The sequence below is a fragment of the Arthrobacter sp. 01N444 genome, assembly GCF_056399305.1.
Window position 1 is genome coordinate 54787 of record NZ_JBFTRB010000016.1, and the last position, 51490, is coordinate 106276.

A 51490-nucleotide genomic window follows, 5' to 3' on the forward strand; every position below is an offset into this window, starting at 1 on the left:
TGCTCGAAGACCTTCCCGAAGCAGATGGCGAGCACTTTGGGTGCCTAGCGTGCGACCATCAAAGTGCCGCAGCCCGTGGGTGTGCCGGCTGTATCGGTTCGCGCGCGCAGAGTGGGCCGGAACGACGTCAAGGGGGAGCGTTGTGATGAGGGGATCTCGGCCGAGTGAAAGTTCGCTGCCGCGCTGGGCCAGAACCGCCGTCGTCGCCTATTTGTCGGTGGTGGTTGCCGTTGTTGTCGCCGCGCTGCTAACCGCAGGCTTCGAACTGGCCCTGGATGCCAGGTTCAAGGAAGACCTGCTGCTCGCCATGGTGGTTCTGACACTGCCCGTTTCGGTTGGCTATTTCATCATCGGCACTTTCGGCTCCGGGGGTGAGTTGGGCCTGATTACTGTTCTCTACTATTCGGGATACGTCCTCCTTGCGGTGGTCAACGCGGGTGTCTTCCGAAGGATTGTCCTCAGCACCCGGAAGCGCGCACGGGTGCCGGGCGCCGGCATGCCTGGCGCCCCGCCTCATTACCCGGGCGTGAAACTGCGCGGGGTAACCCCGGACGCCAGAAAGCTCTGGTGGACCGTGCCGCTGGCAGTTTTGCTGAGTCTTCCGCAGTGGATGGTGGCGAGTTTGGCCTGGTGCGGGATCAGCGGCTGCAGCGGCGGAGGTTTCGGCGTGGCCACCGGCACCGAATGGGTCGCGGTGATCCTGAGCGTCGTCAACGGGGTCATCATGGCAGTGGCCGTGTTCGCAGTGCGCTGGCTGTATCCCACCAGGAAGCGTGCCCTCATTGCATTGGCGGCCGGGACGCTGTTCGGCCTGGTGGGCGCCGCTGGCACCCACGGGTAGTGGCCGGAGTCAGCTCGGCGTGGGAGTGTCATTTCGATGCGGAAGCGGTCCACCCGCTGGCGCGGGGCTTAGGAGGCGGCAACGTGCCGCGTTGACTCTCGTATGGGTGGTGGCTGACCTGGTGCCCGGCTGGCAGCCCTTCTGGGAGACCGGGACCCATCGTGAGGTTAGGTCCCGCCGGTGCTATGTCGGTTCCGTCCTGTGGTGGGTGCGGACGCCAGTACGCTGCACGGCATTGATCGGATCGGGATCCTGAGTAGCATTGCAGGCACTTCCAAGCTGAGGAGCGTCATGGACAGGATCGATGATACGACCGCGCCGGCCACCCTCGTACAGGGCAGGGCGTACAAACTTGCAGCCGACGAAGGGACCGCACTGTGGTTCACGAATGCATTGGTCTTGGTCAAGGCAGGCGGCCCGGAGACGAAGCAGCGGCTGACCGTTGTAGAGATTTTGCATCCGGCGGGTTACTCTCCGCCGATGCACCGGCATTTGGTTGAGGATGAATCCTTCTACATTATTTCGGGTACGGCTCTCTTCAAGAGCGACGGTGAGCGCTTCACCGTGCAAAGGGGTGATTTCGCCTTTCTTCCCCAAGGTTCCACCCACTCGTTTTTGGCGGGCCCTCACGAGCCCTTCCGCTGCCTGGTGATCACCGTGCCGGCCGGCTTCGAAACCTTCACCGCCGAGGTGGGAGCACCCGCAGCGCGGAGGGAACTGCCGGAACCTGAACCCATCGACGGCGAGGCACTAACCGCGATCGCTGCACGCCACAACATCGAGATCATCGGGCCGCCGCTCACCACCTGACCCACATTCCCCGTGCCGACGCCAGCCGGTCCCGGTGCGCCAAAGACGTGTCCACGTGCCTTATGCCGTCAACCCGCTCGGGACCTCCACTGCGTGCTGCGGAGCCCGGGTGGCGGCCAGCCGCTTCGCCAGGTGCCTGGCGTCCCGGCACACGCCGGGGAGGGTTTCCGATGCTGCCGAGAAGATGAAATCTTTCCCCAGCAGGTACAGGCCCGGCAGGGCATCCACGATCCCGCGGTGCTGCTGCTCCCGCCAGTTCGCGGGCAGCGCCGGGATGTCCAGCCATGGGTAGGCCTCGGTGAAGCCGGTGCACCAGATGACGTTTGCCACCGGAAGGCGCTGACCGTCGTCGAGAATTACTTCGCCGCCCTGGACTCCGGTGACCCGCGGCACCAGGTGAACGCCGGCGGCCCCCAGGTCCCCGAGCTTGGTGCGGATCAACGGCGTCGCCATGGCTGCCATCTTGGGCAGCGCCTTGCGCCCGACCGGCGTGTTGGTGTTTAGCACGTGCAGCCCGGCGAAGCGGACCACCGGGAGGAAGAAGCGGGCCGCGGTCCGGCCGTGCCGGAACGGGATCTCGGCACTCGGCTTGCCGGCCAGCCAAGTTTCATGCGTGCGGCTGGTCTCTAGGGCGATCTCCGCCCCGGAGTTGCCCACCCCCACCACCAGGACGGGACCAGGCTTGAGCTGGGCCGGGTTCTTGTAGTTGTGGGAGTGGAGCTGCACGACGTCGGACGGCAGTTCCGCCGCAAAGCCCGGCGTCTTGGACAGCTGGCAGGCACCGGTGGCGAGGACGACGTTTGCCGCCATCCAGCGCTGCGCCCCGGCCGTGACATGGAACCGCTGCCCGTCGTGGCTCAGCCGGGTGACGGCCGTGTTGGGCCGGATCGGCAGGTGGAACCGGGAGGCATAGTCCTCCAGATAGTCCGCCTGCTCGTCCTTGGTGGGGAAGGCAAGGCGGTCGCCGGGGAAGGGCCGGCCGGGCAGGCCGTCGTACTTGGCGGGGGTGAACAGACGCAGCGAGTCCCAGCGGCTCCGCCACGCCTCGCCAACCCGTGTGCCGGCGTCGAGAATGACAAAGTTCCGATGCTGCTGCGCCAGGTAGTAGCCCAGCGCCAGTCCGGACTGTCCGGCGCCGATGATGACGGTGTCGACGGCGGCAGTGCCGATGACGCCGGCGGTGTCAGTTGCTGGGGTGGTGTTCATGGTGTCCTCCTTGGTGATGCATGTGCAGTTGGGTGGTTATGAACACTCCGGAAGCGCAGGTACCAGCAGGGCCTTGAGCAGCATGGGCAAGTAGCTCACGGCGAAGAGGCCGGTGGAAACCATCCCTGCGAGCAATGAAACGTTCATGCAATTAACGTTATTTTTCGTCGCGTCGCGGCGAATCGGACGAATCACCCATTTCCCGTCTGCCCTGGGAGAAGTCCGGCGGGCGGGGAATGGGTAATTTTGTGCAGGGAGGGTGGTCAGGCGAGTCCGTGCCGGTAGGCGTAGGCCGTGACCGCGGCCCGGGACGTCAGGCCCAGCTTGGTGAAGATATTGCTCAGGTGCCGGGCCACCGTTTTTTCGCTAATGAACAGCTCGGCAGCGATGTTCCGGTTGCTCAGTCCGGCGGAGACGAGCTGGACCACCTCGGTTTCGCGGGCGGTGAGCGGCCCGGCGTCGGCGGCGTGATGAGCGTCGTTCCCGGTGGTTGGCGCCAGGGCTATCCGGGCGTCCGGCGCAGCGGGCGCCGATTGCTCAAGCTCCGATAGCGCCGGCGCGGCGCCCAGCTCGGAGAATACTGCCCGGGCTGCCTCACGCTCCAGCTGGGCGGACTCCTCATCGCCGAGCGCCGTGCACAGCCGGGCCATGAGGGCGCGGCAGCGGGCCGCTTCGAACGGTGCATCGAGGCTGAGCCAGCGCGACCACGCGCGGCGAACCAGGACCAAGGCAGCCGCGGGGTCGCCTTCGTGGAACAGGACGGAGGCCTCCGACTGCTCGGCGAGGGCGTGCAGCATTGGCCTGTCGATCGAGGCGCACAGCGAGGCCAGCTCCTCCAAGGCGGTCCGTGCTGCCAGAGCGTCGCCTGCTGCCAGTTCGATCTCCACCCGGGCGGCGAGCATCCGGCGCCGGTAGTCGGGGGCGGCACCGTCCATGGCCTGCCGGAGCATGGACTGGGCCTGGTCCGGCCTGCCTTGGGCCAGGCGCAGGAGCGCCAGCCCGGGCTGCGGCGGGAAACCGGTCTCCTGGGCGTGCAAGTAGGAGGCCTCGGCGGCGTCGAAGTCGCCCCGGAGCCGGTGGATTTCGCCCTGTTCGTAAAAGCCGCCGTAGGTGGCCATGTGGTCGCCGTGGAAGGCGAGGTCTTGCGCGGTTTTGGCAGCGTCGATCGCCTCGGTCCAGGCACCGTGCAGCCGGTACAGCTCGGCCCGGTGCATCTGGCACTGGCCGCTGAAGGCCACCACGTTCTCTTGCGAGTCGCACCACCTGTCCAGCGCCCGCGTCCACTCGTGGGCGCGGCGCAGGTCAAAGGCCAGATGGCAGGTTTCGATCATTGCGCAGTAGATGATCCCGGCGGGGATAGGGGAGATTTCCCCGACGGTGACGGCGACCATGGCTTCGTCAAGCAGGGCCAAGCCGCCGTCGAACTCACCCAGCAAGATCTTTGCCTGCCCGAGGCCCAGCGTACCGAGGGCCGCCGAGTCAGCGTCGCCGCGTTCCCGGCCGAGGTCGGCGGCCCGGGTGAAGGCTTCCGCGGCGGTGGCGCCGTTGCCTTGGTAGAGGGCGTCCAGCCCGGCGGGGATGGACAGAAGGCCCTCGCAGGGGCAGAGCTCGGGCAGGTCGTCGACGATCCGGTGGGCGCGGGCGAGCCAGCCGGCGCTGCGGGCCGGTTCGCCCAACAGGATGAGGTTCATCCCGGTCCACGCAGCGCAGCGGACCGCGGCGGGGTAGTCGCCATCGGCGAGGTACTTCATGTGCGCCCGGACCAGGATGTCCACTCCCTCGGGGGCCCGGCCGGTGAGGATGACGGAGGCGGCTAGCTGCTCCAGATCACTGGCTGGCAGTTCGGCATCGTGGTCGGCAGCGGTGTACTGCCCTACGGCGTCCGTCCAGCGCCGTTCGGCATACGCTTCCCGGCCGTGTGCGAGTGTAGACATCGCGTCTCCCCGTTCCCGGCGGCGGGTCTGAGCCTGTGGGCGCTGCCCGGCCCGGCACTCGCGGAACCGGTGGTGGGCGGCGCGGCCCGTCATCTGCTTTTCAGGCTACCGCCGGGGTTAAGGGGCGGCAAGGTGCGAGATCGGGGCGCCAACAGCCCCGGACATTTCACCACGACGGCGGCTCCCGGGTTGCGCTCGCGGGGCGCCTCAGGTGCACATAAGGGAGCCGGGAGTGGTGAGGAGCTCGCCGGTTTCCAGCCGGGTCTTCAGGTGGGAGTCACTTCGTCGAGGGGTTTGAACGCGCCGCGACCTACCAGGCCTGGATCCATGAATACAATCACCATAGATCCAGGGCCGCACTGGCGGATTCTCACCTACGAGCCGCGTTCACACCTCCCGAAGAGGTGCAACCACAGAGGAGTAAGCGATGACCAATATCGAGAGCATCACGCTGGAGGCGGAGCTCGTCGGAGAGGACGCCACGCGTGACATTGCGAAGGCGGTCAGCGCTCGTCACTCGATCGCTCGCAAGTACGTCATGAGGCTCCGCCGGCGGCATCCGGACGCAACGCCCGCTGAGGTGATCCAGATGTTGGAGCGTCACTACGGAACCTCGATCACCACTGCTGGTGCCCTCATCAGCGCCGGCACGATCGCGGCTGATATTGGTATCGCGATGATTCCAGGAGTCGGGGCGGCAGCAGCCGGCATGAAGAGTGCGGGACAACAGGCCGCCAAGAAGACTGGCAAGGAGGCCGTCAAACTTGCCGCAAGGAGCGCTGCGAAACAGGCCGCAAAGAACATGGCCCTGGGTACTGCGAAGAACGGTGCACAGCGAGCCGCTGCTCTCCTTCCCGCAGGCGATGAGCAGTTGCAGTTCGAGATCACCGCAGTTTTCGCGCTCGCTATTGCCGATATTCACGGAATGGACCTCGACAAAGACCAGGCCCTCGCCCTTGTCTACGGACTCTCGAACGAACGCGTGAGCCAGAAGCAAATCGCAACGATGGCGACAGACCTATCGAGCGCGTCGCCTGAAGGCACCGTCGGCGTCGGCAATAGGATCTCTGCTGGCCGCACGGACTGGTCGCACTGGGCGAACACGCTCGCGGACACCCTCCCTGGAGGCGCCGCGCAGAGTTTGGTTAGGACCATGGAGACGGGTCAGCTGGACACCGTGCGCGAAAATTTGAGTGGGAAGCAGCAGGCAACGATTGAATACGGAGTTGGAGCCTTGGCTGGAGGAGTCCAGCGCTTCGTGTTCGGTCGCGAAGTCGTCATCGCAGCCCGGGCAGCGTTCGCCGATGCCCCAGACATGTTCCCCGAACATCTTGCCGTTCCTGTCGAGGCTGACGCAGAGGACGGCGACGCCGAACCCAACCGGGCTCTAGCGGCTCTGGAGGACGCGGCGAAGACGGCGGGAAGCTGGATCGGCGATACTGCTAGCACAGTGGGAGGGGGCGTCGCTACGAGCGCTGTGGCAGTGGGCGCCGGGGTAGCAACCGCAGCCGACACGGTATCGCGCGCGTTCCGGAGCGTGGACATCGACGGGGATGGGATCCCGGATGAGCCCCAGGCCCTCACCGCGGTCAAGGGCGTCGGTGGCGCTATCGCCGGTACGGCGGGCTCGGTCGGAGGGAGCGTCGCAGGGCTGTTCAAACGGAAAAAGCGCGGCGAACAGGCGGTGGGCTGGTCCGAGACCGGCAGCGAGGAACTGGTCGAGAAGTAACCCCAGAGGTTAGTCAGCTGTGGAACGTGGTCGTGGAGTTTCGTCACGGAATAAACTCTGCGGCCAGAGTAAGAAGTGACCGCGATGGAGCTCAATGGTATTGAGCAGAGGCCATAAATCTACCGCCAGCGGACGGCGCTCCTGTAACGAATGGCTACCTCATCGAGAGCATCAAGTTGAGGACGACGCCTACTGGAAGGTGCAGGATAGGGGCGAATGATCGTTCAACCAGAGTGGTGCTGGTGCATTGTAGGATACTAAAGACGGTGGAGTTCCGTCATAGCCTACTATCACACCGGTATGGAACGCTGCGCGCACCTCGTTGGTGGCTGGCCTGAGAACTGGCTCGAATGATTAGCTGTTATGAGAAGCTCTCTTCTGGTCATCAAGAGAAAATGTCAGCAGGAACTTGACCCGATCGAAAGGTTGGAGCCGAGTCCTCATCGAGTAAAGGGAATTATGACTGCGACTGACTGGTTGTTCGACGAACGTACTCAATGCTGGTCTATTCAAACGACCATGGCAATCGGCGAGTATATAAACCTCGTCAATGACGCACATCAGAATCAAGGTTCGCTGGTGGGTCAGCGGACTGTTCTCACCACGACCACTGCAAAGCGAATAAGACAGCGCATGGTGTCGGATATCGAGCAAGGCGCGGTGTTGCCGCCGGTCGTGATCGGCGCCGTAGTCGAACCGCACGTTTTCGAGGACCTACAAGTCGATGCAGATTTCCATATCGCGAGTGTCTTATTGCCCGGGGCTGAGAACCAGTTGTCAATAATCGACGGCATGCAACGTACCGCATCGCTTATCGAGGCTGCTGATGCGAACCAACAGATTAAGAGCCGCAAGCTGCGGGTCGAGTTTTGGATTACTACCAGCGTGCGGGCCATGGTCTACCGGATGCTCGTTCTCAATACCGGTCAGGTTCCGTGGACCATCAGCCGTCAACTCGCTGTCGTTTATGCACCTCTGCTGAAAGAAGTACAGGATCGCGTTCCTGAGCTCGAGAAACTGATTACTCCAGACAGTCCTGGCCGAAGAGTTGCGGCGGCGCAGTATCAGAGCGACGCGATCGTCGAACTCTATATCGCGTTCTCGCTCCGTAAGTCGTCGGTCGATACTCGTGAGCAAGTATCCGATGAGTTCTCACGCTTAGACTTTGTCGACAATGTAGCTGACATGGATTTTCAGGGACAGTTTTACGACGCGCTGTCTCTGCTTGCGCAACTAGATCTTGCTTTCTCCCGATTCGAGTCGGATGAAGAAGGCCGGATGACCCGAGGCCGGCACGTGTTTGATAGCCAGCCTGCGCGGATCGGATTCATTGTCGCTATCGGAGTTGCTGTCTTGGGGCGACCGGGAGCGAACCGGGAACCGGTCCAGCGACAGGAGCGGCTCGCTGAGCTGAAAGCACGTCAATCGAAACTTCTGGTACGCGTCGGGACGATGTCGGCTCCGGAACTCGGGAACTTCCTCCGCCTTGATGTCCTCCGAGAGGTCCTTGATCGTCGTGTAGGCCAAGTCGGTCGGTACGAAAGGGCGGTGTTTAGTGAGGCCTTCAAGGTCTTGATGGACGAGAACTACGAACTCGAAAATCTGGAGCAATGCTGGCGGGCTGAGTGATGTCGAGAACTATGACGCTTGTCCAATCAGCTTTCTTTGATGGATTAGGTGAGTACTGTGATGCCAGAGGGGAACCAATAGCCTCGCCCGGCGTTCGATACATCGAAGGAACTGACGAAACCGATGATGACCTCCAACGACTAATAATTAAGCAACGAGTCCAGTTCGGGCGACGTCGTGGTCTCGTTCATTTAGCGAAAGATGATGAACATTACCTAGCCACAGTTGGATTCGAATTTCCTGAGGAAAACGCCACTGTAGAGCCATTGGAACTGTCGTCGGGGTTCTTTGCGGTCTTGGTCACCGACTTGAAGATCCAACCAACTGCGTCAGCTGTTTCTGTCCGAAATGTCGTCGAGGTCGCTGCCCTGGGCGACTCGGGCTACGAGGGGCACTCGCTCGATGCTTTGGCAGATCTATTCCCTGTGATGAGACTCTTTCGGTCTCGTGAAGTGATCGATGCGGAGTCGGTATCGCAATATCTTCTATCGCAATGTATAGCGGAAAGTGAGGGTGGGGGATCGTGGATTGACTCCGACTTTGCACAAGAACTTCGGGCGATTGGCACTAGTGGGATCCAGCTGCTTCCGTACGATGCGCTAAGTAGGGCAACCTTCGATTTGGACCCGCGCTCGATGTTCATGGCTCTATATCGGTGCTTGGAAGCCACGTATGCCTTCGAATCCTGCAGGCAGTTAGTGAGCTCCCTCGTCATCGACAAATCATGGAGAGAGCTGGCTATAGCCTTGGACAAGGAACTCAGTTGGCGTCCTCGCGAATCCGACAGCCTCGAGACGATTCTCAAGTACGCGTCGGAGGATGACTTGCTCGATATTTGTCGTGCGCTAAAGCACAATTTAGGGGACAGTCCTGCAAGGTCTGCTGGAAAAGCGATCTATACGCTCCGCAATCGGATCGTGCATTTCAACGCGTCAATGGAATCGGTGTCGATCGAGTCCGTTGAATGGAATGCTGTATGTGCCGCGTTGTCACGAATCGTCTTGGCGGTTTTTGGTACGGCCTTTATGGCATCCGAAGCATAGTTGCGCTCTAATGGCCATTCATCAATGAATTCACCTACTGAGCGCCGGCAGTCAATAGTGCGAGCCTCTAAGTAGCGCCGAGCAAACTTTCGCACCGCATCCTTCCAGGGCCCGCGCATTTATTGACGCGCCTGAGCCGCGGCCTCTGGAAGGAGTTCGCGCTAAGGCGAAAGTGTCGTGGAATTCCGCTTCAAGCAACCTCTGGGAATCAGAAGTAGCGAGGCCGGTGCAAAGGCTCGATCTTAGAATTCCCGCCGAAAAGCCCAGTAGCAGAGCTGCGTGCCACTACGCAGAGATATCAAGGGTATTGCGAAGCACTCGATCCGCTTTGGTTCTGTGATTAGTTTCGGCTCGACCCGTGGCTGATAGGCTTCCAATACGATGCATGGTGAAGGGGTTCATATGTCCGAAAAGTCTTTTCTCGACAAGCTCGTAGGTGCATGGCACACCAACCTCGAATCAGAGGATTACGACGAAGATGTGAGCACTGAGCTGCTGTCGACGATCAGAGAGGTCTCGCCCGAGGCCTACCAAAAAATCAAAGACGAATCCGGCTACAACGACCTGATCGGCTGATGGTTCGGACGCTGGTCCGTGGGGCACTATGGAACGGCGACCATGTTGCGCCATCACCTGTGGTCGTTTTCTGCGGCTGATAGCAGTTACAAGTGATAGTGCAAGGGGGTGTGTGTCTGGAACGCGGACCGCTCCGAAACGGACTGGCCTCAGCCTCGCAGTACCCACGCCGCGTTGTTCGGCTGCGGCCAACCGTCTTCGGCCAGCGGCGTGGCGCTGAGCAGGAGGGCTGGAAGGGGTCATCCAGATGCCGTCGACGCCGAGGAATGCGATGTACGGCAGCCGGTTGATGAGCCCGGCGAGGTCGCCCACGCCGTCGCCGTCGCCGTCGGCGAAGGACCGCGGATAGACCTGGTAGATGACGGCGGACTGCCACCACTCAGCGACAGGCGCAAGGGCGGTTTCGTCGAGAGGACTCATTTGCTGGCGCCCGCGGTGAAGCCTTCGACGATCCGGCGCTGGAAGATCAGCACCATGATCACGAGTGGGACGGTGACGATCACGCCGGCGGCCATCTGCTCGTCGAAGGGCGCCTGGAATTCGGTGGCGCCGGTGAACTTGGAGATCGCGACCGTGGCCGTCTGGATATCGGGTCGTTGATCATGGACAGCGCGACGATGAACTCGTTCCAGCTGTGGATGAAGGTCAGGATCGCCGTGGTGAGGACACCCGGCGCGGCGAGTGGCAGCAGGACCCGGCGGAACGCCTGCCACTTGGTGCAGCCGTCGATCATGGCGGCTTCCTCGAGATCGAACTGGAGGGCCTTCATGAACGTGGTGAGGTTCCAGACCGCCAGCGGATCGCGAAGGACAGGCTGGGACGATCATCGCCTGATAAGTGTTGATCCGGTGAAGAGGCGCAGCAGGGGGATATTCGGCCAAGAATCGCCATCGAAATCGGTTCGAGTTTCGTCCGCCCGTTTACAGTTGGTCACATGCTTCAGGCCATTCCTTCCCGCGAACTCGAGTACGGTCCCGAATCCATCGACAGTGATCCTTCCGCGTACATTCGTGCCCGTGCCGAGAAAGTTGTTAAGGGCGTACTTCAAGATGACGTGGGATTCGCGCGCGCGGTCAAGGCAATGGTGGCCCACACAATCAAGGAGTATCGCGGAAGATTTCTCCATGAGCTGATTCAGAATGGCTACGACGCCCATCCTCGAGGCGTTCGCAACGGCAAGGTCGCGATCATTTTTGACGAAACCGAGGGCTCGCACGGAGTCCTCTACGTGGCAAATGGGGGACGACCCGTATCTCGTAGCAACTTTGAGCGCATGGCGACTCTTGGTGAAAGCGACAAGGTAATCGGGGAAGGGATCGGCAACAAAGGAGTTGGGTTCAAGAGCGTTTTTCAAATTTGCGACGTGCCCGAGATCTACAGCGCACGGGACGACAACGATCCGTCGTTCGGTGGGTACTCGTTCCGGCTCGGGACACGCGAAGATCTCTTGGAGTTGCTTGAAGAAGATGAAGCTCTCACGGATCAGGTGGAGAAGAACCTCTCCCTGAGCATGCTCACCATCCCGTTGTTTGATGTTCCTATTCGCTCGCAGGAGTTGCGCGACCAAGGGTACGTGACGGTTCTAAGACTTCCAGTTTCATCGCCCCACGCCGCCAATGAGGTTCAAGACAGGATTGACCGGCTCCGTAACTCGACAGCTCCGGTGATGCTTTTTCTTGACCGACTGAGTTCCATGACGATCCAGTCAAATAGTGAGTCGGAAGTTGAGATACTCAGCCGGCACGAGTCCCCGATGGGTTCCCTTGGTAAACGGGTAGTTCTCAACGACGAGCTCTGTTTCCGCGTAGTCAGCAGCGAGGTTCCGCAGGACCGACTTCACTCTGCTTTGCAGGTGTCCGTCGACGAAGGCGCGCTGGACGCTCGATGGCTTGAATGGGATGCAACTGCGGAAGTCAGCGTCGCAGTTGGCGACGGATGGGAAGTTAGCGCACCGCGAGCATTCACTTATCTTCCGATGGGAGACAACGCGCGGGCACCTCTTTCCGGGCATATCAACGGGCCGTTCGTCACCGATTTCGCTCGGCTCGGACTGGACATTGAGCAGCCCGTGAACCGAATGCTTCTTGAGTCTGCGGCAGAACTTTGCATAAGCTCAGCTAAAGAACTCATGGCCACCGACCCGGACGCGAACTCCGTAGTCGACCTGGTGGCTTGGGCGCGCAGCGATTTCGGATTTGTCGAGGAAGCTTGCGTTCGTCTTTCCGGTCAGTCCTTGCTCGACGCGATTCGTGTTCCCTGCTTGGGGCTCGGGTGGGAGACGCTGTCTACGGTTCATAGGTGGCCCGACGTCTCAGGGGATGTCATTTCTCCGGCTGCGATCGCTGGTGCAACCGAAGCCCGGCTTATCGATCCGATGCGCTTGGGAAAATCAAGATTGCTTCGGCTCGCCGAGACTGTCCAAATACTCGGCTCCAGTCTGGATCCAGCACCCGAGCTGGTCGCCGAGTGGGTCGAATTCTTGGCTGCGGACCTCGCTTCGTCCCAAGCCACCCCCGCAGAGTGGCGAAAGTTCTACGACGATCTGCCCAACCTCTTCGCATCCGGCGAGCCACTATTCGGACGCAAATTGCTTCTATCGGGGAATGGAAGCGTCGTACCATGTGACCGGAGAGTGGGCGACCGCACAGATGGAACGGCACGCCGCCGGAATCGTGCAGTCTTCTTTGCGCCCAAGTCGACCAGTACCGACGACGACGATGCTGTCGATAGCGATCTAGATGTCTCGCCTCCGAGGTCACTGCAGCAACGTTTGGTCTTCATGCATCCGGAACTGGAATGGAACGTGGGCTCTCAGAGGACCCGTGGCCGCGCCTTCCTCCAGGACAATGGACTGGCCCGACAGTTCAGAACTGCCGGACTTCTGCAACACCTCGGTCAGGTCATGTCAGGACCTACGACACCAAGTGTCAAGAAAGATGCTCTTGAATTTGCCTTCCGCCTGTTCGCCAACAACCCAACCAAGCATTCAAAGGAACTTGTAGCGGTTGGACTCGAAGTTCCGACCCTCGAAGGGTCTTGGATCCCCGCCGATCGAGCCAGATTCTCCACGGGATGGCCTGTACTTGGTGCTGACGAACTATCACTGATTGCAGCGCTACCGAGCAGCACGTGTCCTGAACTGTCGCGATTGTCGGGCGTACTGCTGGCTGAACGGCGCAACCTGGACGTGACCGGTACCCAGGCCGAGCGCTGGCGCGACTTCCTTCTCGTGATCGGTGTCACCGCGACCATTCCCGTGATGGAAAGTGCGGAACAACGGTCGTTCAAAGGCAGGAACCTGACAGCAGACTTCCTCGCAGGTGGATCAGTCCCAGACGGTGTGCCTAGCGGAGTTCTCGCACAGTGGCGCTCCGCTCTCTCCGAGACTGGCAACCTAAATCATCCCGACACAGGATTTACCACCACAGATCGGATCTGCTGGTTCATGGGGCAACATGAGCTGTCCGGTCTTCCCCAACGAGAGAGGCTGGCTTACGCACGCCTTGTACTTCGGACGCTTCCATCGGTGAATGTGGGACAGCGTCATTCCACATGGCGACGACAAAGTGCAGGTGGGCAGTCGTCCGTGATTCCGACTCCCTTGACGGCATTCCTTACGTGCGAAGAGTGGATGCCTGTCGCGCGACCAGGTTCAGCTGCGAGGGACTTTGCGGCCCCCGATAATGTTTGGTTCGTCAACCAGGACGACCTAATGGCGGCTTCCTACTCCCCGGTCCTCGATGCTTCGCTAAGGGCGCTGCTCACAGGCATGCCCGGATTCTCAACCGAAAGAAAGAGATTGGGACTACGACTCTGGGGAGACTCGACGGACGCGCCGCAGCTGATTGACCATCTGACTGATCTGCTCGACGTTGGTGACGTCCCAGATACGGCCCTGGAGCACTTCCGGTCGACTATGGCTTTGGCCTGGGCACAGATCGGCGACCCGAGCTACAAATGGAGGCCCTCATTGAATCGGGGGATTACCGTTGATCGGGCTGGTCACTTGACGGTAGCAGGAACCGAGGACCAAGGAGCGGAACCGCTCTTCGTCACAGCCGTTGGGGACAAGTCCACGACGACTCGCCTGATCCGCGAGTTGGCGTGGCCAACTGTAGACGTGGACTCGACGGTGAAAGCCGTGCTCGGCGAGGTCGCAACAGTACTTGACTCAAGCTGGCCAGGAAGCGTTCAGGTCGCCAGTGGTTGGCAGCTTGATGTGCTTACCGACGGATCAGCATGGCAGCCGGCACAGGATTCCCGCCGCTTGGTGGATGAAGTACCATGGCTCCCTTTGCTTGTGGCTTGCACGATGCGGTTTCCGAGGGCGTCTGCACTGCGAGCAGGTAAACAAATACCCAAGACTCTGGATGATCTCTCACGCATTCGGCTAATCAGGTGCGAATCGATCACAATTGCCACCGCGGCCGGACAACAAAGACTCCCCCAGCGTCTGCGGGGAGTCCTTCCCATGCCGGGCGCTGCTCCGACTCTGCTTGCTGAAGGCGTCAGTTTCCCTCCGACATGGCCAAATCTTGAGGTATTGGCCGAAGCTGCGCTCGAGTTGACGGGCCAATCGCGGTTTAGCGCGGAGCTCTCGCTTAACTTGCGGAAGCTCGCCGGCGACGCGGCCGATACTTCCTCGCCCCCCGAGAACTCGGAGATTGCAGATGCTCTCGGTGCTCCGCTGCGAAGCGTCGTCGAAACCCAAGCGATGGTCATCGGTTCGGTTGCCGGAATAGTCGAGCGGCTGAGTCACGTCGCGCCATGCCTCTGGGAAGTCCCGACGGCGTCGAAGATCCGCCCTGACAATCCGGAATTGCTCACCATGGACGGTGTCCGGACCGCAGTGACAGCTGCCTATTCTGGAGACTCAGATGCCGCCGGAAAACTCCTTCAGGCAGCGGACGAATCCGGGACCTCAGACGAGCTGAGACGCAGTCTCGGCATAGGGCTGACGGAGTTCAATGATGTTCTCCGACGCTACTTCCCGGGTACACGAACGATCGACTATGGGGACCAGTTTGCCCATGAGTTCGGCCTGCGTAAGAGCATCCGTCGCAAGGAGCTGATCAACCGAGCCCGGTGCTCGCGAATGCAACAGTTCCGTGACTTCGAGAAGCAGAGCGATTGGCCATCTTTGAGGGACCTCACCTTTCTGACACCAGACCCGGATTGGGGAACGTCGATTGACGAGTTGACGGACGACTTGGCCGATGAACGCATAGATTCATTGATGACCACCGAGTTTGGACAAATGCTGGATCGTCATTGGCTTCCGGATTGGGACCAGATTCGTGAAATCAACGGCAAGCCACTGCAGAATCGACTACAAGCGGTCAGCCGCACGATCAAGGCTTGGTGCGCTCGTGAAGGTGCTACCCCGGATCCTTCTTGGTCTGAGGGTGACGCTACCGATGCCGTTCGGGATCGTCTCGACACCGTGGGGGCCCTCGACTTCGAGGAAGTGGATGACTCCATGCTGCTGCGGTGGCTCGATCGCCTAGGCTTTTGGCCATCTCGCATGGAACGAACGTTCGATATGGTTCAGCTCGGACTTACGGCCGGGGACGTTGAGGCTCAGGAATCCGCAGTGGCCGCCGAGCGCCGAGCGGCACTTCTGCGGCAGCGGCAGGTGACCCTGCACGGCCACGTTGTCGACATCGACGACACCATGAGCGCCCTTGTCGACGCTGTCCAGAAACTATTGGAGGGGAACCCGAAGAGTCTCCAGACTCCCTACCAAACATCACGACTCCAAGATGCAGGCCCACCACGATCAGGTGGCAATAGGACTTCAATTACGCGGCCCCCGGGAACAGGCGTGCAGCGAATGTCCGACACACAGCGCAACGCAGTTGGTCTCGCCGGCGAGTTGATCGCATACCGGTGGTTGCTGGACAGGGATCCCGGCCATGTGGACGAACTGTGCTGGAAATCAACGAATTCCTCCTTGGCTATAGTGGGCCAAGCCGGCGACGATAGCCTTGGATACGACTTTGAAGTCCCCCGTAAAACCGGCAACGTGATGTACGAAGTCAAGGCCACGACAGGCGACGGTGGGATGATCGAGCTGGGCGAAACAGAAGTTCGATGCGCACAAGAGTACGCGCGAACAGATCGTTGGAGACTTCTTGTAGTCGAGGAAGCCCTTTCCACGTCGCCAAGGATCCTAATGTTGCCCAATCCGTTCCGGGCAGACAGTCGTTCTATGTTTAGGTTTGTCGGCAATAGCGTGAGACTCCGCTTCAATTTGGAGCCTTGAACTTCCGGCCAACGCTCTCGGACCATCAGGGCTGCAACTGGGGGTCAGGCAAGTGGCCAGGCTCAAAGATTTACCGCAGCTGCCGGCTTCCAAACCTGGGCGCGAGCCAATGCTGACTTCAGCTCCCGTCCGCCGGCCTCTTCTAGCAACGAAGCGTCCCCAACCACAACAAGCAGGCTCCGGGCCCGGGACAGACCAACGTACAGTTGTTCCGCGGCTCGGTTGAGGTCTTTGAAGCCGTTGACGCACAAGACCACCACAGATCGTTCCAGGCCCTTGAACCCCAGGACATGGCCGTAGAACTCGCCGTCGTTGGCGTGGAACTCGCGCCAGTATTCGGCGGTGGCACCGCGGTCAAAGTAATCCTGGTGGACGGGATGCCGGTCCTTCGTGGTCAGCATCGCGATCTGGTTGTTCGACCATCCCTCATCGATCAGTGCATCGATGCAATCTCCCGCCACGTCGAGGGCGTCCTCGGTGGCGCATGGAACCCGCCGAACAGGCAGACCGGTGCTGCCTCGGGGAGTGAAGTGATCCCCCGCAAAGGACTTGAAAGTTTCAGCAATCTTCCTCGTGTTACGGAGATTTTCATCGATGTGGATCGTCACGAGATCCTCCAGCAGGCTTGCGCCGTCCGTCGATGGCTTGCTCCAACGCCGGTAGACGTCCTGATGGTCGTCCAGGAAGGCGTATACCTCGGCATCATCCGTCGTGGTGGCGAGCAAAGCCTCCCACCACAGCGGGGCGAAGTCTTGGGCCTCATCCACAATGACTGCGTCCAGTCGCTGCTGAGGCTGGAGATTGACCGCGAGATCCTTGAGGATCTGTGGCAATTCCTCCTCGAAATAGGCGGCCCCCTTGCCGTCTGGCACCCCGAGACGCCGGGCATACTCGTGGAACTCCCCGGTGAAGGCAGGCTGGGCCTGACGCCAGTGCGAAACTCTGTCCTGCAAGTACTGGCTCAGGCCTTTGTTGTAGCTAAAAAGACCGACGCGTTTGCCCTGTTTGCACAGGAGGCGGGCTTTTTCTACAGCCAGCCACGTCTTACCGCTTCCCGCACCGCCAGTGAATCTAACCCGGGGAAGTGACCGGGTAGCCTTCAGCAACACCGATTGCCGCTCGGTGAGATGATCCTGGACGTCTTCTAGTTCTTTGAGGTCCTGCGGCGTGGCGTCATTATCTCCCAAGGTTCCGTTGAGGACACGGACGATGCGTTCCATGAAAGCCGGAGCCAACGACGAAGCGCCCCCGCCTTCCTGCTCGATGGCGGTCCGGACCAGCTCGGCCGCGGACGCTGTGTCCTTCTTGTCTAGGACCAGAGTCCGCGGGCAGCCCGCCATCTCCCAAACCCGGGGAACTTCGGTGTAAGGGAAGCTGACCATGTAGGCGAAGCGGCTCGTAAGCGGTGTCCCGAGCTGACCGCCGATCCAGTTCCTGAAGGCGTGCAGCGATCCCTGAGACTGAGCAACGGGACTCTGAATTTTGTGCGCCCCGGATCTGTCGGATTGATGCCATTGCCCGTTTTGGACACTGAGGAGTCCACCCTTTACCTCAATGGCAGCCATCCCGACACCGGGCCAAAGGACCAGAATGTCGATCTCGTGTTCTGCGCGCCCGTCTCGCACTTGGACTGAGTGAGCGAGCACGACCTCGTCGGGGAGGCTTTTCTTCAGCGCATCCCAAACGACTTTCTCCGCCAACTGGCCGTCGCTGAACTCAGGTTCCTTTGGAATGCATCTCATTGCTGCCCCCTGCAATTCTGATATGAATCAGTGAAATCAATCTCGCCCAGCCTAGGGTGCAGTGGCAATATTTCTTAGCAAATTCAGGAAAAACTTGTTCTGGCTCTCCACAAGTAGTGCGCCGCCGCTGTTCAGCCAATGCCAGATTCTTCGCGTCTGCGGTGTCGGCCACTGCCTAGCCAAACCGGGCGTCGCTGTCCCTGGAATCCTGTCCGAGCAGGAGGACACAGGTCATCGGAACCGTCCTGAGGGCCGGAATTGATGATTCGTGGACCCAGTTTCGAGGCGCAAATGCGAAAGCTGATTCGTCTCTGACCGTCAGGAGTCTTAGGTTTCCGCGGCCGCCTCAGGCCCCGACAATGTCTCTCTCCGTCGATCACCAAGCGAAGTGCGGCGGTCGACGGGCAGCAGCCGAGCGTCCGAAGTTGAGTAAGTCGCCCATGGTGGCCATATGTGGTCTGTGGTCACTGGGCCGGTATTTCAGCAGCCATCCGCTACAGAAACAGATGCGTCCGCAGGAGCCGTGTCGTCTCGCAAGAGACCACTGTTTGAATTTTGATGCAGCACAATTGGCATCATCACAGTAATGTTCTTCCCCACACCTGCAGCGGACCGGAAGGACACGACGCCGGCTTCTGCGCGTCGAATCTGAAACTGTCGGTGCTCCCAACTAATCTGACCTGAAAGAATTCTTTTGTAGTTGGGGGTACAAAAAATGGTTGAACTGGCGGCAAATGAAGTCGCAACAGTAGCTGGCGCAGACTACGAGGACTGGAACGCCGCGTTGGCTCACAGATTCTTCGGTGAGGATCGGGCGGGCGAGCTCGTTTACTTGGACAAAGACGATGAGGCCTTTGCAGGTGTTTGCTCCGACCTCGGGGTGGACCCCGATGACGCTGACGATTTGCTGGCGAACGCCGTCAGGGCCAAGCTCTATTGGAAGGAGTCGGGCCGGGCAGCCTTCGCGGAGTTCGACCGCGTAACCACTCTGTGGCTGTCCAGGCGACGCGAGGCCCTGGCAAATTCTGTGCAGGTCCCGCCACCGCCGCACATAGCGCTGCTGACTCTATTTTCACTTGCCGCTGAGCGGATCGGCGGAGCCAACATCGACACCGGAGCCGTCGAATCCAGCTATTACTCCAATCTGGAGGGACTACTTTCGGTACCGGCAATAGAATCGGGGAGATTTCGAACCTCTTTCACGAAATCCAGTGAAGCCTACTGGGAATCGTTGAGTCTCTGGCTGGAAGATCAGGACGGCCACCGGGGCATGCCGAGCGCTTACGCCCTAATGCACCGCTATGTGGGCCTGCCAATTTCGCAGGCGCTGGTGCGCGCCCGCGAGCGTAGAAACCTGAAGAAGATGTTTGAAGAGCAGGGATTCGTCGCCGGGATGACCGTGTCCCACACAGACATGTATGGCGCCATTGACGTCTGGATCAATTCTGCCCGGACATCGGCCAACACTGCTCTCGTGAAGATGTGGGCTTCAACCGAACTCAAGAGTCGAATAGTTGAAATTGCCCTTGCCGAGTTCGCAACTTGGGAAGGTGCTGCGTCATCTGCCGAGGGCACGAGGACATCCGGACAGAATTCCGGACGATGTCTGCTTACGCTGAGGGACGGGCGCGTCATGCTGCGATCTGAACTGCGTTTTGGATTGATGGTCGGGGGCGCGGCAGCTGTTGGGGAATCCTGCCATGTTGAAGGACTCAACGAGGCAACCCGAGAGTTCCCGCTGGGGACTCTTGGGATCGGGTCTGCGGGCTTTGATTTTCGTGCTGTCGGCATCGACGTAGGTTCGGCCATATCCGGTGATCTGCGGATTGTTGTGGGGGCAGGGAAAGAGCTCCGCCGCTTTCCAAAAAACGTGGTCATCCTGACCCGCGACGCATTCTCCGCTGGTTACATCGAATCCGACCGAATAAACGCTGCGGCCTTGTCGCGGATCTTGGTCAAGGATGAACCGCAGCTCGTATCTGCCGTGGAGCGAATCCTGGACGATGCAGCCCAGCCGGGGTACTTACGAATTCCTGGGGGCACAGGCGGCGTGCCGCAAAACTGGACAGTGTTCTCCGACGTCGTTCTCTTGCGGGCGCCAGCGCCCGCGCTGGTAACCGCGACCGATCTTTCAGCATTTCAACCGAGGCTGTCGACGCAAATGACGATTACGGGGGGACTGAAGCTGCCCGGCCACGTGCCGCGCTGGAGTGCCCTCAGCCCGATTCAGGTCATGATCGCCTCAGAGAGTGACGAACCCGTTGACCTAGTTGTGGTGACCCGAAATTCGGAAACTCTCCAAACTGAAGAAAGGGTCACCCACCGTGGGTTGTCGGTGCCCGCAGTAGTTGATCTGGATGATCTGCCCGACAGCTGCACCAACTTCACATTATCGCTGCGCCGAGGCAAGACAACTCTCCAGAACCTGTCGGTGAAGCTCAGAAGTTCGTTGGAGCCTAGCCCGGACATTGCGAAACGGTTCCGATCGTTGTGCCACGATCTGGAGGACCCACTGTGGCCAATGAAGTGTGTCGCGAGCGAAGACGCAGCCGTTCCCGGACTCGATGGTCTCGCTTTGTCGGCACCCTCGGTGCCACACCAAACCCGCAGTGTAGCCTCACGTCCGAATTGGGCTGGCAACGGGCGGATGCATCCCGGCGGACAGCTGCTTGTAGTGGCCGGGCCGCCCGAAAACTCCTGCATAGTTACTGGGCGCCATCGCTTCGACTTTCCGACTTTTGACGGGAAACGTCCAAAATCGAGTTGGATGTACGGAATCTGCACCCAATGCGGCATGAGCAAACGACAGCCCACATTGGCGCGCAAATCCGCGTCCTCCAGCGAAGTCTCGGCCCGGCGGACACGACATGCCCTGCCCGAGCTTTCTTCTACGGGGCCGAGCTGGAGCTCCCTCATCGACTCCCTTTTCTTCCTGGGAGCCGGGTCTCGTCGAGAATTCTCGACTCTTGCAAGGCAACTCGAAGACACGGCCATTTTCGAAAACCAGCTGCTTCGCGATCTGGAGGCGTTGAGCGTTATCGAGCTGGAGCGAAACGACGAACTCGACGTTGTCCGGTGGGAATCTGCGGCGACATGCTTGGGTCAATTAGCCGATGGATCATGGATTTTGACCGGCTTTTGGAACAGACAACTCAAAGGTGAGGTGCTGGAAGCTCTGGCGGCAACCGGTGCCACGATTTCAGTCAACGCCCCAGGCCGCCAACCGTTGCACGTGGTCGGCGATGTCGCGCAGGACAAAATCGCCTCCATCGCCGAGGAGTTCGGCGTGGACCTGGTTCCGAATGCTGCTGTGGCACTCGCGGAAGCGCTGCCTGCTTTGTCCACCGTAGGTGCAGGGCTACACCGCTGCAGCATGCCCTTCGCCGAGTCGTATGAGTACTTCAGTTCACAGTCCGCGTCGTGGGTGGCTACGGAAGTCGCGGGACAGCCCGGACTCTATCGCGTGTCTCAGAGTTTTAGTTCACGATACTACTTTCGCAGCACCCATGACGTCGCCCACGGTGTGGCGGCAGTGGTAACCGTTGAGTTGGGAAAGCACCTTGCTGCGCTGGTGTCGGATCGCCCGCTCATTGCCTATGACCCTGTGGAAGCCACATTGTCAGTTCCAGTCGGCGCCGAACTTCCAGGCATATACGGACGTGCAGCAGTCATGGGAGACGGCGATTTACCCGAAATTCGGCGCTCAGACCGCTCGGTCAACTATTTCAACGTCCCTGCCGCCGCTGCTGAAGCGATTATCGGAAAGCTCACGTCATGAACCAGCACCCCACTCCTATCAGCATCAGCGATGACCTCAAAGAGGCTTTTTCGCGATATTTTTCGACAAACTATCGCCTCCGATCCTCAGGGTTGGCCGCGGACAGGGACGACCTTCTTGCTGCACCAGGACAAGTCTTCCAGGAGCCCCTGGTCGAACCCGTCATTCCTTATCCGACCACAGACGACCTCGTAGACACGGCCAAGGCGGCCGGCTACTCGGAATCGGTTGGACGTACCGTTGGGGACGCTTTCTTTCGTCAGTACGTGAAGCCCGGCGAACGACTAGGAGTTCGCCGGCACCAAGCGACAAGCATCCTGACGAATAGAGGGGCCGCAGAGGCGGGAAAACGAAATGTTGTCGTTACCTCGGGCACCGGATCCGGCAAGACCGAAGCGATCCTCATGCCTATCTTGCTGCGGCTAGTGGAGGAATCCGAGGGCTGGAGCAGGCCCGGGCCTGTCAACAGATGGTGGACTGGGGACACATTCAGCCCGATGCGGAAGAACGAGAAGCGCAAGGCCGCGGTTCGAGCGATGATCCTGTACCCCACGAACGCACTAGTGGAAGATCAGCTCACGCGCCTCCGCCTTGCCTTCCGGAGAATCTCCGAAACCCGCCCCGAGGCGCGCCTCTGGTTTGGCCGGTACACGGGTGCAACGCCCGGAAACAACGTACTCCCGACCCCGTCAGCGAAATCGGGTGTCGTTTCTCGGGTAATCCAAGAACTTCGAGAAATAGCCGAGGAGTACGAGAGCCTTGTGTCTGCTGGGACGGTGGAAGAGAGCGATTTGTCACTCTTCACTGACCCAACGATTCATGAAATGGTCACGCGTTGGGATATGGTTCAGGATCCGCCAGACGTGATGGTTTCTAACTTTGCCATGATCAACGCGATCCTAATGCGGGACTTCGAAGCACCGCTTTTTCGGCAGACTCGTGAATGGCTTGCTCAATCGCCGGATCACGTGTTCACGTTGGCAGTGGATGAACTCCACTCATACAGAGGCTCCGCCGGCAGTGAAATTGCACTTCTTTTGCGCAGGCTCATGAGTCGGCTTGGCCTGGAACCGGACAGCCCCCAGCTGCGCATCATCGCCGCCAGTGCTTCACTAAATCAGGACGACCAGGGCTTGAACTTCCTGGAGGAGTTCTTCGGAGCGTCGAAGAGCAGCTTCCTCGTCACCGCAGGGCAGTCCCGTGCAATTGTGAGCCCGCTGCCAATTTGCCGGGATCAGGTGCTGACGGAACACGCGGCGGGGACATTGGTGAATCGATCTGCTGAACTCTCTGAGGCTATTGCGGCGGCGTGCTTTGAGGAGGAGGAAGGCAGGTACCGGGCTCAGTTCCTTCAGACTATTTCGCAACGGTTGTTCGGCAGCGACGATCCTGAACTGGCGGCACTTCAGGCAGTCTTCCAAGCTGTGGCACTCGGGCCGCAAGTTGGCGTCCCTCTGCGGGGGCACATATTTGCCCGCGTATTGTCCGGGTTGTGGGCCTGCAGTAGCGTCCTTTGCCCGGGGGTGTCTCCCGACAGACGAGACAAGTACCGTAACGTTGGCAAGCTCTTCGGACAACCCGTGTCAGTCTGCGACGACTGTGGCAGCCGAGTCCTGGAGCTCATCTTGTGTGGCGAGTGCGGCGATACGAGCCTCGGTGGCTACGTATTGCCCTTCAGTGACGGAACAGAGAGCCTGAGCGCGACGCCTGCGGGCATCCTGTCCGACGCACCGGGGTTGGTGACGCGTCGAAACCGGGGTATCTACAGATGGTTTTGGCCGGCGCACGGAGACCAGCCGCCCGTTGGCGCCGGCAGTAAGTGGTCAAGCCAGTCATTCGATGTTGCCTGGGTCCGGGCACGATTGGAAACTAGCGGACGCATTGAAGTGGGGGCCCCCGAAGGGGCAAATGGTTGGGTGCTTCAGATCAGCGGCGAAGGCGACGCCAACGCAACGCCCGCGATCCCTGGTAAATGCCCCCAATGCGGCCAACAGGGACGCCAGACGGCTGAATTTGTCCAAGGCCAGGTCGCGTCACCCCTGCAAGGCCACGCAACATCGCCAGCTCAGACGACTTCTGTATACCTACGCCAGCTCCCTCGGACCCTTGGCGAGCGCCCGGAGGATTACCGAACCATAGTGTTCACGGACAATCGAGATTCTGCGGCCCGGACTGCCGCTTCTCTTGCGACCCGACAGTACAGCGACATCTTGGTTCAAATGCTCCGAAGGGGCCTCTCGGAGGCAGCGGACACAGATGTTGTGGATATCCTTCGACGCTTCACCTCGGACGCATCGAGTCTGAAGCCTGCTGAACTCGCCCAAGCACAACACATACTGCAGACGAATCCCGGGGCGCTCACAGCAGTCGTGCGTGCAACTGCTGGCGTGGCCACCCCGGCGGACCACCAGATACTGTCGGACCTGAACTCAGCCGGTTCCGAGTCCATCGCATGGAACGACCTCCGAGTTCGGATCGAAACACAGATGGTCGACTTGGGAATCAGCCCGGGTGGCCCCTCGCCCTTTGCTCAGAAGTTCAACAAGGAGTCTTGGTACACCTTCTATGCGCCGCCGGAGCCGGGCCTTTGGACAAAGGCCGATGCTGCTTCCTCGGCTGTTGCACAAGAGAAGCTTGGCAACATGCTGGACATGGAATTGGCACGACAAGTATTCGACTCCGGCCGGCGCGATGTTGAATCGACGGGGCTGGCCTGGGTCCGTGCAGAAGTTTCGGGGACTGGATCCGGCCTCGACGACGATCTCGCCAGCGAGGTTGCTGCGAGCTGCGTGCGGCTGTTGGGTCTGGACCTCAACTACGAGGGGTCTTTCGCCGCCAGAGCGGACGGGATTAAGACCCCTACCGCTGTCCGGGACTACTTGAAACGAGTTTCGGTCCTACACAATGTCGACAGCGGAACTCTCGAGGCATGGGCATACGGCGCCCTCAAGAGCCAGGGCCTGACACACGACGGTTGGATCCTAAAAATACACGGAGCCACGAACCACATACGTTTTGCCCCTCCACCCGGCCAAGTATGGACTTGCGACCGCTGTGGCTTTGTCCACCTACACGGCTCCGCGGGAGTCTGCGCCAACAAAGGCTGTGACTCCTCGACACTTTCGCAACGCGATGGAGCAGCACATGGTGGGGACTACTATGGATGGCTTGCGAGCCAGGATCTAAGGCGCATAGCGGTTGCTGAGCTGACCGCCCAGACCAAGCCGGCCAGTGAACAACGTAAGCGTCAGCGCTGGTTCAAGGGTATCCAGCTGCCAGCGCCGAAAGAGAACCCCCGGACTTGCCAACTCGATGTACTAAGCGTCACGACGACTATGGAAGTCGGCGTCGATATTGGTGCTCTCAACGCAACTCTCATGGCCAATATGCCGCCTCAGCGGTTCAACTACCAGCAGCGAGTTGGACGCGCCGGCCGCGCCGGGCAGGCGTTCTCATTTGCCGTCACGTCGTGCCGTGACTCGGCCCATGATGAGTACTACTTTAACAATGCTTACAGAATGACGGGCGATCTTCCGCCGCAGCCGTTCCTGGACCTGGGGCGTCCCCGCATCGTACAGCGGGTCGCTGCGTCTGAGCTGCTCAAGCGGGCCTTCTCATCGGTGGCGGGGAGTCCAGTATGGACTCCCGACAGCCTTCATGGGTCGTTCGGAAAGGTCGACTCATGGCCCGATTACCGGCCAAGCGTCGCTGAATGGCTGAGTACGCATCCGAACGTGGGCGAGGTCATTCGGCAGCTGAGCCGCTACACGAAGCTCACTGAGGAGCAGGTCCTGGAGATCGAGCGTTGGGCGCGTATTGAACTTGTCGCAGAAGTGGATCGAATCATTGCGCTGCCGGAACGAAGCGACGAGGAACTTAGCCTGGTCTTGGCGCTAGGCGGTCTTCTTCCGCTCTTCGGATTTCCGACGAGAGTGCGCAATCTCTACGACGGTGAAGTCATGGGCCGGGTCCTAGACAACAACGTTGTTGCTGACCGACCCCTTGCGATGGCTGTTACGAACTACGCACCAGGCGCCGAAGTTGTCAGGGACGGACTCGTTCACACGGCAGCAGGGTTTGCCCACTACGAGAAGACGGGCAAATTATGGTCGCCTGTCGACCCGATGGGAGCTGCCCACGAAGTTGTTTCTTGTCCGGATTGCGCAACAACGTTCATCGACCGGAAAGTCGATGACGTTTGTGAGAATTGCGGCTCCGAAGTGGTGCGATTCTCCATGTTTGAGCCGCGAGGGTTCAGAACGACCTACAAGCCGCGTCCCTATCGTATCGACGGCTCGCGGGCACAGTCGAAAAGCCTCCCTACATTCGTTTCCGCCCAAAAGGAGACGGCGCTCGAAGAAGTCCTAGGTGTCGATGTGCGTTTGTATGAGCAGGGCAAGTTGCTGCAGTACAACGATAACCGGGGGCGTCTGTTCGACCTTAAGCGGCAGGGCGATGGTTCTGTGGTGGCCGTCGACAAGATGATCTATACGCGTGGTTGGAAGGACATGCCCACGTCGGGGATCGACATCGGAAAGAGCGCCATCGGTGAAATCCGCACGACGGACGCTGTGACAGTCGCGTTCACCAGGCTGAAGACGCCAACCGGCGGCGTTCCCACCTCCGCAGGAGTACTACCAGCAGGAATGTCTGCCCTCTGGTCGCTCGCTGAAGTGATGCGCGCTGGGGTGAAGGCGCAGCTAGACATCGATCCACAGGAGATGCAGGCAGGCCTTCAGCACCTGACCACTGCCGGTGAGCCGACCGCGAGAGTGTTCTTGGCCGACAGCCTGGATAACGGGGCGGGATACGCCGTGGAGATCGCCAAAGCGGAAAATTTTAAGGCCCTGCTGCGCTCTACTCGTGAGACATTGCGCCTCATGTATGAAGACGACGATCATGCCGGATGTTCTACGTCTTGCCCCGACTGTCTGAGGTCGTGGGACAACCAACGCCTCCATGGCGTTCTCGACTGGAGGCTGGCGCTCGACATGCTCGATTTGTGCGCGGGAGACGAGTTGAAACTCTCTAGATGGTTCGGTCGCAAGCAGGAGCTTCAGTCGGCGGCACGGTCCATCGACGCTGGCTGCGAGGTCGTGGCGGCCGGGTCCCTGGATGTCCCGGTCGTGCTTATGCCGGACGAGAAAGTCGGCGTGGTTGTGGGTCATCCCCTGTGGTTCCGCAGCGCCGCCGGTAGTGCAGATTCACAGAGGGAAACAGCCATCTCCGAAGCCAAACAGGAGCTGCCAGGATACCGACTTTCGATGAGCGATCATTTTGAATTTGACCGGCGCTCGCTCCCGGTGCTCGTCTCGGCGTTAGAGGGCGAAGCTGTGGTTCTATGAGAGTTGGCTGTGTCGACGGAGCCCTGTGCAGAACCGGTGTCAACGCTATCGTCCCCGCGAGAGGTCAGGGACACTTGACGGTGCGGGATTCGAATCGAGGCTAGCAAAGAGAACACACCTCGCATCCTGACTACCTGGAGAAGATGACATACGCTCGACCGCCTCGGGGAGGGGGGCATATCCAAGATCTGTATCGATCGCCGCGCAGATGCGTCGGGTGTGCTTAGATGGGCGAAAGTGAATTGAGAGAAGGAAGGCCGGCGGATGTCGACTGAACAAAAGCTGGGGGCCGACCCGGTCACTTTGAACGTCCGACTCGGCGATGACGTCCAGCTCTATTGCCCGCTGTTCCAACGTCCTTACGTTTGGGGCAAGGCCCAGATCGACCGTCTCTGGGACGACATAGACACCGTCCGCGATGAAACATACCCCCGTCGCTTCCTCGGTGCCCTCGTGTTCAACGAGGACCTGCCAGCTACGGCTACGCAGGCTGGACGTTATTGGATCATTGACGGCCAGCAGCGCCTCACAACTATGGTGCTTACGCTGGTGGCATTGGCAGCCCATGCGCAACATTTTGGCGATGCTGGCAAGGAAGTCGCCCAGGATGTCTTTGAGCAGTATTTGGTTAGCCGAAAGAAGAACAGCAAGAACCAACCGAAGCTCTGCCCCACGCTGACGGATACACGCCAGTTCCACGACATAATGCGCTCAGCCTTCGGCTACGAATTTGATTTGGAAATAGATATGTCTCGGGAGGCCGGTGATCCGGACGGGGACATGACCAAGGCCTACCAGATAATTCTCAAACACATTGTCAAGCGCACGTCCAAGCCACAGGACAATGTGGAACTGAACAACGACGAAGCCGTGGCCAACATAGAAGAGCTGCGGGATGTGCTGCTGGAATGCCTGGAATTTGTCGAGATTCGCCTCGGATCCAGCCACGACCCCAATGAAGTATTCGACCGTCTCAATAACGAAGGGGTAAGGCTAGGGATCATTGACCTTGTTCGAAACGACATACTGAAGCGGCTCGACAAGGACGGTAAGCAGGCGCTTAAACTCTACCAAAACGAATGGAAGCCGTTTGAAGAAGCCTTCTCCGACAATGCGGCTAAAACCGGATACTTCTTTCCCTTCGCTCTGACTATTGATTCCACAGTTACGAAAGCCTCAACGTTCGCCGCCTTATCCCGGCGCTGGAATGAGACCCTAGAGAATAAGAACCTGGATGCACGCGGTGAACTCCTGGAACTCATGAGCGACCTTCGCTCACACCAGGCTTCTTTCAATGCCATCCACTCGGGCCGGCTTGACCAAGTTGAACCAGAACTGACCGAGTACGTCCGCCGTCTCGTCGACCTAAACCGCCCCGGTTCGACATACCCCTACACAATGCAGCTGCTCACCAGCGCTAGCAGCGGCGAGTGCAGCACGACAGACGCGATCGTTTGCCTCCGAATTATGGAATCATTCCTGGTCCGTCGGGGACTGCAGGGCATCGAGCCGACCGGTCTGCATGCGATCTTCAAGAAGCTCTGGAAAGAAGCCGGCTCTAATCCGGCGGCAGTCAGACGCCAAATCGTTTCGACGACGGTCAGTTTCCCCGACGACTCGTCCGTGACACAGGCGATAGCCAACGGAGACCTGTACCACCGGAAGATAAAGAACTATGTCATGCTCGAATATGAGCGAGACTTCACCAGCGGTGACGTTCTTGAAACATTCCCTCCGATGACGGTGGATCACCTTATGCCGCAAAACTATACCGATGATTGGCAAAAGGAAGTGTCGGCCGAGGACCACAAGAGATTACTCAACACGTGGGGCAACCTTGTTCCGCTATCCCCAGACGCCAACTCGACCAAGGGATGCAAGTCATGGGCCGACGCCCGCAACTTGCTTCAGTCCGAAACCGTGTTCTCCACCACAAAACAGGTCTACATGCACCATGACAGCTGGAATGCGGAAACAATCGAACACCGTTCTAAAAGAATTGAAGCTTGGGCGCTCGAACGCTGGCCGTATTTCGGGGAGCTGCTCACGGAGAAGTGACCGCCCACTGAATTCTCTGCGAAGATGTAAAGCCAAAAGAGCCAGCATTTGAAATCAGGAACAGGGCCGTGAGCCTTGAGTGAGTATACCGGAGCGGATGACAATACGTTCAGTGCGTGGCGAGGGGCGGGCCCTGAGGACAAGAATCGTTGCATCCATGTAATATGGACGCACTTAACGACTCCCTATCCAATAATACGACAACAAGACACCCCAGACTAAGCCCTAGCGCGTGGACAGCGGCCCGGAGCGAAGATATGGAGGCGCCACTCGAATGTCTGCGCAGAATTACGGGGAAAGTGCCGCTGAACGGCATTGTAGAAGGGTAGTGGTGAAGACCGAAGCGCCACGTGAGCCACGTATGGACGCCGATGCCGCTTCCGCGGAGCATCTCATGATTAATCGAAAGCTTGATCGCCACCTTGATTCCCGCTTCGGCGATATGAGGAGGTTGCATCGGTTCTGGGCACGGAATCGGTGTTGCTCCTCTTTCAACAAGATCAATCCTTCCGTCTGTTGTTAGCCCGAGAGAAGAGTGAGCCAAGCACTGGTTGATTCGCCATGTCGTGACCGGGTAACGACGTAATGTCGCAGCCACCAGATGTGTCTCAGTCATGGGACCTAGTTCTCTCACTACGGCGATAACAGCCTCCGTGGCATCCTGATAGGTAAATGACTCGTTGAGCTGCTTCCACTCGGTAAGTGCCCACGTTCCCTCGGGGCGAACTTGAAAGAACCTTGCGGGGCTGTGCCTCAGGACCTCTGCGAGCGCTCGGGATGAGGTTGCTCCTATAGCCCGACTTATGTCGTCAGCAGTAGCCGGTACGGTCCTGGATCTTAGCCAAAGGTGTGCGGCATCTGCGATCTTGGATCGACGCCGAACCCATCCCAGCGGTATGGATACAATCGGTGACCCCGGTGAGGCGAAGGCTTCTCCTTTTGGGAAGGCCTCAGGGAATCCTTGTGCCTCAGCATATTGTTCCAGTTCTGAATCTTCAAAAGGGGCTCGATCTGCGATCGCCTTAGCCGCAAGGGCTGCGGCATCTGCGGACTTCCCCCACCATTCGCTCTGTTTCCAACCCCATAATCGAAGTGGACTGAAACCTGCGGAGCTCAGCAGTGACGTCATGCCGTAAGAGCAAGTCGTTTCAAATTTCTGCATCAAGTCTGCCAACGCAACAAATGTATCAGTTGTGAAGGAAACTGATATATCATCCAGAACATCAGGACGAGCTTTGCTGACATGGGCATGAAGCATGGCGCGTCCACTCTTTTCTATTTGCCTTATGCGTTCGCGTGTCACTCCTAAATCGACGCCGATGTCCTCGAGCGTGAATCCGTCGAAGCGCAGCGACAATACGGCTTGAGTTCGCTTGTCAAGCAAGCGCCAGGCATCATCTATAGGGTTCGCAAATTCGGAATGGTTCGTAGACTGGATCAAAGAAATCAACTCAAATCAGAATATGTACAACTTCGAGATTGCAGCTAGTGACTATTCGTTCATTGTGGGCTTGGACATTTCGAGGAGTTGGGTTCTCGAAGGGGGCGGTGACACATAACGTCCATGCATCCCGGTCTCCGCTTGCCCTCGCTTGCAGAGCGGCCCACACGAGATGTTTGAAGTCTCGTAGGGGGCCCCAAGCCAAGGTAGAACGGTGGTCTTCGCGGTGTGCCCGTATGCGAAGAGGTTTGATTTGCAGGCTGTCCATATCCACGTTCCATCCGGGCCCGAGGCATCTGGCGACGATCTCAGAGGGTGGCGGCAGCCGACGTGTGACCAGGTCAGCATGCTTGCCGAGCCCGTTCGTCGCTCTCGCGAACTCCTTCATCGGCCCATCTTTGATCCAGACGCGTGCATCCTCGAGCGACATGAAATTCTGCAGTAGACCCCCGACGGATGGCGAAGCCAGCCAGAGGCTATATTGCTTTGAGCGTGCGTGCGTGCTGAGGAACTCCCAGCGAATCAGTTCAGCTTCAAGAAATAGCGTTCGGACGACTTGTCTCTCGACGGACTCGGGCAAAGATCCACGGGCCATTAGTCGATGCCGATCGGAGATGGGAAATTGAGTCGGACCTCATCCGCTGCCGTCTCCAGGCTTGCTGCGTCCTCGATCCAGTAGTTCAGTAGCGAACCTGCCGTTTCATCGTTAAACGTGATCGCGGAATGTGCCGGCAGGGCCAACTCTTCTTTTTCGGCGGCGTCGAGAGATCGCTTGAGTTGAAGCGTCGCGGCCACCCTACGGATGTCGGTGACAAAATCAAGGACCCGGAGTGTATCTTTACCCTCACGAAGCCGAAGCCCGCGACCAAGTTGTTGCACGAAAATGCGCCGACTATGGGTGACGCGAAGGAACCCGATAAGGTTCACGTCCGGTACATCGACTCCTTCGTTGAAAACATCTACGCACGTAATTATCGACACTCTGCCCATGCGGAACGCATTCAGGAGTACCTGGCGTTTTTGGCGACTCAAATTGCTATGAAGATAGGTCGCACTTCTCCACATGGGGTCGGCCTGCTGAAGTAGCCGTGCGACACGTTCAGCATGCTCAACGGTTTGGCAGAAAAGAATTGCGCGTGGTTTACTAGTTTGCTGCCAGGCGATTCGAAATTCATCGATTATTTGCTGATCTCGTTGAGGAAGGAATAGCTGTCGATTAAGCTCTTTCAGAGAATAGCCGTGTTCGCTGACCGATTTAACAAAATCCCAATCAAGGTTGTCGACGAACATCCTGTAATCGACCTTGGCCAAGTATCCTCCCGCCATGCCCTCGGCAATGCCTAGAGCGTAGGAAGCTGTGCCGAAGCGTTCCGTTATGTCGAATTTATCTCCACGCCAAGGGGTTGCCGTCACGCCAAATTGCTTCGCCTCGCTGGCGAGGTCAAGTAATTGCGCTAACTTGCCCACTTCGGCGACGTGGTGTGTCTCGTCGACCATAATCAGACCCGGCTTATAACCCGTACGCACTGCACCCAGGGCTGAGTCGATGGTCGCCACCGTCACGCCATCGAGGCCGGACGTTCTACTATCGCTGTGGACGGCCCTGGTAGGTGTGGATTTGCCCAAATGTCTCCAAATAGCCTTCTCCAATTGATCAACTAGCTCTTTCATGTGGGCAACCACGAGTACCGGTTCGTCGGGTCGACACTCTAGGTGCCTTCGAATGACTTCACCGCCCACGACGGTCTTACCGAGGCCGGTCGCCAGGACCAATAGCGCCCGGCCAGAATTCTCTAAGTCTTCTTCGAGGCAGGCAATGGCACGCTCTTGATAGACGCGCATAGCATATGCGGAAGGGACACGGTTGGGCATTTTCTCCCAAATTTCGGCTAGTGTCGCTCCGTGCCAAACCAGGGTGCGAATACCAACGCGTTCCAGTTCGAGCAGGCGTTCTCTAGCCGGACGATTTAGACTCGTGTTCGTGACTAACACAGCCTGATCTGCACCATATTCCGTCCGTGCCCGTTCGGTGTCATCCACTCCAGTTCGATCAATTGGCCCGGATTTTGACCACTTGCACTGGACCACCCATTGCTCTCTGTTACGGATCGCAAGGATATCGGCCCCCCTGTCATGGGCGCCGTCAATGACACGGACGTCTACAAATCCCAGGTGCCAAAGGGCCCGCTCGGTTGCGAGCGTCAGGCCTTGGGGTCCACGATCCAGAAGCTGTTGACCGTTGAGAAAATTAGCCATGTCTAGCTTGAGAACTCTTCGGATAGCAGCTTGCAGCTCCATCGCGTGCGTTGAAGTTGTGCAGCCGACGGGGGCGTCTGGGCCGAAACCAATGTGGCTAGATCATTGACGTAGCCCACAACTTTTGCCACACTCAGCCGTTTGGCTGTCGGCGAAGTGAGCGTCGAGTATGGGCCCCGGAAGACTTTCTCGTCGAAAAACGCTTCCGGCCAAGACTCAACCAGTTTCACAAGGTAGAGGGCCGGTGCGTACAGCAAGAATGAACCGTCTTCCCAAACAAGCTCGGTGAAATGTGCCCCATCGTTGACCACCCCATTTTCTACAGCGGTGCGTTCATCGGGGGACAAGTACTGGACAGCACGTTGCGGGTCGTCCTCGACGCAGGCTGCCATCCGTGTCCGCACATCCAAAAGCAGTTCGGCGGCTTGGTTGCGAACAGTCGTAGGATCAACAGCTGAATGGGGAAGGCATGCTGACTTGAGGCGGGAAGTAACCTCTGCGGCCGAAAGGCTGCCCCCAGGAACTCGGATCTTCAAGAAGGGTACTAGTTCGAGCAACACCGCATCTTCATAAGTGGTTCCGAATCGCGTAAATAGTTCGTGTTGCGCATCGATGAAGACCCTCGCCAACTTACCGGAGCCGGGCTTCAGCCACACTGGTGTTTTCCCTCCCCACTCGTCGTGAAGGGGAGAATCTGCGACAACCATAGTCTGAAGTTCCAACACCCCGAGTTCGGGAAGTCCAAAGCTAACTGAAAGTTCCGGGAGCGGGATCGCATTCCTCGAGATTCGGTCGATGCGTTCCTGGAGAGTCTCCTCCATCGTTGGTTCGGTTGGCTTGATGGTCTTGTCCACAGCCGTTTCAGCCTCAGACACTGCAGGAATGCCAAGTGCCGCCAGGACCGCTGCTTCGTCCGCTGTTTTTGGGGAATCTCCTGTGGCTGCCGAAACCTTCGCGTCGTTCTTCCGCTGCTCGTGGCTCTGTATCGCATCCCACCACTTTTGATCGGTGAGGTAATCCGGGTCTCCGGACCAGAATTTCCGAGCCCATTCACGGGTTAGATCATGAATCGGACCATTTCCATTTCCAGGAACGAGGTGCCGGCGTCCTGCATCGTTGCGTCGGTATCCCTCTATCAGCTTGGCTATTGCGCTGATATTCTTTGGGTAACCGAGACGGTCGGCGGTCCTTGGCAGCAGCGGCCCTTCACCTCGAAGGAAGTCCATGGCAGCCCGCCAGCTGCGGTCGCTATACTCGAAGGCGTTCTTGCTGTAGGTAACGGGAACATGGTCGAGATGTATCTCGCCAACTATTCGACCGTATCCGTTTGGAATCTCGACTGGGTATTCCGTATCGGTCCCGGCAACCGGGTCATTGGGATTAGTCCAGTCGAAAACCCTCTTATCGAATGTGAGTATCTTGCGTCCATTTCGGAGAAAGTCGATGCCAAATTCGCGCTTATCTAGGTGCCGTTGGATGCCGACCCAGCCGTGAATTCTGCGATCTCTGGGAATTAACTGATCAGCACCGCATTCGCGACAATTATCGTACCCGGGGTCCTGCCAATTTCCGCACTGAGAACACGCATCCGCAGGGGCGAATTTTTGGTCGATGTTGATCACCGCTGGGATGCGTTCAGCCGTCGCGCCATTCCCATAGTTCACATATCGATCGGCGCCCCAGACGCAGGGCATGCGGGGTTTGACGCGCACCCCGTCAACCCAAAGTTCTACAGGGGAAGAGCTGAGGATCCAGCTGTAAACGTTGCCCAGTAGTTCCCGCAGCTGCCGTGCGTTTCGCTGCAGCCATTCTGCTTGCGGCCGCTTCAAGTTGCCTATAACTATTTTGGTGCCGTGTTCGCTGAGGTCAGTCTTGGCTTCTTCGAGATCGGTTGCCTCGAAGTCTTCTTTGATCTTTTCCAGGTCAATATCAACCCCGGTCCAAGCAGGATCGCCCGTGCGTGTGGTCAGGACCTGAGTTCGCCGTCCAAGCCGAGCCGTGCTCACGTTGAAGCCCATTCCAAAGAGGCCTAGCTTGTCGAAGCGATCGTTGCTGGACCACCCCGCCTTGACGGCCTTTTCGAGGTCGCTGGCGGCCATACCCCGACCCGTATCTTGAATAACCACTTCCGCGTCGTCTAAGGAAGCCCGCATGCTGGGCAGGCTGACCGTGACTTTGAAGCCGCCGGGCCACGGAGTTGATGATCGTTGGATTTCCGTGAAGTCGTCAAACGCATTGTCGATGAGCTCGGCGATGCACTGCCACTCGGCAAACTCGATTTCACCTAGCATGCGAAGAATGCGTGGAGACGGTGTTATATCCACAGAGGACCCCCTAATTGTGCTGGCCCCCCAAAGGCGCCGCGGACTGTGTGATCGCGTGAGACGTAGGCTTCGTGCGCTCTTGGCAATCATCACACAGCAGGTTAAGAAGTCTGAGGATGGACGCGGGACAATTGAGTGAGGCTGGGGAGCCGGACTCAATAAGGAGGACCTCGTGACCAACGATGATATGGAATCCGTGATCAGTTCACGGATGTCGAAGATACGGAGCAAAGACACCCGGCCCGAGCTGGCCGTGCGCAGAGAACTACGAGCACTGGGTCTGGGGTATCGAGTCGGAGGACGCCCGGTGCCCGAGATCGCAAGAACGGGGGACATATTGTTTCCTAGCGCCAGAACAGTTGTGATGGTCGACGGGTGCTTCTGGCACGGTTGCCCTGAGCACTACCGTCCCTCGTCACGGCGATCAGGCTTTTGGTTGAAAAAGCTCGCAGAAAATAGAGCCCGCGATGAAGATACAAACCGTGTATTAAGCGACTGCGGATGGCTGGTAATCCGGATCTGGGAGCATGAGGATCCACACGAGGCCGCCGTCAGTATTGCCACTCAGGTTCGAGAAAGGCGGCGGCGTCCAAAGCAGAACTCAAGTTTCACTGTTCGGCCGTACGAAGCAGCGGAACGTCAGGGGGCGGGGGATCTTTCTCCTTCTGACGCATTACCTCGCGACAGAATAGAATCCCATTTGGGTTGAACGCTGGACTCGCAAGCTCGATCAGCTCGTCTTATACGGGGCTTGCATACAAGACCTTCTGGCGTGAGAGCAGTCCTGAGCACGTGAACCTCATCAACAGGAAGAGGAACGCTTTATGCGGGATAAACGATCCGACAACACGGAGGAATGGACTCTTATGTATCGCATGGGACTTACTCAACAGAAGATATCTGATCTATGCGGCGTTCCGGTCGGCTTGGTCCGGCGTTCAATTGCTTGGAACAAGGGCTTAGACGCGTCGCTCCAAGTACAACATGAAGAAAATGCTCCCGAGGAGGCCACAATCCGCTGGTCTCGACGGTGCGAAGAATTGACTGAATTCGTTGCAGCCCGCCACCGGCTGCCATCTACAAAGGGCATGGATCGCGTCGAAAGGTCGCTAGGGCGATGGCTCGCCACTCAGAGGTCGACAGCTGAGAAGCTAAATTCCGTCCAAATAAAGCGTCTAGACGATGCGGGCAACTGGCGCCAAACGCCCAGGGCGGAGAGCGATGATGCCCGGTGGTGGCGGACGCTCGAAGAGTGTGGATGCTATCTGGGGACGACAAGTAGGCTTCCGTCGTGGCGAACCTACAAAACGGAGACGGAAAGGCGACTCGGTACATGGTTGCATGCCCAGCGCCAAAAATGCCGGTCTGGCAAGCTTGCGGTTGAGCGGCGAAGAGCTCTGGACGAATGCTTGCCTAGATGGAATACGTGGAATGAACCCACCGGGAGTGGATCAGAATTTGAAATAAACCAAAAATGACCGCGCGCTAGGCTCTTGGAGCATTGCTGACCAGCAGTTCCCTCGTGTGCGCCAAGAACCAAGCCTGCTCCAGATTTTCGAGCCTTGTTCGGCCGGTGACCTCTCCTACATAGACGCTCACGGTCTTGCCACCCACTGAATAGCGCAGGTATGCATAGATGCGGTGAAAGTTGTGGACACGCTTAAGCTCAATTGATGCATTGCGCATCGTGCCATCGGGCAACGTAATGCGCCGCGCATCCGCGCCGCCTGCGGCTGAATTCTGCTCTCTAACGGCTTCTGCTCGATCCCTCGGTTTTGGAGGCCGCCATGCTGAATCGATGGTGGCTTCGTCAAGTCGTGTTGGAGTATGACCGTCCATTGTTTGAGACCTTCCAGTTCCTTGATTTATTTGTGCATGCGGTCTCGTGATTGTGGCCATGAAGACTACCCATAGGCGGCCATCTAAGAGCCGGTTGAAGGCAAGCTGGCCGCCTGAAGGTCCCTCCGATGGCCGTTGACAGTCGCGTTTGTTGAACTTCTGTGCGACGCCTCTCGTATGGGGGCACCAAGGGATTGACGAGAGCCATGCACACGGCCGCCGGCGTTGGCATCTCGGGCTCATGAGGACCACGGACGTACCGCCTTCATGCGGATACTGTTCCAGAACTCATTCGTCACTGCAAACATCTATCAACGGCTCTTGTCGCTCTTTGGCTCATAAACTATCGCCGAATGCGAGCCGCCACGACCAGCAACAGCGCTAGTGCCTGGAGAGGGCTAGTTTGAGCGGCTGATTGCCGCGCAACTCCCAAGTAGGGTGCGATGGCTTGTAGCGACGCACGGTTCCGAGGGGCGCCTGCCCTACGGCTAGGATCGATCGAATGGGAATCAGAACCAAAAAAACGCCAGAGGTTGAGCATGCCTACGTGGGGGAGTTCAGCCTTTCCATCACTGAGGCCATGCGGACGCAGCTGATGGAAGCGCTGGAGAAGCTGGAACAGGTTCCGCTCATCCCCGAGAACATGGAAAAGATTGAGCGTCGCCCGGGCATTTACCAGCTGTTTCTTGATGGGTGTTCCGTGTACATTGGCAAGGCCGATGACAACCTCAACGCGCGAGTGGGCCATCACTACCGCAAGATTTCCGGTCGCACAGATACAGCCGGAACGGGCAACGGTCGTCTGATCGACCGCATGATTTTCAAGTGCATGTACATCAATGAGGACATTGACTCACTCGGCCCTGAAAAAATGCTCATTCAACAGTTCCGTCAGACCAATGAAGCATCGTGGAACAACAACGGCTTTGGTAACAAGGATGTTGGCAAGGAACGCGACACATCGGCTGTGAAGGGGCTCCACTTTGACCGCACCTATCAGATTGATCTCGATCTGATCATAACGCCGGACAATCGTAGGACTACCAAGAAGACTTTTCCAGTGGATACGCTCCTGGAAGCCATGAGCGTCATCAAGACCGCTCTGCCGTTTGTCTTCCGCTACGGAACAACACCCGCTGACAAGAAAGAACTGGCCGCCGTTGACGTGTCCCGTGAGCAGCTAGCAGGATCCTCTCGTACCGTGCGTGAGTGGCTTGACTGGATCGCCGACCGCCTGCCCTACGGCTGGAAAATCGTAGCGTTGCCCGGATACGTTTTGGCCTACAAGACCTCAGACCTTGAGAAGTACCGCTCCCGTATGTTCATTTGGCATGCCAACGGTGGGGGACACACTTATGAGGTCAACGAGCCTGAGTGGGCCTCGGGAGCCGTCCCGGAGGAGTCATAGGTAGGCTTCTGACGTTCCCTAAGTCCAGCAGAATTCGAGGGGAGCCCCGTGCGCATGAAGGGCTGTGCCGACCAGGAGTGGTCGGCACAGCCCTTCATATCGTTCTGACTATGTCGCTACGCCGAAAGAGATTCAACAACGCGAGGTGTTTCCTTATCCCTGAAGCCTGCAGCGACCAGATGTTCTGCCACGCTGTGAGCCATAGTAGCGGCAAGCTTCATCGGAACAGCATTTCCAAGCTGGCGCATGGCTTCACCCCATGCGCCGTGGAGTTCGTAGTCGTCAGGGAACGTCTGAATGCGTGCGGCTTCGCGGACGGAGTAGTAACGGAGTGAGCCGTCGACTCGACGAAACATGTTCTCGCCACCTGGAACTCCATGCCCGCCAGCCTTGAGTGCCTTACTGGGCTCATCCAGGGGGCTGCCAGTGTGACCCGGATACGCCCTGGCTCCCTCTTTCAGGAAATGGTTGTGCCAACCCTTGACGCCGCTAGTCTTGGGTTCCGGCATGCCATTGAGAGCATCACGCACTGTCTGCCAGCGAATCCCCACCGGCTTCAGATCACCAGCCGCCATTGCCTCAATCCGTGTCGCGAACCTAGCTGGTTTCGCAGGACGGTTCTTTTTAGCAACCTTGTGTTCTGCCCAGTATTCACCCGTTACCCACTGAGACTTGAGCAGAGCATCGTGAGAATGCGTAGCAGTAGGGAGAGACCATTCCGCTGAGACGTCAGAGCGGAATCCGACCATGAACACGCGGTGCCTGTGCTGCGGAACTCCATAATCGGCTGCATTCACGACGTTGGCGGCAACCCTATACGTCAGCCCTTGTTCGTTAGTGGATGTGTGTTCCCGCTGAAGTCTCTGAAGGTGTTCCATCCATGTCTCACCCTCGCGTGCGACGAGCTCAGGGAACTGGAGGCGGAGCAGAATCAGCTGGTAATAATTGGCGAAAGTGGTTCGAGTAAGACCCTTCACGTTTTCCAAGAGAAACGCCCGTGGCTGAAGGACGCGGATTGCATGAGACGCAGCGGGGAACATGTCCCGTTTATCGTCCGCTGCCTGTGCCTTACCCCCGGTACTGAATGGCTGGCAAGGCGGGCCGCCACTTACCAGATCCAGGCCGGGCTTGATGGCTGACCACTCCACCTTGCGGATGTCACCTTCAACTACGGGCCAACCCTGGACTGCCTCGTACCCGTCAGCCTGATTTTCGCGGACCGTGTCGCATGCCCAGCGATCCCATTCAACAAACAACTCAGGGCGGAAACCTGCCTCATGAGTACCTAGAGCGAGACCTCCGGCACCTCCGAACAACTCAACGGAGCGGAGGGGAGTGTGGTTGTTCACGGTGAACTCTCTTTCTGATGGCACTGCCAAGGATTCTACTTGTCTGCGGCGGCTCACTTCTCAGACTCACCGACTTCAGGCAATCACGCACCTCTGACAAGAGTGCATCGGCTGACTGTAGAGCAAAATACTGCCGTCAGTCGTGTACAGTTCCAGGCCTGCCTCCAGCTGTGAAGGAGGCGGCGCCGAAGCGTGCAGCGCGAGGACAGTGCGACGTCAGGCTGGCTCAGACGTTGGTCGAAACTTTGCCACTTCCACCTATCCCCGCGCCACGAGCCCCGGCGCCCCGTCCCGAATCGCGAAGGACGCCTTCGTGGAAACGAGGGATCCCGGCGTCGTGATGTAGTCCAGCACCCGCCTTGGCGATCCGGGTGGCCTCCGTTCCCAGCTGCACCGATGCGGCGATCCGCTGCGCATAGTCGCGGAACAGGTCAATGACGGCGTCGCGGGGGAGGACGGCATCCGGCTCGGGACCCTCATACGTCAGACCCGGCAGCATGAACGAGAAGTTGGGCGTGCTCAGGTAGAACGAGTCCCATCGGTCCTGCCGTGCCACACCCAGGGCATCCTGCGCCTCCAGCACCGGGTGCTCCACGCCGTGCTGGGTGAGCCAGCAGTTACAAGCGCCGATGCTCCGGTTCCCCCCAAAAGTGCGGGACACTGGAAGTCCCGAACCACGAAAGTGGGCCACCTTGACGACTCTCCAGCACGATGCCGACGGCTCCATCAGGCTTCACCCGGCTGACCCCACGGGACTGAGCGGGGCCGGCGGCGCCGGCCATCTCGATCCGCTGCTGTATCCGTGGGATCCGCCCGTGGCCTCGGGTGTCATGGACGGCAATGACTTCCTGCCCCTTGAGCTTTCAGCGGGACTGGATGAAGCCCTGGCGCAGGCCAGCGCGGCACCGCTGGAAGCCCGTTCCCTGGTGGTCTCCATCGGCTCGAATTCAAGCGCCGACGTGATGAGGCGGAAATTCGCCAACTACCGCCAGCCTGTCAGCGCGGTCCTGCCCCTGGTCCGGGGGCAGCTCCACAACATTGCCGTTGGCCACTCCGCCCACGTGAGCAAGGCCGGCTACATCGCCGCCGCCCCGTATCCGCTGATGGGAGAGTGCACAGCGGTCTGGCTTTCGTGGCTGGACGATATCCAACTGATGGCCCTCGACGAAACGGAGCCCAACTACCGGCGGATTCAGCTCGACGGCGAAGCCTGCCCGCTCGTGGTGGACCGCGGGGAACGTCCGGAAGAGTTTTCGCTGTTCACCTCGCGCTGGGGCGTTCTGACCGATGGCGACGGCGGGAAGCTTCCCTTCCTCGACCAGCCTGCCCTCTTCGGGCTCCTCGCCGGCAGCGGCACCGGGGACCTCCTGGAGGAGGGGAAGTCCGTGTTCGGCGGGCCGCCCGAGCTTGTTGCCGAGCAACTCGCGATCCCCTCGGTCCAGGCATGGGCGAGGGAATGGTTCAGCTCGGCCGGCCTCGCCGCACCCGTGGACTTCGACGGGCCTTGCGCGGGGTAGCCACCCTCTGGAACGTCACCTTCACCGGGCGGCGATGTGCTGTGCAATGTTCTCCGCGATGTGCTGCGCAATGTACTCGGCGTCGCGGCCCACGCCCGCCACGATGGACGAGCCGTGCCCGGTCAGCCACGGCAGCCCGACGGCGTACAAGCCCGGGTGTTCGGTGACGCCGCGGTGGTGCCGGGGGTAGTTCCATTCGTCCAGCACCGGGATGTCCAGGATGCTGAAGTCCAGCCGGTAACCCGTGGCCCACAGGACCGACGTGACGTTGGCGGCTTCGAGGTTCAGCCGCGCCGGCTCCGAAGGAAGCCAGTCGTCCTTGCGCGGCGGCTCCGGCTCCGGTGCCGACATGCCGGTGGCGGCAACATAGCTGTCGAACATCGGCTTCATCCGCTGGTAGAACGCCGCCTCCACCAGGCCCAGACGTTCCGGAAGGTCATCACTGAAGACGAGGGCGCCGTCGTCGGCTGCTTCCAAATGGCCGTGCAGCCGGACGCCGCGCGGCCGAGGTCCCGCAGGTGGATGTCGTGGCCGCCGTCGGCGCCGGACACCAGCGGGTTGCAGGCGAACCTCGCCGCGGGGGAGGGCAGCTGCCCCACGGTGAGGCCGTTCAGTCCGTCGTCGGGGCCGAATTGTGCAAGCTGCATCATCCAATAGAGGAGGTCCTGGCCCCGGTACCGGCGCGGTGCTTCCGGGCACGTGGACACTGCCAGGTGGATTTCGCGGCCGACGGCGAGCAGTTCCTCGGCGATCTGGCCGCCGGACTGGCCGGTGCCAACGATGAGCACGGCACCCTCGGGCAGTTGGACCGGGTTGCGGTAGCTGTCGGTGTGGAGTTGCAGGATGTGGCTGGGCAGTTGCGCCGACAGCGCGGGGATTTTCGGCTTTTGATAGCCGCCGGTAGCGAGTACCATGTTCCGGGCCCGCCAGCTGCCCTGGGTTGTGGCCACGTTGAAGCCGCCGCCAAGAGTTTCGCGCCGTTCCAGCAACTGATGTTCGACGCCGTCCCGGCTTAGCCAGTAGCTCGTGGCCAGGCCAGCCTGTCCGGCCCCCACGATAAGAGTGTTGACGCTTTGCGGGGCCGCATGTCGGGCGGCAGTCGGGGTCTCCATGGTTCTTATCCCGTAGCCAAGGTGCAGGGCTGGCTTTGTGGCAGGATATGCCCGCAGCATCGCCGCGTACAGGTGCCCGACGACGGCGTGGGGCCCAAGCGTGGTGTTCGTCAAGGGTGTTCTGGTTCAGTGCGGACCGCTACCTTTTTCCTATGGCCATGGGCAAGCAAAGGTGCTCTGACCCCCTTCAGGAATTTCTACTCAGAAGGAGTGGGAAAGGTCATGAACCGACGAACCAAAATCCTCTTTGGTGTGATCGTCCTGTTGCTGGTTGTTGGCGGGGCGACATTATTTGTCCTCGACAACACAAAAAGGAGTATGGCCGCGGAGTACAACCCGCAGATCAACCCCGCCGATTTCACCACTGAAATCACCAACAAATACTTCGCCCTCCCAGTCGGCAAAAAACTGACCTACGAGACCACCGAACACGGAAGAGTCACAGAGAGGATCGAGATCGAAATCCTGCCGGAGACCGTGACCATAGAGGGTGTTGAGACGGCGGTCTATCTGGATAAGGAGTACAAGAACGGGCAGCTGGTAGAGGAAACCCGGGATTACCTGGCGCAACACAAAAACGGCGACGTCTGGTACTTCGGCGAGGACGTGGACAACTACTTGAATGGAATGTTGGTGAACCACTCCGGCAGTTTTCGCCATGGAAAAGACGGGGCAAAAGCCGGCATCTGGATGAAGGCCGAGCAACGCGTCGGCGATTCCTACAGGCAGGAATCTTACGTTGGTCACGCGGAAGACATGCGGGACACCGTCGCTACCGGCGAGACCGTCTCCACCAAGTCAGGCACGTACACCGACTGCGTCAAGGTCTACGACTGGACGCCGCTTGAAAAGAGCTCCCGGGAGTATAAGTATCACTGCCCCCAGATCGGTGCGCTGGCCCTTACCGAGGACCTGGAAACCGGCAGCCGGTCAGAACTCGTGAATGTTGTCCTGCCCTAGTCGTCCTACTTTTTGGGCCGGGGCTTAGAAGCCTTCGGCTCCTTGGGCGGCAGCCCGGCCACGTGCTCGAATGCTTTCTCCACCCAGGCTTTGGCCCGCGCTTCGTCGCCGTCGCCCTCGGCGTTCCAGACCTCCGGCAATCCGGTGTAGCCGCCCATGGGGCGCTCCGGCGGCCCGAACGGAACGGTCCGCTCGGTGCCTTCCAGCATCTCCTTGTCCGCCTCGGCTAGCTTCACGCCGATGGTGGGGCCGAACAGGCCGGCGAACATGTTGCCGTGCACGAACGCCCCGAGGTTTCCGAACATCGGCTTGATGACCACCTCAGGATGATCAGGCAACACCGAGCGGAAGTGTTCCTTGTCGGCGTCGGACGCTTTCGGCATTTGCATGGGTGTTCCTCCGGTAACTGACGGTCACGGACTCTCTTCCTGCAGGATATGGCCGCGCCCGGGCACGGTACAGGCGGTCGGCACAGACGGCCGCCACGGGTGCCGCTACGGGCCCCGCGCATGTCGGCTCGACGGGGTCGTGGTAAATGGCGTCCGGAATCTCCTGTATGGTTGATCCTGTTGTTGTGTTTATGCAGTTCGTAGTTCAGGCAGTACGCATGGTCGAAAGCCCATGTTCTTCTGAAGCAGCGGTTTTGAGCACCCCAAACAGGAGGACCCGAAAGTCGGGACAGTTCCTCCACCTTCACGAAGGACAAAAATAATGGCTACTGGTACCGTCAAATGGTTTAACGCTGAAAAGGGCTTCGGCTTCATTTCCCCCGATGACTCCTCACAGGACGTTTTCGCACACTACTCTGCGATCAACTCCTCCGGCTTCCGCTCCCTCGAAGAGAACCAGAAGGTCTCCTTCGAAACCGAGCAGGGCCCCAAGGGTCCCCAGGCCACCAACATCCAGGCTATCTAATTTCCTTTTAGATACCCGGGACCGTTAGGTTTCGAGCAGGGCCCGTCTTCGGACGGGTCCTGCTTTTGTTTAACCCATCTGTGCTTCCAAAACAGGGATGACGACGGCGGCGCGGCACCGACGTTCAGCTCCCGCGCAGCGGCCACGGACTCCACGAGCCGACTACATCCCGCAGCCGGATCTCAGCCTCGTCGAGTCGGGCGGGGGCGACGGGGCCTGGTTCGCCACTACCGCTTTCCGAACCCGAGCCGTCGAACGCGCTGAGTGCGTATTCGCTCCACCGCCGGCTGCCAACCGGGTAGCGTTCGGCGTATCCGCCGGCCGCGACCGAGAGCACCAGCCGCTCCATCCGGAGCGCTGTTGTCTCAGCCGTCTCGTCGCACGCGTCGCAGCCGCACACGGGAAACGGGAAGTCGTGCAGCACGCCGGCGTGGACCAAGACGCCCGGATAGCCGGTCAGCACAAACGTCAGCGGCGCCGCTCCGGAACCCCGCGGGGTGACCCGAACCGCGTGCAGCACGTCCCGGACCTCGATCAGCAGGTCCCTGGCGTGGACCGGATCCTCATGGACCTCGACGTCGTACGTGGCAGCCAGATGGTCGATCAGGGCACGCGCCACGACATGGAGTCCGGCGAACCGCTCGGGGTGGCTGTCCACGCTGTAGGAATCAGGGTCGGGCCCCTCAGCACCCCACCGCCGGCCGTAGAGAATGGGTTCTCCATCGGGGGCGTAGTAGGTGGTCGTCGGCAGGTCCGGCCGGACATAGCGGGGCTGTCCTGCCGCCGGTGATACCGGAACAGGCCGTATTGCCGCGGACTCATTCACTTCCTCCCGGGCCCAGTCCAAAAGCGCGGAAACGAACCCGCGCAATGATTCTTCGTCCGCGGTGCGCACAGCCACCAGCAGACGGTCGACGTCGAACTGCCGCTGCCGGTTTCCCACCGTGGAAGGTGCACCTTCGTAGGCGGCCCAGTGCGCGTCCGGTCTCAGGCGGGCGATGGCGTTCCCGGCGAAGACGGCCGCCGCGGCACTGAGCGTGCTGTCGTTTTCAAAGTGAGAGCCGAACGTGCGCAGGAACGAAATGAGCCGCTCAGGATCCGAGGCCACTTCTTCGGCGCTGACTCCGTGGCCGTTGCAGAATTCGATGAACGGGGCATAGCCGCCCACGTGCCTGACCTTGGCCGGATCGCCCACCGCAGGTTGATAGAGGGCCCTGCCCCGAGGCATTGGCTCCGGCATCCCGGACGGTTGCCCTTCGAACAAGTCCTCGGTTGGCGCCATACCGCGATCCTAGGGCACGGGGCAGCGCGACGGAGGGGGTTACTCAGTTCCAGCGATGAAAGCTGCGCTCGGTGCGGTCCTGCCCGGCGGCTAGTCGTCCCGGGGGGATGAGGATCCACAGCGCGACGTAGACGAACTCGCCCACGCCGAACAGGCCGAAGAACATGAACCCGAGCCGGACAAATGCCCGGGGGACTTCGAAGCGGTCGGCCAGGGCAGCGCACACGCCTGCGAAGATTTTGCCGCGTCTGGGGCGAACCAAGGTTGCTGACATTTCGCTACCGTAGCACCAGGCGCGCGTCGAGTCAGCAGTGTCTTTCGCCCCTGCCGCCCAGTACAACAGGAGGCGCCGCAGCTGATCAGAGCTGGCCGCGCCGCGCCAGGTACGTGTTCAGCGCCGGGTTGTCGATGTCCTTGGCCAGCCACGGGATGGTCTCCGCGGCGGCAGCATCGCCCAGGACGGCCCGGTGCGAGTGCGCCCGGACCACGAGTTCGCGCAGGGCGCCGCGGCTGGCCATGGTACCCAGCCGGTCGGCGTAGTCCCCGGCGGCGGGGGAGCCGGCGTCGATCGCGACCTCGGCGGCCGTGTCCAGCAGCCGCGCCCGGTACCAGAGATACCAGGGTGTTGTGTCGAGCCCACGCTTGAGCCAGGACTCGGCCGCGGCCTCATCGTCCAGCGCCATACTGAGCCTGGCCTTGGCCCCGGCGGCCAGGGTCAGGTAGCAATGGTCGCCGGCGACGTCGGCCATCACCCACGAGCGGTCGATCAGGGGAGCGGCGTCCTCCAGCCGGCCGGCGGCGAGGAACGTCTCGCCGCGGAGCCCGGCGACAAAGGGTTCGAACGCCGTCCAGTGTTCGGCTGCGATCAGTTCCTGGGCCCGGTCCAGGCATTCAGCCGCCGGCTCCAGATCCCCGCGCAGCAGATGCACCCGTCCGGTCAGCGCTTGGCTGAACGCCAGCAGGCGGCGGCCGCCCACGGCGGTGGCGAGCCGGCTCGATTCGGCCAAAGCCGCCAGCGCCTCACCGTAGTGCGCGGTGTCCGAGGCCGCCATGCCCTGGATGGCCAGGATCCTGGAGCGTTCGTCGTCGAACCCGTCCGCCGCCCGGGCCGCCTGCTCCAGCCAGCCGGCCGCACGGTCCGGAATGCCCCGCTGCACGGACAGGTACCCCAGCTCCCGGTATGCCGCCGCCGCCACCCGCGACGCCGGCCGCCCGGGGGTCCGCCCCTCCGACGCCAGCGACGCGGGATCCAACCCTTCCGACTTCAAAGCTCTGTGCAGGAGGTCGGCCACTTCGGCGCCGCGGCCGCCGGCCTGATGGATCAGCGCCGCGGACAGTGTGACGAGGGATTCGGCGAGCAGGTGATGGTCGCCGGTTCGTTGCGCGATCTCGGCTGCGAGGCGTAACTGCTCCAGCCCGCGGTCCACGGAGCCTGCCGAGAGCGAGGCCTCGGCGGCGTCGAGGTAGGACCGCACGGCGGCCGTACTAGCCGGCAGTCCGGGCTCGGCCGGGGGCGCCGCGTCGGACAGTGCCCGGCGCACCTCTGCGGGCACGCCGAGCCCGAGCTCCCGGCGGTAGAGCTCGCGGCACTTGTCGGCCTGTTCCCGCGCCCGCCGGTAGTCACCCAGGGCTAGCAGGGCTTTGATCAGCACGGCATGGCAGTCCGCGTTGAAGGGGTCCAGGTGCAGAGCGCGGGTGGCGAGGTCGACGGCGTCGTCCGCCCTTCCGGCCGCCAGCGCGGCGAGCGATGCCTCGTAGAGCAGCGTCAGCACAGAGTTCTCGAGCCGGTGCCGCTGGTCCTCCAGCCAGGACTCGAACGCCGGGCATTCTTCGAAAGTGAGCCCCTCCAGGAGTTCGCCGTCGAAGGTGCGGGGGTCGGCGTCGCCGGCTGGCTGCAGGGCCGCGAGCACATCGCAGTTCCAGCCGGCCGGCAACACGAGTCGCAGCGGGTCGCCGCCCACCGATTCCGTGCCGAGGGTCCGGCGCAGCTCGGAGAGATTCCAGCGCAGGGCGCCGAGGGGGTCCTCGGCGTCGGGGAACAGGAGGGCCGCCGTCCGGGCCCGGCCGGTGCCGCCCGGTTGCAGCGCGAGGTAGGCCAGCACAGCCCACGCCTTGCGGCCCCGGGGCTGCCGGGGTGCGGTGCCAGCGGACTCGATCCGGGGCGGACCGAGGAGCCGAATCCAAGTCTCGGCCATATCAGTCATGCTACGCCGCCAACGGGCACGCGGGAGGGGCCGACGGCGGGCGTGCGGCGGGGGAGCGACGGCGCCTGACCGGCGCTTGATCGGAGCCGAAGAGAGCCGGAAGCGGGCGGAAAACCACAGCGGAAAATGCTCACACGGTGGCTCACACGGTGGGTGCGGAAACTGGACATGTCCCCACAAAAAGGACCGGAAACCTGAACCCCAGTCGCAAACTAAACCCGCACCGATCGCCCGGGATTCCGGCCCAACAACCTGATCCATCATCAGCCCCAACAACCAGCTCCATCACTCGCCCGAGGTGCTCTTCACATGGAATTTGCCGCTATCCTGCTCGCCGGACTCCTGGTCTTCGCAGCCGTCGCCACCATAGTCGCGGTCGTCCGCGACGGCCGGGGCCACACCCCTCCCATCCGGTCCACCCGCGCCTGGATGGCAGGCAACCTGCCCAGCGAACCGTACGCATCCCTGCGGTCCCTGCAGGGCTGACTGAATCCGGTAACCACACGCCAGTAGCCGCACGGGCCTGACCCCCACCTCCAGCATGGGAGGCGGGGGTCAGGCCCGACGTCGTGCGGTGTCTTTGCGGAGTTCAGCGCTTCGTGGCGTCCTGTGATCGCCGGGTGTCGCTCTAGTGGGCTTGAGGTGGGCTTACATCGCATGCCATGAACGTTCCAGGGACGCTCTTGAAATCTGAAGAGTGCCGGATGTCAGATGGTCTCAGACAACCACACCGGAGGAGGTCGCCATGACGGTCGCTTTCAACCACACCATCGTCTACGCAACGGATAAGCGTCGGTCGGCGAAGTTCTTGGCCAACGTGCTCGGACTGCCGGAACCCGAAGCCATGTGGTCCTTCATGACCGTTCCCCTTGACCACGGGGTGGCGCTCGATTTCGCCACGGCGGACCGGCCCATCGCCGCGCAGCACTACGCCTTCCTGGTCAGCGAGGAGGACTTCGACGGAATCTTCGCAAGGATCCAGGCCGAGGGCATCCCCTACTGGGCGGACCCGGGACGGTCCCGCCCACAGCAGATCAACCACAACGACGGGGGACGCGGCGTCTACTTCGCGGATCCTGACGGGCATTTCCTTGAGGCGATCACGCGTCCGTACGGATCGGGTGCTGCATGAGGTCCCAGGTTCGCCGTCACGGCCACCGGGGCCGCCGAGATCGTTGCGCGGCACGAGGGCATCGGCGAGGATGAACGCGGTTCACCGTGTTGCAAACCGTGCTGCAAACAAGGAGTCGACGCGAATGACGAAGTATCTGATCTCGTTTCCGAGTGCCGCCATGGTCTTCCCCGAGGAAGAGCTGCAGGCTGTTTCGGATGCGTCGCACGCGGTCGTCCAGGAGGCGAAGGACGCCGGCGTCTGGGTGTTTGGCGGCGGCATCGATGAGGGCATCCCGCCCGTCATAGTGGATGGCGACGGGACCGTGAGCGAGGGCACTTACCCGCAGACGACGCAGCTCGAAGGCGGCTACTCGGTGCTGGAGCTGCCCTCCTACGATGAGGCTTTGGAGTGGGCCGCGAAGATCGCGGCCGCCTGCCGTTGCGCGCAGGAGGTGCGCGCCTTCCAGTACGACCCCGCCAGCTAGGTGACTGCGCGGCGGGGGTGGCTTACACTGACCTCGGCTGGTGGGCGCCGGGGGAGGGCACGTGGCAAGAGGACATCTTTGTGGGGCAGTAGTGGTGGCTTTCGGGCTGGCCTTGGCCGGATGCTCTGGATCCACACAGCCCGGTCAAGCCTTCACGTCGCCCACCATGCGTGCGGCACCCTCAACCCCGAGTCCTCAGCCGAGCCCGTCCATCGCCCACGACGGCAACGTGAAGGGAAGCAGCGCAGTGAGCGTAACCGTGGCACCTGACATCTTCGACCAGCAGGGCGAGAGGTACGAGGAAGGACTGGGTGACGGATGGGAAACGTCACCCGGGTTCCTTGTCGAGACTGACGACCAGGACAAGGCCGCCGCGGCGTTGTATGCCGCGGGAGGGCGCTTTATGTCGGTGGACCAGAACGGCAAGGAACTGAGCCCCGCCGAAATGACTGGCGACTACCCCCAGTACACGCCAAACTACGTCTCCGATGTCTATCTGACCGAACTTGGCCCCATGATTTGGACTGACACTAAAGGCGAACTCTCGATAGGCATGGCGGAGAGGATGCTGCTCATACTGGAGGCCGAACTCCGGTCCCAGGGGATCACGGCCCATGTGACTGCTCCACCGGCTGACCTCTCACTCGACGGCACGCCCATCTGGCGGCCTCCCGCCGAGACCGCCGTGCACGCGGGAGCTGACGTGAAGGCGCCGGCGAACGAATAGCGGCGGCGGGAGAACCTCGGGGCACCGTTCCCCGCCCCGGACCGGCGGGGAACGCCGACGTCGTCGGTCAAGTGTCTAGACACCCGCAGTGGCGCGGGAGCATCCTAAACGTGTGCGCGTTTCGGGAGGAGAGCGGCCAAGGGGCAGGGAGATCCCGTCCCGGCTGGGGAATCCTGGGGAACCGGTGGACCGCTGGCAGTCCCACTTTCCAGGCGTGCGGACACGATCGGCGAGGGAACCGGGGACCAGATCATGGACGAAACATCCGATACGCGGCAAAGGCTGTCTAACCGCATCGACCAGAAGCAACGGGACCTTCAGTCCTACCTCGGCCGGGAACGACCCCGGCGCTCCCGGCTGGCCGGCATCAGCATCGTGGGCAGTGCGCTGGCCGCCGCGTTCACGGTCGGCCCCGCCGCCGGTGGCACGGGGTTCACCGAAGCGGTGGCGAACATCTTCAACCTGGCGGACGACTCGATTGTGTGGCGGGGACTGTGTCTGCTGGCGGTGATCTGCTCCGTTGCCGCGGCGCTGGCCACGAACTTTGCCACGTCCCGTTCCGTGGCGGACCGTGTGAGCGCAGCCGAGACCGCCAGTGCCCAGCTGGAGGGGCTGCAGGTCGCGCTGAACTTCGGCCACATCGAGATCGACGAGGCCGTCAAGCTGTACCAGCAATACGCCACGCAGGTGGCGTTCGTGGAGGCCTCTCCGGCGGGGTGAACTGTTCCTTCAAGCAGCGGCTCAACAGAGAGCACAAGCGCTCGGGTCGCCCTGCAGCTACCCCTGCAATCCAGTCCGTGTTGTCAGCCCTCAAGAATCAGTTCGACTTCCACGTCCACCTCATCGCCGGCGTGGATGCCGGCTGCGGTTCTGATGGCCTTCTTGACGGGGAGGAGGTACGAGTTGGTCCTGCTGTCCGGGAAGAGCGACGTCCGCCACCGCTGCCCGGCGATGCAGGCATTCACCTTCACCGAACCGAAGCCCTTCCGGAACGGGGCGGCCTGGTCCTTGAGCTGCTCCGCCAGGTCCGGCGGCAAGGTGATGAAGTGCCAGCCTGCCTGCTCGGGGTAGTGCCACAGCTCGGCACGGAACGTGTACGACGTCGTCACGCTCTGAGTATGGCACCGGGAGCAAAGCCTCGTGATGTGCGCGTGTGACCCACTCCATAGAACCCCGACGCCGGGCCGCCGGCCTCTGGGGGCGGCCGCGGCTGCCGAAATCCGCGCGGTTCCGGGAATGTGACGCCATGGAACCCCCTCAGGGGGCCGATTTGTGTAGGGTCCTCCCGGCGTGTAAAGTAATTCGAGTCGCCGCCGCTGATGCGGAAAGAAAGCGACCGACCCCCTTCTAAACAGCCTGAAAATGGTTCGCAAATTTGCGTGCTAAATAACGGCGGGGACCTTCTTGGATGAATGTAAATCGCAGAAATGCGAATTTGCAAAGACTTCCGAGATCGGGTAAGTTTGAAAAGTTGCTCCGGAGCGATCCTTGACTGTTTGTTGGTTGTGGTGGTGCCGGGTGTGTCTGTTGTTTGAGAACTCAATAGTGTGCCAAGTTTGTTGATACCAATTTATTGTATTGAATTGGTTGAATTTGCCGGGC

37 protein-coding genes and 2 pseudogenes are annotated in these 51490 nt (G+C 60.3%); 21 read left to right on the forward strand and 18 right to left on the reverse strand.

The genetic code is table 11. The features are described from left to right. The first annotated feature begins 142 nt into the window (after positions 1-142). Together AC1DKN_RS16425 and AC1DKN_RS16430 are read left to right on the forward strand one after the other, a co-directional pair. Positions 143-841, forward strand: coding sequence for a hypothetical protein (locus AC1DKN_RS16425; protein ID WP_476871900.1), 699 nt, complete (start codon positions 143-145; stop codon positions 839-841). A gap of 291 nt (positions 842-1132) precedes the next feature. Then, entirely contained in the window at positions 1133-1651 is a 519-nt protein-coding gene (locus AC1DKN_RS16430) for a cupin domain-containing protein (protein ID WP_476871901.1), read from the forward strand. A gap of 60 nt (positions 1652-1711) precedes the next feature. Here AC1DKN_RS16430 and AC1DKN_RS16435 read toward each other — a convergent pair whose 3' ends face one another. After that, positions 1712-2857 (reverse strand): flavin-containing monooxygenase, encoded by a 1146-nt coding sequence (locus AC1DKN_RS16435; RefSeq protein WP_476871902.1) that lies wholly within the window; start codon positions 2855-2857, stop codon positions 1712-1714. A gap of 263 nt (positions 2858-3120) precedes the next feature. Beyond that, positions 3121-4791, reverse strand: coding sequence for a helix-turn-helix transcriptional regulator (locus AC1DKN_RS16440; RefSeq protein ID WP_476871903.1), 1671 nt, complete (start codon positions 4789-4791; stop codon positions 3121-3123). A gap of 427 nt (positions 4792-5218) precedes the next feature. Here AC1DKN_RS16440 and AC1DKN_RS16445 point away from each other — a divergent pair, with 427 nt between their 5' ends. The 4 genes from AC1DKN_RS16445 (at position 5219) to AC1DKN_RS16460 (ending at position 9768) form a co-directional block, all read left to right on the forward strand. Next, entirely contained in the window at positions 5219-6520 is a 1302-nt protein-coding gene (locus tag AC1DKN_RS16445) for a hypothetical protein (protein ID WP_476871904.1), read from the forward strand. A 459-nt stretch (positions 6521-6979) separates the two neighbouring features. Further along, positions 6980-8149 carry a hypothetical protein gene (locus AC1DKN_RS16450; protein ID WP_476871905.1) on the forward strand — a complete coding sequence of 390 codons (1170 nt, stop codon included), beginning with the start codon at positions 6980-6982 and terminating at the stop codon, positions 8147-8149. A gap of 11 nt (positions 8150-8160) precedes the next feature. Next, positions 8161-9192 carry a hypothetical protein gene (locus AC1DKN_RS16455; RefSeq protein WP_476871906.1) on the forward strand — a complete coding sequence of 344 codons (1032 nt, stop codon included), beginning with the start codon at positions 8161-8163 and terminating at the stop codon, positions 9190-9192. A gap of 402 nt (positions 9193-9594) precedes the next feature. After that, positions 9595-9768: a hypothetical protein gene (locus AC1DKN_RS16460; RefSeq protein ID WP_476871934.1), complete on the forward strand. Its 174-nt coding sequence runs from the start codon at positions 9595-9597 to the stop codon at positions 9766-9768. Positions 9769-10014: 246 nt separating this feature from the next. Here the strand turns inward: AC1DKN_RS16460 and AC1DKN_RS16465 are convergent. Together AC1DKN_RS16465 and AC1DKN_RS16470 are read right to left on the reverse strand one after the other, a co-directional pair. After that, positions 10015-10188, reverse strand: a pseudogene (locus tag AC1DKN_RS16465) (alpha-amylase family glycosyl hydrolase); the annotation flags it as partial. A gap of 79 nt (positions 10189-10267) precedes the next feature. After that, positions 10268-10537 carry an ABC transporter permease subunit gene (locus tag AC1DKN_RS16470; RefSeq protein ID WP_476871907.1) on the reverse strand — a complete coding sequence of 90 codons (270 nt, stop codon included), beginning with the start codon at positions 10535-10537 and terminating at the stop codon, positions 10268-10270. 165 nt (positions 10538-10702) lie between these two features. On the opposite strand from AC1DKN_RS16470, the gene AC1DKN_RS16475 reads away from it, so the two are divergent. Then, a complete protein-coding gene (locus AC1DKN_RS16475; protein WP_476871908.1) occupies positions 10703-16033 on the forward strand; it encodes a sacsin N-terminal ATP-binding-like domain-containing protein in 5331 nt (1776 codons plus the stop codon). Positions 16034-16095: 62 nt separating this feature from the next. On the opposite strand, the gene AC1DKN_RS16480 is transcribed toward AC1DKN_RS16475, so the two are convergent. Then, positions 16096-17775: a nuclease-related domain-containing DEAD/DEAH box helicase gene (locus AC1DKN_RS16480; RefSeq protein ID WP_476871909.1), complete on the reverse strand. Its 1680-nt coding sequence runs from the start codon at positions 17773-17775 to the stop codon at positions 16096-16098. Positions 17776-18490: 715 nt separating this feature from the next. Between AC1DKN_RS16480 and AC1DKN_RS16485 the strand changes: the two genes are divergently transcribed. The 3 genes from AC1DKN_RS16485 (at position 18491) to AC1DKN_RS16495 (ending at position 28956) form a co-directional block, all read left to right on the forward strand. Beyond that, complete coding sequence (locus tag AC1DKN_RS16485; protein ID WP_476871910.1) at positions 18491-21553, forward strand: hypothetical protein; 3063 nt, start codon at positions 18491-18493, stop codon at positions 21551-21553. After that, a complete protein-coding gene (locus AC1DKN_RS16490) occupies positions 21550-26898 on the forward strand; it encodes a DEAD/DEAH box helicase (protein ID WP_476871911.1) in 5349 nt (1782 codons plus the stop codon). Before AC1DKN_RS16485 ends, AC1DKN_RS16490 begins: the two co-directional genes overlap by 4 nt. 264 nt (positions 26899-27162) lie before the next feature. Then, positions 27163-28956 carry a DUF262 domain-containing protein gene (locus AC1DKN_RS16495; RefSeq protein WP_476871912.1) on the forward strand — a complete coding sequence of 598 codons (1794 nt, stop codon included), beginning with the start codon at positions 27163-27165 and terminating at the stop codon, positions 28954-28956. A 109-nt stretch (positions 28957-29065) separates the two neighbouring features. Here AC1DKN_RS16495 and AC1DKN_RS16500 read toward each other — a convergent pair whose 3' ends face one another. The 3 genes from AC1DKN_RS16500 to AC1DKN_RS16510 form a co-directional block, all read right to left on the reverse strand. Then, entirely contained in the window at positions 29066-30406 is a 1341-nt protein-coding gene (locus AC1DKN_RS16500; protein WP_476871913.1) for a sigma factor-like helix-turn-helix DNA-binding protein, read from the reverse strand. A gap of 585 nt (positions 30407-30991) precedes the next feature. Then, entirely contained in the window at positions 30992-32695 is a 1704-nt protein-coding gene (locus AC1DKN_RS16505; protein ID WP_476871914.1) for a DEAD/DEAH box helicase family protein, read from the reverse strand. Next, on the reverse strand, positions 32656-34944 hold the full coding sequence (locus AC1DKN_RS16510) for an ATP-binding protein (protein ID WP_476871915.1): 2289 nt from the start codon (positions 34942-34944) through the stop codon (positions 32656-32658). Before AC1DKN_RS16510 ends, AC1DKN_RS16505 begins: the two co-directional genes overlap by 40 nt. A gap of 244 nt (positions 34945-35188) precedes the next feature. On the opposite strand from AC1DKN_RS16510, the gene AC1DKN_RS16515 reads away from it, so the two are divergent. Further along, entirely contained in the window at positions 35189-35686 is a 498-nt protein-coding gene (locus AC1DKN_RS16515) for a very short patch repair endonuclease (protein ID WP_476871932.1), read from the forward strand. Positions 35687-35852: 166 nt separating this feature from the next. Beyond that, complete coding sequence (locus AC1DKN_RS16520; protein WP_476871933.1) at positions 35853-36455, forward strand: helicase associated domain-containing protein; 603 nt, start codon at positions 35853-35855, stop codon at positions 36453-36455. 7 nt (positions 36456-36462) lie between these two features. On the opposite strand, the gene AC1DKN_RS16525 is transcribed toward AC1DKN_RS16520, so the two are convergent. Beyond that, positions 36463-36816: a hypothetical protein gene (locus AC1DKN_RS16525; RefSeq protein ID WP_476871916.1), complete on the reverse strand. Its 354-nt coding sequence runs from the start codon at positions 36814-36816 to the stop codon at positions 36463-36465. A 502-nt stretch (positions 36817-37318) separates the two neighbouring features. Between AC1DKN_RS16525 and AC1DKN_RS16530 the strand changes: the two genes are divergently transcribed. Further along, on the forward strand, positions 37319-38224 hold the full coding sequence (locus AC1DKN_RS16530; RefSeq protein ID WP_476871917.1) for a hypothetical protein: 906 nt from the start codon (positions 37319-37321) through the stop codon (positions 38222-38224). A 116-nt stretch (positions 38225-38340) separates the two neighbouring features. On the opposite strand, the gene AC1DKN_RS16535 is transcribed toward AC1DKN_RS16530, so the two are convergent. Together AC1DKN_RS16535 and AC1DKN_RS16540 are read right to left on the reverse strand one after the other, a co-directional pair. After that, positions 38341-39573 carry a DNA cytosine methyltransferase gene (locus AC1DKN_RS16535; RefSeq protein WP_476871918.1) on the reverse strand — a complete coding sequence of 411 codons (1233 nt, stop codon included), beginning with the start codon at positions 39571-39573 and terminating at the stop codon, positions 38341-38343. A gap of 226 nt (positions 39574-39799) precedes the next feature. Beyond that, a complete protein-coding gene (locus AC1DKN_RS16540) occupies positions 39800-40234 on the reverse strand; it encodes a hypothetical protein (RefSeq protein ID WP_476871919.1) in 435 nt (144 codons plus the stop codon). A 31-nt stretch (positions 40235-40265) separates the two neighbouring features. Between AC1DKN_RS16540 and AC1DKN_RS16545 the strand changes: the two genes are divergently transcribed. Next, positions 40266-41090, forward strand: coding sequence for a hypothetical protein (locus AC1DKN_RS16545; protein WP_476871920.1), 825 nt, complete (start codon positions 40266-40268; stop codon positions 41088-41090). Positions 41091-41111: 21 nt separating this feature from the next. On the opposite strand, the pseudogene AC1DKN_RS16550 reads toward AC1DKN_RS16545, so the two are convergent. Continuing rightward, positions 41112-42202, reverse strand: a pseudogene (locus tag AC1DKN_RS16550) (NAD(P)-binding domain-containing protein). A gap of 222 nt (positions 42203-42424) precedes the next feature. Here AC1DKN_RS16550 and AC1DKN_RS16555 point away from each other — a divergent pair. Beyond that, on the forward strand, positions 42425-43162 hold the full coding sequence (locus tag AC1DKN_RS16555) for a hypothetical protein (RefSeq protein WP_476871921.1): 738 nt from the start codon (positions 42425-42427) through the stop codon (positions 43160-43162). Between the two features lie 5 nt (positions 43163-43167). Here the strand turns inward: AC1DKN_RS16555 and AC1DKN_RS16560 are convergent, their stop codons facing one another. After that, on the reverse strand, positions 43168-43551 hold the full coding sequence (locus AC1DKN_RS16560) for a TfoX/Sxy family protein (protein ID WP_476871922.1): 384 nt from the start codon (positions 43549-43551) through the stop codon (positions 43168-43170). A 322-nt stretch (positions 43552-43873) separates the two neighbouring features. Here AC1DKN_RS16560 and AC1DKN_RS16565 point away from each other — a divergent pair, with 322 nt between their 5' ends. Further along, a complete protein-coding gene (locus AC1DKN_RS16565; protein ID WP_011690916.1) occupies positions 43874-44077 on the forward strand; it encodes a cold-shock protein in 204 nt (67 codons plus the stop codon). A 124-nt stretch (positions 44078-44201) separates the two neighbouring features. Here the strand turns inward: AC1DKN_RS16565 and AC1DKN_RS16570 are convergent, their stop codons facing one another. The 3 genes from AC1DKN_RS16570 to AC1DKN_RS16580 all read right to left on the reverse strand — a co-directional run bounded on the left by AC1DKN_RS16570 (position 44202) and on the right by AC1DKN_RS16580 (position 47563). Then, positions 44202-45272, reverse strand: coding sequence for a DUF6226 family protein (locus AC1DKN_RS16570; RefSeq protein ID WP_476871923.1), 1071 nt, complete (start codon positions 45270-45272; stop codon positions 44202-44204). A gap of 130 nt (positions 45273-45402) precedes the next feature. Next, a complete protein-coding gene (locus AC1DKN_RS16575) occupies positions 45403-45633 on the reverse strand; it encodes a PspC domain-containing protein (protein ID WP_476871924.1) in 231 nt (76 codons plus the stop codon). Positions 45634-45718: 85 nt separating this feature from the next. Then, positions 45719-47563: an AfsR/SARP family transcriptional regulator gene (locus AC1DKN_RS16580; RefSeq protein WP_476871925.1), complete on the reverse strand. Its 1845-nt coding sequence runs from the start codon at positions 47561-47563 to the stop codon at positions 45719-45721. A 309-nt stretch (positions 47564-47872) separates the two neighbouring features. Between AC1DKN_RS16580 and AC1DKN_RS16585 the strand changes: the two genes are divergently transcribed. From AC1DKN_RS16585 to AC1DKN_RS16605, 5 genes are all read left to right on the forward strand, one after another. Further along, the gene (locus AC1DKN_RS16585) at positions 47873-48049 is read left to right on the forward strand and encodes a hypothetical protein (RefSeq protein WP_476871926.1); all 177 of its coding nucleotides are present in this window, start codon (positions 47873-47875) and stop codon (positions 48047-48049) included. A 259-nt stretch (positions 48050-48308) separates the two neighbouring features. After that, entirely contained in the window at positions 48309-48695 is a 387-nt protein-coding gene (locus tag AC1DKN_RS16590; protein ID WP_476871927.1) for a VOC family protein, read from the forward strand. A gap of 124 nt (positions 48696-48819) precedes the next feature. After that, on the forward strand, positions 48820-49161 hold the full coding sequence (locus AC1DKN_RS16595; RefSeq protein ID WP_476871928.1) for a YciI family protein: 342 nt from the start codon (positions 48820-48822) through the stop codon (positions 49159-49161). 247 nt (positions 49162-49408) lie between these two features. After that, positions 49409-49888 carry a hypothetical protein gene (locus AC1DKN_RS16600; RefSeq protein WP_476871929.1) on the forward strand — a complete coding sequence of 160 codons (480 nt, stop codon included), beginning with the start codon at positions 49409-49411 and terminating at the stop codon, positions 49886-49888. A 252-nt stretch (positions 49889-50140) separates the two neighbouring features. After that, the gene (locus tag AC1DKN_RS16605) at positions 50141-50608 is read left to right on the forward strand and encodes a hypothetical protein (RefSeq protein ID WP_223915857.1); all 468 of its coding nucleotides are present in this window, start codon (positions 50141-50143) and stop codon (positions 50606-50608) included. An 83-nt stretch (positions 50609-50691) separates the two neighbouring features. Here AC1DKN_RS16605 and AC1DKN_RS16610 read toward each other — a convergent pair whose 3' ends face one another. Both AC1DKN_RS16610 and AC1DKN_RS16615 read right to left on the reverse strand, forming a co-directional pair. Next, positions 50692-50997 (reverse strand): DUF1905 domain-containing protein, encoded by a 306-nt coding sequence (locus AC1DKN_RS16610; RefSeq protein ID WP_476851691.1) that lies wholly within the window; start codon positions 50995-50997, stop codon positions 50692-50694. A gap of 273 nt (positions 50998-51270) precedes the next feature. After that, on the reverse strand, positions 51271-51490 hold a 220-nt coding region (locus tag AC1DKN_RS16615), incomplete at its 5' end, for a hypothetical protein (RefSeq protein ID WP_476871930.1).

Bases quoted from the DNA above. Each gene is read 5' to 3' on its own strand.
- AC1DKN_RS16560 (WP_476871922.1), bottom strand. From the start codon at position 43,551: ATGCAAATGCCGAAAGCGTCCGACGCCGACAAGGAACACTTCCGCTCG.
- AC1DKN_RS16450 (WP_476871905.1), top strand. From the start codon at position 6,980: ATGACTGCGACTGACTGGTTGTTCGACGAACGTACTCAATGCTGGTCT.
- AC1DKN_RS16460 (WP_476871934.1), top strand. From the start codon at position 9,595: ATGTCCGAAAAGTCTTTTCTCGACAAGCTCGTAGGTGCATGGCACACC.
- AC1DKN_RS16475 (WP_476871908.1), top strand. From the start codon at position 10,703: ATGCTTCAGGCCATTCCTTCCCGCGAACTCGAGTACGGTCCCGAATCC.
- AC1DKN_RS16565 (WP_011690916.1), top strand. From the start codon at position 43,874: ATGGCTACTGGTACCGTCAAATGGTTTAACGCTGAAAAGGGCTTCGGC.
- AC1DKN_RS16590 (WP_476871927.1), top strand. From the start codon at position 48,309: ATGACGGTCGCTTTCAACCACACCATCGTCTACGCAACGGATAAGCGT.
- AC1DKN_RS16435 (WP_476871902.1), bottom strand. From the start codon at position 2,857: ATGAACACCACCCCAGCAACTGACACCGCCGGCGTCATCGGCACTGCC.
- AC1DKN_RS16555 (WP_476871921.1), top strand. From the start codon at position 42,425: ATGAACCGACGAACCAAAATCCTCTTTGGTGTGATCGTCCTGTTGCTG.
- AC1DKN_RS16470 (WP_476871907.1), bottom strand. From the start codon at position 10,537: ATGAAGGCCCTCCAGTTCGATCTCGAGGAAGCCGCCATGATCGACGGC.
- AC1DKN_RS16580 (WP_476871925.1), bottom strand. From the start codon at position 47,563: ATGACTGATATGGCCGAGACTTGGATTCGGCTCCTCGGTCCGCCCCGG.
- AC1DKN_RS16510 (WP_476871915.1), bottom strand. From the start codon at position 34,944: ATGCTAGGTGAAATCGAGTTTGCCGAGTGGCAGTGCATCGCCGAGCTC.
- AC1DKN_RS16595 (WP_476871928.1), top strand. From the start codon at position 48,820: ATGACGAAGTATCTGATCTCGTTTCCGAGTGCCGCCATGGTCTTCCCC.
- AC1DKN_RS16495 (WP_476871912.1), top strand. From the start codon at position 27,163: ATGTCGACTGAACAAAAGCTGGGGGCCGACCCGGTCACTTTGAACGTC.
- AC1DKN_RS16440 (WP_476871903.1), bottom strand. From the start codon at position 4,791: ATGTCTACACTCGCACACGGCCGGGAAGCGTATGCCGAACGGCGCTGG.
- AC1DKN_RS16505 (WP_476871914.1), bottom strand. From the start codon at position 32,695: ATGGAGCTGCAAGCTGCTATCCGAAGAGTTCTCAAGCTAGACATGGCT.
- AC1DKN_RS16480 (WP_476871909.1), bottom strand. From the start codon at position 17,775: ATGAGATGCATTCCAAAGGAACCTGAGTTCAGCGACGGCCAGTTGGCG.
- AC1DKN_RS16525 (WP_476871916.1), bottom strand. From the start codon at position 36,816: ATGGACGGTCATACTCCAACACGACTTGACGAAGCCACCATCGATTCA.
- AC1DKN_RS16585 (WP_476871926.1), top strand. From the start codon at position 47,873: ATGGAATTTGCCGCTATCCTGCTCGCCGGACTCCTGGTCTTCGCAGCC.
- AC1DKN_RS16445 (WP_476871904.1), top strand. From the start codon at position 5,219: ATGACCAATATCGAGAGCATCACGCTGGAGGCGGAGCTCGTCGGAGAG.
- AC1DKN_RS16515 (WP_476871932.1), top strand. From the start codon at position 35,189: ATGTCGAAGATACGGAGCAAAGACACCCGGCCCGAGCTGGCCGTGCGC.
- AC1DKN_RS16485 (WP_476871910.1), top strand. From the start codon at position 18,491: ATGGTTGAACTGGCGGCAAATGAAGTCGCAACAGTAGCTGGCGCAGAC.
- AC1DKN_RS16455 (WP_476871906.1), top strand. From the start codon at position 8,161: ATGACGCTTGTCCAATCAGCTTTCTTTGATGGATTAGGTGAGTACTGT.
- AC1DKN_RS16430 (WP_476871901.1), top strand. From the start codon at position 1,133: ATGGACAGGATCGATGATACGACCGCGCCGGCCACCCTCGTACAGGGC.
- AC1DKN_RS16605 (WP_223915857.1), top strand. From the start codon at position 50,141: ATGGACGAAACATCCGATACGCGGCAAAGGCTGTCTAACCGCATCGAC.
- AC1DKN_RS16520 (WP_476871933.1), top strand. From the start codon at position 35,853: ATGGGACTTACTCAACAGAAGATATCTGATCTATGCGGCGTTCCGGTC.
- AC1DKN_RS16490 (WP_476871911.1), top strand. From the start codon at position 21,550: ATGAACCAGCACCCCACTCCTATCAGCATCAGCGATGACCTCAAAGAG.
- AC1DKN_RS16575 (WP_476871924.1), bottom strand. From the start codon at position 45,633: ATGTCAGCAACCTTGGTTCGCCCCAGACGCGGCAAAATCTTCGCAGGC.
- AC1DKN_RS16530 (WP_476871917.1), top strand. From the start codon at position 37,319: ATGGGAATCAGAACCAAAAAAACGCCAGAGGTTGAGCATGCCTACGTG.